This window comes from Okeania sp. SIO2C9 (genome assembly GCF_010672455.1).
GTDB lineage: Bacteria > Cyanobacteriota > Cyanobacteriia > Cyanobacteriales > Microcoleaceae > Okeania.
Genome location: NZ_JAAHGO010000012.1, coordinates 622444 through 680114 on the forward strand (window position 1 = coordinate 622444; position 57671 = coordinate 680114).

The 57671-nt window shown below is 38.1% G+C and carries 46 protein-coding genes and 3 pseudogenes (1 of these 49 running past the window's edge); 21 read left to right on the top strand and 28 right to left on the bottom strand.

Going from position 1 to position 57671, the window contains the following annotated elements; all coding sequences use genetic code 11:
- The 3 genes from F6K23_RS12985 to F6K23_RS12995 all read right to left on the bottom strand — a co-directional run.
- Positions 1 to 917: the 5' portion of a carotenoid oxygenase family protein gene (locus tag F6K23_RS12985; RefSeq protein WP_293155665.1), read on the bottom strand. 877 nt of this gene lie to the left of the window's left edge; only the first 917 of its 1794 coding nucleotides appear in the window; its start codon is at positions 915 to 917; its stop codon lies off the left edge, out of view.
- Between the two features lie 858 nt (positions 918 to 1775).
- The gene (locus tag F6K23_RS12990; protein ID WP_293155668.1) at positions 1776 to 3107 is read right to left on the bottom strand and encodes a Rieske 2Fe-2S domain-containing protein; all 1332 of its coding nucleotides are present in this window, start codon (positions 3105 to 3107) and stop codon (positions 1776 to 1778) included.
- Positions 3108 to 3343: 236 nt separating this feature from the next.
- A complete protein-coding gene (locus F6K23_RS12995) occupies positions 3344 to 3685 on the bottom strand; it encodes a helix-turn-helix domain-containing protein (RefSeq protein WP_293155671.1) in 342 nt (113 codons plus the stop codon).
- A gap of 814 nt (positions 3686 to 4499) precedes the next feature.
- On the opposite strand from F6K23_RS12995, the gene F6K23_RS13000 reads away from it, so the two are divergent.
- The 5 genes from F6K23_RS13000 (at position 4500) to F6K23_RS13020 (ending at position 8712) form a co-directional block, all read left to right on the top strand.
- A complete protein-coding gene (locus F6K23_RS13000; RefSeq protein ID WP_293155673.1) occupies positions 4500 to 5345 on the top strand; it encodes an enoyl-CoA hydratase/isomerase family protein in 846 nt (281 codons plus the stop codon).
- Between the two features lie 39 nt (positions 5346 to 5384).
- Positions 5385 to 5567 carry a hypothetical protein gene (locus tag F6K23_RS13005; RefSeq protein ID WP_293155676.1) on the top strand — a complete coding sequence of 61 codons (183 nt, stop codon included), beginning with the start codon at positions 5385 to 5387 and terminating at the stop codon, positions 5565 to 5567.
- Complete coding sequence (locus F6K23_RS13010; protein ID WP_293155679.1) at positions 5560 to 6378, top strand: SDR family NAD(P)-dependent oxidoreductase; 819 nt, start codon at positions 5560 to 5562, stop codon at positions 6376 to 6378. The genes F6K23_RS13005 and F6K23_RS13010 overlap by 8 nt, the downstream gene beginning before the upstream one ends.
- A gap of 170 nt (positions 6379 to 6548) precedes the next feature.
- On the top strand, positions 6549 to 7412 hold the full coding sequence (locus tag F6K23_RS13015) for a DUF4437 domain-containing protein (protein ID WP_293155682.1): 864 nt from the start codon (positions 6549 to 6551) through the stop codon (positions 7410 to 7412).
- Between the two features lie 280 nt (positions 7413 to 7692).
- On the top strand, positions 7693 to 8712 hold the full coding sequence (locus tag F6K23_RS13020; RefSeq protein ID WP_293155685.1) for a zinc-binding alcohol dehydrogenase family protein: 1020 nt from the start codon (positions 7693 to 7695) through the stop codon (positions 8710 to 8712).
- 1605 nt (positions 8713 to 10317) lie between these two features.
- Here F6K23_RS13020 and F6K23_RS13025 read toward each other — a convergent pair.
- Complete coding sequence (locus tag F6K23_RS13025; protein WP_293155688.1) at positions 10318 to 11562, bottom strand: alpha/beta hydrolase; 1245 nt, start codon at positions 11560 to 11562, stop codon at positions 10318 to 10320.
- A gap of 43 nt (positions 11563 to 11605) precedes the next feature.
- On the opposite strand from F6K23_RS13025, the gene F6K23_RS13030 reads away from it, so the two are divergent.
- A complete protein-coding gene (locus F6K23_RS13030; protein WP_293155691.1) occupies positions 11606 to 12574 on the top strand; it encodes an SDR family NAD(P)-dependent oxidoreductase in 969 nt (322 codons plus the stop codon).
- A gap of 2023 nt (positions 12575 to 14597) precedes the next feature.
- Here the strand turns inward: F6K23_RS13030 and trpE are convergent.
- Positions 14598 to 16133, bottom strand: coding sequence for an anthranilate synthase component I (gene trpE, locus F6K23_RS13040; protein ID WP_293155694.1), 1536 nt, complete (start codon positions 16131 to 16133; stop codon positions 14598 to 14600).
- Between the two features lie 496 nt (positions 16134 to 16629).
- On the opposite strand from trpE, the gene F6K23_RS13045 reads away from it, so the two are divergent.
- A complete protein-coding gene (locus tag F6K23_RS13045) occupies positions 16630 to 17034 on the top strand; it encodes a nuclear transport factor 2 family protein (RefSeq protein WP_293155697.1) in 405 nt (134 codons plus the stop codon).
- 563 nt (positions 17035 to 17597) lie between these two features.
- Here F6K23_RS13045 and F6K23_RS13050 read toward each other — a convergent pair.
- Positions 17598 to 18026 (bottom strand): photosystem I reaction center subunit II PsaD, encoded by a 429-nt coding sequence (locus F6K23_RS13050; protein WP_293155700.1) that lies wholly within the window; start codon positions 18024 to 18026, stop codon positions 17598 to 17600.
- Between the two features lie 630 nt (positions 18027 to 18656).
- Between F6K23_RS13050 and F6K23_RS13055 the strand changes: the two genes are divergently transcribed.
- On the top strand, positions 18657 to 18986 hold the full coding sequence (locus tag F6K23_RS13055) for an STAS domain-containing protein (protein WP_293155703.1): 330 nt from the start codon (positions 18657 to 18659) through the stop codon (positions 18984 to 18986).
- Between the two features lie 9 nt (positions 18987 to 18995).
- On the opposite strand, the gene F6K23_RS13060 is transcribed toward F6K23_RS13055, so the two are convergent.
- The 4 genes from F6K23_RS13060 to gloB all read right to left on the bottom strand — a co-directional run bounded on the left by F6K23_RS13060 (position 18996) and on the right by gloB (position 24276).
- The gene (locus F6K23_RS13060) at positions 18996 to 21083 is read right to left on the bottom strand and encodes a DICT sensory domain-containing protein (protein WP_293155706.1); all 2088 of its coding nucleotides are present in this window, start codon (positions 21081 to 21083) and stop codon (positions 18996 to 18998) included.
- Between the two features lie 620 nt (positions 21084 to 21703).
- Positions 21704 to 22021, bottom strand: a complete 318-nt coding sequence (locus F6K23_RS13065; RefSeq protein ID WP_124155546.1) for a DUF2973 domain-containing protein — start codon at positions 22019 to 22021, stop codon at positions 21704 to 21706.
- A gap of 259 nt (positions 22022 to 22280) precedes the next feature.
- On the bottom strand, positions 22281 to 22598 hold the full coding sequence (locus F6K23_RS13070) for a DUF2605 domain-containing protein (RefSeq protein WP_293155709.1): 318 nt from the start codon (positions 22596 to 22598) through the stop codon (positions 22281 to 22283).
- A 904-nt stretch (positions 22599 to 23502) separates the two neighbouring features.
- Positions 23503 to 24276 (bottom strand): hydroxyacylglutathione hydrolase, encoded by a 774-nt coding sequence (gloB, locus tag F6K23_RS13075; RefSeq protein ID WP_293155712.1) that lies wholly within the window; start codon positions 24274 to 24276, stop codon positions 23503 to 23505.
- 180 nt (positions 24277 to 24456) lie between these two features.
- Here gloB and F6K23_RS13080 point away from each other — a divergent pair, with 180 nt between their 5' ends.
- Complete coding sequence (locus F6K23_RS13080) at positions 24457 to 24678, top strand: hypothetical protein (RefSeq protein ID WP_293155715.1); 222 nt, start codon at positions 24457 to 24459, stop codon at positions 24676 to 24678.
- Between the two features lie 806 nt (positions 24679 to 25484).
- Positions 25485 to 26321 (top strand): annotated as a pseudogene (locus tag F6K23_RS13085) (polyprenol monophosphomannose synthase); the annotation flags it as partial.
- A gap of 288 nt (positions 26322 to 26609) precedes the next feature.
- Here F6K23_RS13085 and F6K23_RS13090 read toward each other — a convergent pair.
- Positions 26610 to 28037 (bottom strand): annotated as a pseudogene (locus F6K23_RS13090) (IS5 family transposase); the annotation flags it as partial.
- 717 nt (positions 28038 to 28754) lie between these two features.
- Positions 28755 to 28997 (bottom strand): hypothetical protein, encoded by a 243-nt coding sequence (locus F6K23_RS13095; protein WP_293155718.1) that lies wholly within the window; start codon positions 28995 to 28997, stop codon positions 28755 to 28757.
- A 509-nt stretch (positions 28998 to 29506) separates the two neighbouring features.
- Between F6K23_RS13095 and F6K23_RS13100 the strand changes: the two genes are divergently transcribed.
- Positions 29507 to 30526: a polysaccharide deacetylase family protein gene (locus tag F6K23_RS13100; protein WP_293155721.1), complete on the top strand. Its 1020-nt coding sequence runs from the start codon at positions 29507 to 29509 to the stop codon at positions 30524 to 30526.
- Between the two features lie 419 nt (positions 30527 to 30945).
- On the opposite strand, the gene F6K23_RS13105 is transcribed toward F6K23_RS13100, so the two are convergent.
- The 5 genes from F6K23_RS13105 to F6K23_RS13120 all read right to left on the bottom strand — a co-directional run bounded on the left by F6K23_RS13105 (position 30946) and on the right by F6K23_RS13120 (position 36640).
- Positions 30946 to 31107 carry a hypothetical protein gene (locus tag F6K23_RS13105; RefSeq protein WP_293155724.1) on the bottom strand — a complete coding sequence of 54 codons (162 nt, stop codon included), beginning with the start codon at positions 31105 to 31107 and terminating at the stop codon, positions 30946 to 30948.
- Between the two features lie 12 nt (positions 31108 to 31119).
- Positions 31120 to 32100: a tRNA 5-methoxyuridine(34)/uridine 5-oxyacetic acid(34) synthase CmoB gene (cmoB, locus tag F6K23_RS13110; RefSeq protein WP_293155727.1), complete on the bottom strand. Its 981-nt coding sequence runs from the start codon at positions 32098 to 32100 to the stop codon at positions 31120 to 31122.
- Positions 32101 to 32913: 813 nt separating this feature from the next.
- The gene (locus F6K23_RS41775) at positions 32914 to 33252 is read right to left on the bottom strand and encodes a transposase (protein ID WP_367267691.1); all 339 of its coding nucleotides are present in this window, start codon (positions 33250 to 33252) and stop codon (positions 32914 to 32916) included.
- On the bottom strand, positions 33245 to 33586 hold the full coding sequence (locus F6K23_RS13115) for a transposase (protein WP_293155730.1): 342 nt from the start codon (positions 33584 to 33586) through the stop codon (positions 33245 to 33247). Before F6K23_RS13115 ends, F6K23_RS41775 begins: the two co-directional genes overlap by 8 nt.
- 699 nt (positions 33587 to 34285) lie before the next feature.
- Positions 34286 to 36640: a GAF domain-containing protein gene (locus F6K23_RS13120; protein WP_293155733.1), complete on the bottom strand. Its 2355-nt coding sequence runs from the start codon at positions 36638 to 36640 to the stop codon at positions 34286 to 34288.
- A gap of 1115 nt (positions 36641 to 37755) precedes the next feature.
- Between F6K23_RS13120 and ffh the strand changes: the two genes are divergently transcribed.
- The 7 genes and pseudogenes from ffh (at position 37756) to F6K23_RS13155 (ending at position 43518) form a co-directional block, all read left to right on the top strand.
- On the top strand, positions 37756 to 39207 hold the full coding sequence (gene ffh, locus F6K23_RS13125) for a signal recognition particle protein (protein WP_293155736.1): 1452 nt from the start codon (positions 37756 to 37758) through the stop codon (positions 39205 to 39207).
- A gap of 136 nt (positions 39208 to 39343) precedes the next feature.
- A pseudogene (rpsP, locus tag F6K23_RS41780) lies at positions 39344 to 39613 on the top strand (30S ribosomal protein S16); the annotation flags it as partial.
- A gap of 85 nt (positions 39614 to 39698) precedes the next feature.
- On the top strand, positions 39699 to 40184 hold the full coding sequence (locus F6K23_RS13135) for a KH domain-containing protein (protein ID WP_293155742.1): 486 nt from the start codon (positions 39699 to 39701) through the stop codon (positions 40182 to 40184).
- 84 nt (positions 40185 to 40268) lie between these two features.
- Positions 40269 to 40439: a hypothetical protein gene (locus F6K23_RS13140; protein WP_293155745.1), complete on the top strand. Its 171-nt coding sequence runs from the start codon at positions 40269 to 40271 to the stop codon at positions 40437 to 40439.
- Positions 40440 to 40467: 28 nt separating this feature from the next.
- Entirely contained in the window at positions 40468 to 41421 is a 954-nt protein-coding gene (locus F6K23_RS13145) for a PhoH family protein (RefSeq protein WP_293155748.1), read from the top strand.
- A gap of 324 nt (positions 41422 to 41745) precedes the next feature.
- Positions 41746 to 42156, top strand: a complete 411-nt coding sequence (locus tag F6K23_RS13150) for a ChuX/HutX family heme-like substrate-binding protein (RefSeq protein WP_293155751.1) — start codon at positions 41746 to 41748, stop codon at positions 42154 to 42156.
- A gap of 849 nt (positions 42157 to 43005) precedes the next feature.
- On the top strand, positions 43006 to 43518 hold the full coding sequence (locus tag F6K23_RS13155) for a transcriptional repressor (protein WP_124147119.1): 513 nt from the start codon (positions 43006 to 43008) through the stop codon (positions 43516 to 43518).
- A 197-nt stretch (positions 43519 to 43715) separates the two neighbouring features.
- Here F6K23_RS13155 and F6K23_RS13160 read toward each other — a convergent pair whose 3' ends face one another.
- The 11 genes from F6K23_RS13160 to F6K23_RS13210 form a co-directional block, all read right to left on the bottom strand.
- A complete protein-coding gene (locus F6K23_RS13160) occupies positions 43716 to 45182 on the bottom strand; it encodes a peptidoglycan-binding protein (RefSeq protein WP_293155755.1) in 1467 nt (488 codons plus the stop codon).
- Positions 45183 to 45703: 521 nt separating this feature from the next.
- Complete coding sequence (locus tag F6K23_RS13165) at positions 45704 to 45880, bottom strand: hypothetical protein (RefSeq protein WP_287522706.1); 177 nt, start codon at positions 45878 to 45880, stop codon at positions 45704 to 45706.
- 289 nt (positions 45881 to 46169) lie between these two features.
- Positions 46170 to 46598 carry an SH3 domain-containing protein gene (locus F6K23_RS13170; protein WP_293155759.1) on the bottom strand — a complete coding sequence of 143 codons (429 nt, stop codon included), beginning with the start codon at positions 46596 to 46598 and terminating at the stop codon, positions 46170 to 46172.
- A gap of 104 nt (positions 46599 to 46702) precedes the next feature.
- A complete protein-coding gene (locus F6K23_RS13175) occupies positions 46703 to 48202 on the bottom strand; it encodes an AAA family ATPase (protein ID WP_293155762.1) in 1500 nt (499 codons plus the stop codon).
- Between the two features lie 509 nt (positions 48203 to 48711).
- Positions 48712 to 49227, bottom strand: a complete 516-nt coding sequence (locus F6K23_RS13180) for a DUF177 domain-containing protein (RefSeq protein ID WP_293155765.1) — start codon at positions 49225 to 49227, stop codon at positions 48712 to 48714.
- Positions 49228 to 49368: 141 nt separating this feature from the next.
- Entirely contained in the window at positions 49369 to 49866 is a 498-nt protein-coding gene (locus tag F6K23_RS13185) for a R3H domain-containing nucleic acid-binding protein (protein WP_293155768.1), read from the bottom strand.
- The gene (yidC, locus tag F6K23_RS13190) at positions 49866 to 51014 is read right to left on the bottom strand and encodes a membrane protein insertase YidC (RefSeq protein ID WP_293155771.1); all 1149 of its coding nucleotides are present in this window, start codon (positions 51012 to 51014) and stop codon (positions 49866 to 49868) included. The genes F6K23_RS13185 and yidC overlap by 1 nt, the downstream gene beginning before the upstream one ends.
- A 192-nt stretch (positions 51015 to 51206) precedes the next feature.
- Positions 51207 to 51596, bottom strand: coding sequence for a PH domain-containing protein (locus F6K23_RS13195; RefSeq protein WP_293155773.1), 390 nt, complete (start codon positions 51594 to 51596; stop codon positions 51207 to 51209).
- On the bottom strand, positions 51568 to 51975 hold the full coding sequence (gene rnpA / locus F6K23_RS13200; protein ID WP_293155776.1) for a ribonuclease P protein component: 408 nt from the start codon (positions 51973 to 51975) through the stop codon (positions 51568 to 51570). Before rnpA ends, F6K23_RS13195 begins: the two co-directional genes overlap by 29 nt.
- A gap of 288 nt (positions 51976 to 52263) precedes the next feature.
- A complete protein-coding gene (gene rpmH / locus F6K23_RS13205) occupies positions 52264 to 52404 on the bottom strand; it encodes a 50S ribosomal protein L34 (protein ID WP_124147110.1) in 141 nt (46 codons plus the stop codon).
- A gap of 120 nt (positions 52405 to 52524) precedes the next feature.
- Positions 52525 to 53052 (bottom strand): DUF2808 domain-containing protein, encoded by a 528-nt coding sequence (locus F6K23_RS13210; protein WP_293155779.1) that lies wholly within the window; start codon positions 53050 to 53052, stop codon positions 52525 to 52527.
- Between the two features lie 1377 nt (positions 53053 to 54429).
- Between F6K23_RS13210 and F6K23_RS13215 the strand changes: the two genes are divergently transcribed.
- The 3 genes from F6K23_RS13215 (at position 54430) to F6K23_RS13225 (ending at position 57407) form a co-directional block, all read left to right on the top strand.
- Positions 54430 to 55569 carry a Re/Si-specific NAD(P)(+) transhydrogenase subunit alpha gene (locus F6K23_RS13215; RefSeq protein ID WP_293155782.1) on the top strand — a complete coding sequence of 380 codons (1140 nt, stop codon included), beginning with the start codon at positions 54430 to 54432 and terminating at the stop codon, positions 55567 to 55569.
- Positions 55570 to 55713: 144 nt separating this feature from the next.
- Positions 55714 to 56004 carry an NAD(P) transhydrogenase subunit alpha gene (locus F6K23_RS13220; RefSeq protein WP_094678584.1) on the top strand — a complete coding sequence of 97 codons (291 nt, stop codon included), beginning with the start codon at positions 55714 to 55716 and terminating at the stop codon, positions 56002 to 56004.
- A complete protein-coding gene (locus F6K23_RS13225) occupies positions 56004 to 57407 on the top strand; it encodes an NAD(P)(+) transhydrogenase (Re/Si-specific) subunit beta (protein WP_287240376.1) in 1404 nt (467 codons plus the stop codon). Before F6K23_RS13220 ends, F6K23_RS13225 begins: the two co-directional genes overlap by 1 nt.
- The last annotated feature ends 264 nt before the right edge of the window (positions 57408 to 57671 follow it).

Below are 57671 nucleotides of genomic sequence, written 5' to 3' on the forward strand. Positions count from 1 at the left end.
CCTCCATCCAATTGCGATCGCGGTACAAACCAAATCTGGTTATAGGCAGATTGCGGTTCCGCCCGCACTCCTGAGAAAACCATTCGCATATATTCGATTAAAAATGCTGTGTCGATGATGACGACGTAATTGCGTGTCACGGCAATTTGGTGGGTAGACTGTTTGATAACTACTGGTTTCCCCGTGCTATCGTCAATAATTCGAGTAGTTGTAAATTTTCCTGCACCATCCCAAACGTGCAAATGGGTATCAGGTTCAATTAAACCAGCAGCTAGGGGCATTTCAAAAACAGGATTAATTAAGAAAATCTCTCCAGTATTTTCGTCGTAGGCAGTATGAGCACCACTCATGTGCATGGGAAATATCCAGGGAAACTTGATGTCTCCAACTCCAGGGATGCCATCAATTTCCATTGCTTTCCATTCACTATTTGATCCTACCGGGGTTACGGGGGATAAGGTCGTCATATCAAACTCAAACGGACGACCCGAGTCAATTGTAGCCATCATCCGCCAAGAACCATTCTCTGGGTCTCGAAAAGCTTGCAAGGCAGTATTACATTGGTTTTGCACCCCCAATAAGAGGTTCATACGAGCTAAACCACCACGATTACGAAACCGATATAGCCTTCTCCATAACTGCCATTGAGATTTTTCTTGAATTTTGCGATCGCAGATCACAGAAGGAGTTTCAAAGGGAGCACTTTTAATATGGACGCGATCGCTGTTAAAATCTAAGCGATACAATTGTCCACGGCCATTAAACCATGGGGTATCCCCTCCTTGTGGTGTAGGTACTATCCAAAATGCGTGTCCCATCATATCCCCAGGTACAGTTCCCTCAATAGTATTGAGATCGAGGTCAACGGATGTAGTGTTTTGATAGCGTGTTTTATTAGGAAGAGCGACAGAATTCATAGATTTCCTCTCTGGAAGTTATTTGAAACCATTTAATTCAGGATATATAATATCACAAAATCAGTAATTTTGCAAGAGATTGATAGGACTTATTTAGTGACTATCTAATATCATGTCCGGTTGAATAGTTATAAATAAAAATGGAGAAGTAATGAGTTATGAGTAATGAGTTATGAGCAATGAGTTATGAGGAGGGAATTTTAAGCTATAAATGAAGAGAAAGTTTTTTGATCACGCTCTTATCCGGACATGATATAAATTAGTATTTGGTAAGCATTTCCTGCGCAATGCTGCGCAAACAGCTATTAGCTGTCAGCTAGCCTCCTGCGGAGGAACTGCGGACTTCAGCAACAAGACTCTCTCCTTCAGGACAGTATTTAAATTAATATAGACTTTAAGGGCAAGGGAGCCAACTTTTGTAATACAGCGGTTTTCATTTGGGTAGACCACAGTAGGGAAATTCCATGGAACGTCCCTACAAAGTTTTGCTTGTGAAGATGTGGTTCATCAATTTGAAAAGCGCTGTAAGACAATTAATAAAGCTTTTATCCTAAACTAAGAGTAATAGCTGATAGCTGATGGCTGACGGCTGAATGCTTACAGTATTTGTATCTTGTTACGGAATAATTAACGTTTAAAGCGTCTCCTTGGCTGCGCCGCGAGCTGTCGCTCTACAAGGAGAAACAAGTGGTCGAGGGATGGATGGATTTCCTAACCATATCCAATCGACCAAGAGATAAAAATTTTTCTTTTGAGTCAATCCTATCCGTTTTCAAGGAGAGGTAATTATTAATTATTAATTATTAATTATTAATTATTAATTGTTGAACACATATTTTGCATACTTTTGAAAGCAATTCATTTTTTAGCATGGATATAATCAATAAAGTAAAATTGAGGAATTAACCACAATTTCAACCAAGCATAAATCCCCATTCCCAAAAGTGCTGTAATTACTAAAGGTAAACCTATTTTAATCCGCAAATTATCGGGAATAATAGCAACTCCAGACACAATAATTATGAAATAATTTATCAGGAAAATTTGTAATCTTTGTAGATTTTTCAATGCTTGCCGACAACTACTGCAATGCTGAGTATGTTGTTGATAGCGGTCCAATATCAAAGCACGATTATTATTTATTAGTGAGTTATTTTGTATGCTAATTCCTACTTTACTCCAAGGTAGTTTACCATCACAATATTTATCAAACCAGTTCCTAAATTCAATCACTAAACGGTCTGCACTTGTAGGTAACTTGTAAGCTGTTTTCCAACTTTCATTTAATTGTTTTTGTTTAAGTAAATACTCTTGTTGACTTAATAGAATCATATCTCCATCGATAACTAAATTCCGAGTTTTAATATGATCCCACCAACGCGGTGTCAGTCGATGAATTGTTTTAGCAAAATTCCTGGGAAACTGAGCAACAATTCTAGATTTACCAGGGGATACAGGCAAACAATAAGTAACAAGTCCTATTTTTTTTCCACTGCCACCAATACTAATTTCATACTCTAAACGACAAGGTGGTTCAAAAGTAATTTTTGTCGGCAAATTTCCAGGACTAAAAACTTCAATTAAATCAATTGTTGATTGTACAATTTCCATAAATATTGGTCTGGCTTTTTCTCTATTCCCCTGAACCCCATGATGAGCAAAAGGAACATGACTAGGATCTGCTACATTTTCTACTAAAGTTTGCCAATCATATTCGAGTTCGCGGACATAAGAAGACCACACAAAACCTTTCTCAGCATCTATTTGTGGTGATAATGGTAGGGGTGTAGTTTCAGCTAGTTCTGCTGTTTGAGCATCCGGCCAAACCCAGAGTAAATCATTTTCCTGGCGTACTGGTAATGAAGTTACACAGAAATTTTGTTGATTTTTTGCTATAATTTGCTGATTTTCAGCTTGGGGAATATGAGTACAGATACCTTGAGAATCAAATTGCCAACCATGATAACTACACATTAAATTACCAGTTTTCTCATCAATACGACCCTCGCTTAAGGGTGCTAGACGGTGAGGACAAACATCTAAAAATACCTGGTAATTCTCAGAATATCTTGGCTTCCAGATGACTAAACGTATTCCCAACAAAGTTACAGGAACTGGGATTTCTGGATCTAGGTCTTCAATGGGAGAAAGAGGATACCAGTGCTGAAAAAAATTAAATTCGGTTTGCATTTTATTTTAGGTAGTAGTTTTTAGTTCAATTTGTCTCATCTATACTAATTTACTCTAAGGATGTCACAAATAGTCAACAACTGATGATGTGGAATAATAGGCTGAAATTATTGTAAGCGTCAATGCTTTAAGTCTATCAACTTTCACTTCGCGCATTCTGACTTTCATGAAATAATGTTTTTAGAGTTCTTAACTACTTTAACGAGCTAATTTTTATTACTTGACAAAGACAAAGACTAATCACATTTTACATTCATATGCTCTGCTCCCCAATCTCTCATAGAAATCATAATTGGCTCCAGAGTACGACCATAATCTGTAAGCGAATATTCTACTCGTGGTGGCACTTCAGCATAGACTTTTCGTGCGATAATATTATCTTTTTCCAATTCGCGTAGTTGATTAGCAAGCATACGCTGCGTAATACCTTTAATTTTTTTCTTCAATTCGCCGAAACGTAATACATCATTCTGCAAGAGATTAAAAATAATCACAGGTTTCCACCGTCCACCAATCACCGATAACGTGGCTTCGACAGAACACCCATAGGGACGATCGTAATTATTTTTCTGCGTCATAATTCTCTAAACCTTTCAATAGTTACTTTTAAGTCACTATATAAAAAAATTGTACCTACTTGTTATTATTTGCATTTTTATTATACTTTTAATCATATAGAACCCCTAAACGGATCTATAGAGAAGGAGATGGGGGGATGGGGAGATGGGGAGATGGGGAGATGAGAGTATTTTTCTACCTGCAAGGGAAGCTACCAGGTTTGCTATTGGGCGACGCGGGGTCTCATCCGCTTTTTCCCCATTCTCGTTCCTGAATTTCCACTGGCTCGCTCAGACTGAGGACAGAAGCCAAAAGCACATACTGCTTCCAAAGATACGGTTAGGGGTTCTATAACTTATAAACGAAGACAGAGGACAGAAAGAACCATTGGTTTTAGTTCGCGGACACTTATGTAGCAATGAGCGCTGGTATATTTACAAATTGCAGGAGGGGCTAAATAGCTAAAATCTTATATTGTCAGCAATTTATTCCCCCAGATGAGCTGTTGCTTTCCGGAGCTGTTGCTTGCGCACAGCGCTATAACTGTTCTGCAATTGTTCCTTTGTGAGCTGAAGCTACGCAGTTTCCCAATTATCAAAATCATAAGGGTTGCGCAACCCCGCTTTTTAAGGCGCAATATTTTTGGAGCGAAGCTCAAATCCCCTACTTCCCCTCCTGGGAGGGGCGGGGGTGGGTTGGATTAGGGGTGGGTTAACTTCTGTACGGGCGAATGGCCATTCGCCCCTACTGACTTCTGACTTTTGACTTCATTAAGTATCCCATGAGGAAACTTTTAGATGTTCAATTTTTAACAACTTGCAAAAGGAGATAGATATGGCTGATGAAAACTACACTACATTCAAGGCAACAAAGGATGGAACAGTCCTTACTGTTACTTTTGATTACCCTCCTGTGAATGTTCAAGGCATTCCTATGCTAGACGATCTAAATCTTTTGGCGGAAAAACTTGAGGGCGATCGTAGCGTCAAAGTTGTTGTTTTTCAATCTGCGCACCCAGAGATTTTTGTAGCTCATGCCGATACTAATTTCCTCAAAGATATGTCTACAACAGCAGTATCGCGCGACGAGGTAGAACTGCTCTATCTACAGAAAACCCTGGAGCGTATTAGTAAATTACCACAGGCGACTATCGCTAAAATCGAAGGGTTCGCACGGGGTGGCGGCCATGAATTTGCGCTGGCTTGTGATATGCGCTTTGCCGCTCGTGGCAAGGCAAAATTCATGCAGATGGAAGTTGGTATGGGCATCCTGCCTTGTGGTGGTGGCGCATCACGCATGGCTCGTCAGGCAGGTTTGGGCAGAGCATTGGAAATTATTTTAAGTGCCCGTGATTTTGATGCGGACGAAGCAGAAGCCTATGGCACTATTAATAAAGCTCTCGATGCTGACAAAATAGGTGCTTATGTTGATAATTTGGCAAAACGCATCGCCCATTTCCCAGCTGATTCGATTAATGCTTGTAAGCAGGCTGTTTATGCTTCAATCGATAAGCCAATCGAAGATGCCCTCAAAGAAGAAGCTTACTGGCTCTATCAGGCAACAAGTAAAACACCGGCAATTAAGCGTTTCCAAATCGCAGATGACACAAGCCTTCAATATGATATAGAGAACCAGCGTAACTGGGAGCAAGGAGTGATCAATATTCAGGAAATAGAATAATGGACACTCAAAAGAATAAACAAACCGTTTGTGATTTTTTTGAACACTTCTGTGCAGCAAATGTTTCAGCAGCCCTTGATTTGCTTGATGATGCTGTTATCTGGCGTCCGAGAAGAGATCGGTGTAAATCATGTTGCACTGAACCTGCGCTTTAATAAAGCCGATATTGATACAACACTGAAACGTTTAGCAGATGAGAACCTGCCAGACTTCAATGGATAAAGGAGACAAAGCCATGCAAAAAACTATTTTAATTACTGGCTCTACCGATGGTATTGGACTGGAAACAGCGAAGATGCTTACTTCACTGGGGCACCATGTGTTATTGCATGGTCGTAATCCAAAAAAGCTCGAACAAGTGCAAAAAACGCTTCTTGAACTCAAAGGTGGCGGACCTGTTGAAATTTATATAGCCGATCTGTCGCTCATGGATAATGTCGAGGAACTCGCGAAAACTGTAGCGGAAAAGCACTCTAAACTTGATGTTTTAATTAATAATGCAGGTGTCTATAATGCGCCCGATCCTGTTACCCAGGATGGTCTTGATATACGCTTTGCTGTCAATACCATCGCTCCCTATCTGCTTACACAACGGTTATTATCACTGCTCGATACTTCAGGAAGGGTGATTAATTTGTCCTCTGCTGCTCAATCTACTGTCCAAGCAGAAGCAGTGGCTGGACGAGTCAAGTTGTCTGACGGAGCCGCTTATGCACAAAGTAAACTGGCGCTTACAATGTGGTCGCGCAGTCTGGCACTTTCCCTTAAGGAGAACGGTCCTATAATCATCGCGATTAACCCTGGGTCGATGCTCGGTAGCAAAATGGTAAAGCAGGCATTTGGAGTGACTGGCAACGATATTCGTATTGGGGCAGAAATACTTACTCGCGCAGCATTGACGGATGAGTTCAAAACTTCTTCAGGCAAGTATTTCGACAATGATTTAGGTCAGTTTGTCTCTCCGCATCCCCATGTACTTAATACACGAAAATGCCAAGATATTGTACGGATTATTGAAACTATTTTAGCTTAAATAGGACTTATGCACCTGCAACGTATTTTCGTCCGAAGCGACCGACAGGGTTTGCGGAGCAGTCCTGAACGGAAAGCAATCTCAAATCCTAGTTTTTCTGATCTCATGCGTAAGTCCTCCTGTTAAACTTTGGTAGTACATCAAATAAGTGATTACCAACAATTTTCCCCATGAAGAACATAAGAAGATTTTTATTACTCGCACTTGCACTCTTCGTAACCGCCTTGGGTTGCGCGCAAGTCACATCTCAAAGCATCGAGCCGGAATTAGCAGCCAAGCCAACCTCCGAGGTCGTCTTAAGGTCCGAAGTCCAGTGGGGACCCCTCAACCCCGCCCGTGGCGACCAAAGCCCTCGGGCTGGTAATCTTTGGGGCGATCGCACTGGCTCCGGGCCTTCAGGCTTCCTAGTAGAGTTTGTGGACGGCTTCTCGTCCCCACCTCACATTCACAATATCACCTACCGTGGAGTGGCCATTAGCGGCACCGTTCACAACGATGACCCGAATGCGGAGAAGATGTGGCTGCCGACGGGTTCTTTCTGGACGCAGCCAGCCGGAGGTGTACACATTACTGCTGCCGAGGGTAGCAACAACATGGCATACATAGAGATCGATGAAGGGCCGTATCTTGTCCTTCCCACTGAGGAGGCGTTTCCTAGCGATGACAAACCGATTAACGTGGACCCATCGAACATTGTTTGGATCGATCAACCCGGAATGCCAGCCTCTGCCAATGGAGCAAAGGTAGCCTTTCTTTGGGGTAACCCACAGGACGATCAATTATACGGGAGTTTTGTCAAGCTACCGGCTGGATTTACTGGAAAGATACATAGCCACGGTTCGACATTCCACGCTGTGGTAATCCAGGGTCAACCAAAGTACCAAGTGACGAGTGAGATCGCTCTCAAGACCTTGGTGCCGGGCAGTTATTTCAGCTTGAAGGAAGAGTCGGTGCATCAAGTCTGGTCTGAAGCAGGAGAAGAGAGCATCATCTATGTACGCACGAATGGCAAATTTGATGTCATTCCGGCGTAGCTCAAGAAGTAATACCATTTCTCAAAAACTTTTCTACATTTTATTGAGCAGGGGAGTAGGGTAGTAGGTAGGGACGTTGCATGCAACGTCCGTACAGGGAGAAGCAAACATAAGAGTAATTAACATTAACTTAGCTAAAATTAGCAAAAAAGTGATTTTGCTTGTACCGATTAGTTGATAACTGAAGTATTGCCCAAGTATAGCGCTAATGTATGGGGATTAGTATAATCTCGGCCGTTCCTAATAACCTAATAATATTTAAAATTTGGAGGTAAAATCCATGAAAGCAGTAGGTTTAACTCAATATTTACCAATTGATAACGAAAATAGTCTGTTAGATGTGGAAATCCCTAAACCCACAGCTAAAGGCAAAGATTTATTGGTACAGGTTAAGGCAATTTCCGTTAACCCAGTAGATTATAAAGTCCGCTCTCCTCAAGATAAGGTTGAATCCGAACCCCGCATTCTTGGTTGGGATGCAGCAGGTGTAGTGGTAGAAGTTGGAGAAGAAGTAACACAATTTAAACCTGGAGAGGAGGTTTATTATGCAGGAGATATTACTCGTCCTGGTAGCAACAGCGAATTTCATTTAGTGGATGCCAGAATAGTCGGTCGCAAACCCCAGAATTTAGATTTTGCTCATGCAGCAGCTTTTCCTCTTACTGGTATCACTGCTTGGGAAGCTCTATTTGAAAGATTAAATATTGATAAAACAGGAGCAGATGCAGGTAAATCCATTTTAATTATCAATGGTGCAGGGGGAGTTGGTTCTATTGCGATTCAAATAGCGAAAAAGCTAGCCAAGCTTAATGTTATTGCTACAGCTTCTCGTCCTGAAACTATTGCTTGGTGTAAAAAAATGGGTGCTGATGAAGTGGTCAATCATCGAAATAATCTTGCGGAGGAAATTGAGAAAATCGGTTATCAAAATGTCGATTATATTCTTTGCTTGAACGACACCGATGGTCACTGGCAAGCTATGACTAAAGCAATTAAACCCCAAGGCACGATTTGTTCCATTGTGGAAAACGAACAACCGTTAGACATGGAAACTTTAAAGAGTAAGAGTGCTAGCTTTGTTTGGGAATTTATGTTTACTCGATCCATGTATCAAACAGAAGATATGGCAGAGCAAACTAATTTACTTAATGAGTTGAGTCAACTGATCGAAGATGGTGTAATTGTTACAACTTGCAATGAGGTAGTCAAACCGATCGATGCTAAAAACTTACGGGATGTTCATCAACGTCTTGAAAAGGGTAGAACTATTGGAAAAATTGTTTTAGCTGAATGGAATTAATTTTTAACTAGCTATCAGCTTTCAGGTATAACACTAGGATTTACACATAACTACCAGATATTGTAGGGGTTGGCCGTTAACCCTTACAAGAGGTTTATTACGCAGGAGATATTACTCGTCCTGGTAGCAACAGCGAATTTCATTTAGTGGATGCCAGAATTGTTGGTCGCAAACCCAATAATTTAGATTTTGCTCATGCAGCAGCTTTTCCTCTTATACCAATTCCTAAAAGTAACACTATACTTGGGTAAGACTTCAGTTATTAATTAATTAACTTCCCGCCAGGGAAGTCCCGCGCTCTCCCGCAGGGGAGCGTCGTATGGTCAAGCCAGGGCCAAGATTCGGATACCTTCATAAGCTAAACGTTCATATGCCCTTGACAAGCTAGGTACATTTTGTTATGGTAAGGTCCAACACAGGGGGAGGACATCACCTCTGTCTAAACAGCGGTCAGGGTTTCCCAGACTGAAGAATCCCGCGTTGTCCCGTAAGGGCAACGTCGGGAGTATGTCAAAACAGGTAGAATCACCTTTTTGCTAAAAATAGCCCAGTTAATATTAGAGTTGTTGGGAAATAAAAATTCAAAAGCCTCAAAAGCTTACTATATAAGATTTTCAGGGTTGGAGAATTAAAAAACACTATAAACATTGACTAATAATGGTTTTAGCCATTTTTTTAGCTTAATTCCCAACAACTCTATTAATTATTCTTACTTTTTACCAAAAAATGAGGGTATGTGCCTCCCCTTTTAAGGGGATGAAAAAAATATTTAGTTCAGTATTTCAAGCCTCCGACTTCAGTCGGAGGTTCACTGATAACTGATAACTGATAACTGAAATGACTTCTCCCCCACTCCCCCTCCCAGGAGGCGGAGGGGCTAGGGGTGGATCCCCTGCTCAACAAAATGGGGCACTCGAAGATGGTGTGTTGATATTTAGCAACAAGGAAACATAACTTTAACGAAGTCATACAGCGCTTTTCAGATGGATGAACCACATCGTCATAACCAAAACCTTGTAGGGGCGAACGGCCGTTTGCTTCGCATAACTATCGTTAACGCCCCTACTGTGGTCTATCGAAATGAAAACCGCTGTAAGTCAGAACTCAGAAGTTAACCCACCCCTAACCCCTCCCAGGAGGGGAAGTAGGGGATGCGTGAGCAACTCTCCAAAAATATTTATTGCGCCTTAAAAGGCGGGGTTTTAGACCCATATTATTTTGATAAATGATTATTATTATCAAACGCGAAAAATCAAGAGTTTAGACAGTATCTTAATAGTTGAAACCTTTATCCAACAATCGTTATATCAAATCCGTTTAATTGGACATAAAAAAAATATCCAATTGCCATAACGACGCTCATCTTTCTAATTCTCTCTCCTCCTGACTCCTGTACGGGCGAACGGCCGTTTGCTTCGCATAACTATCGTTAACGCCCCTACTACCTGATATCATGTCCGACGGCAATCGTTTGTGTAAAAGTTAGCGTGGATATCTACAGGAAATTTAAGTTTTTTTCTTGCCTGTTGCCTGTTGCCTGTTGCCTATTTACTATACAAGACCGATGCTACCGGACATGATATGACTCCTCCTTACTTAACCAATCTATAACTGTTTAACCGGATTTGATATCACCCCGTGAAGCACAGATGCTAAAAAGCGTTCGGTATAATACAAAGCAAGCTGATTGCTAATCCCAGGAAAAACTGCGTCAAAGGAGTGTTCAGCCCAGGGGATTTCTAAAAAAATAGCCTGGTTGCCAGTTGCTCGCAGTTGAGTGTATAAAATTCGTCCAAACTTAGGTTGTACTATATGGTCGCGGCCTGCATAAACTAGTAAAGAAGGGGGAAGAGCAGTTCTAACATAACTTTTGGGAGAAGCTTTTTGATAGAGTTCTAAGAGTTCGTCTGGTGTTCCTCCCAAAAAATCCCGCAGGACAGTATTTGTATTGATAGGATTGGGAAAAGGTGGATTGCGGAACCCTTCTATTAAGTCACTAGGTGCGTAGTAACTTACCACTGCTCGAAAAGGCATAGCACCTTGCTCGTAAGCAGCCAGAGTTGCTAAATGGCCTCCTGCTGAACGGCCCATTATCGCTATGCGCTCAATATCTACTTTCAAATTATCCGCATGGGCTTGAATATACTGCAAGGCTGCTCGTACATCTTCGATTTGAGCGGGAAATTTATACTTGGGTGCATGGCGGTAATCAATAGCTATTACTGAGTAGCCTTGAGCTGCTATGTAACAACTAAACCTCTCATAATTATCAGGACTGCCTTGTCTCCAAGCTCCACCGTAGACAATTACCACAGTAGGAAAGTTATGCAATTTTTGTGTAACTAAAGGCTGGTAAACATTTAGTTTGAGGTCTACTCCATCGGGACTGGCAAAGACAATACCTCTTTGAGTCTGAACTTCCTTTTTAGGAAGCCCACGAAAAACATCTGCAAGGACAAATGGTTGGGGACGCATTTGGGCTTTTAAGTCTTCAGGAACACTTTGTAAATAGTCTGTTCCCAAAACAGTCTCCATCTCAACAGCAAAGTTAGTGTTGGTAGTAGCTAGCTGGCTCAGTGGCAGTAAACTTAATATTAGGCTAAGTAAGCTAGAGATGAAAATGAGAGCAGACCACCAAGTTTTGTGAATAAAAACTGTTAGTATAAGCGCAAGCAGATTCAGGCAAATCAGCCAAGGGCTAATTTCTGGAGTTGCCACTGCCAAAGGTAAAAGAAAAGAATTCGGAGCAGGAATTACAATCCAGAGACTGAAAAAAAGTCCTAATATACTCAATAGCAACGGAACTAACCACCAGAACTGTAAAATCTCTGATAAGTTTGGTTGAAGCATCGTTTTTCGCTAAACTGTATTTGGTAAACTATAGTAAGTAATTATGACAGACCTGAAAGGTAAAGTAGCATTGGTTACAGGAGCAACGCGGGGTATAGGTAAGGGCATTGCAATAGGTTTAGGTGAGGCCGGTGCTACTATCTATATTACAGGTCGTAGTCTCGAAAAACCTTGTGTTAATGATGGCGTTTCCGGTACTCTCCAGGAAACACAGTTAGCTATTGAAAAAGCTGGTGGTAAGTGTATTCCCGTTCAAGTAGATCATGCGGATGACGAGCAAGTACGGTTACTCTTTGAGCGCATTGAAAATGAACAACAGGGGCAACTCCATATATTAGTGAACAATGTCTTCTCAGGAGTAAAGGCCATTAGAGATGCCTACGGTCAGCCATTCTGGAAATCTGAACCTAGTCTTTGGGATCTTGTGAATAATGTAGGTCTTCGCAGTCACTATATTAGCAGTGTATTTGCTGCCCGAATGATGGCTCCTCGTGGGGGGGGAATTATCTTTACTATCTCTTCCTGGGGTGGTATGTCTTATCTATTTGGTGCTGCTTATGGTGCGGGTAAGGCAGCAAGCGATCGCCTGGCAGCGGATATGGCAGTAGAGTTAAAAGCAGATAATATTGCTTCTATATCTATTTGGCCGGGGATTGTCGGTACAGAGCATATAATTAATTTTACCAATCAATTGAGTCAAAGTAATACTGTAGATATTTTTGGTGATCGTGAAAATTGGGAAACTCCTTTGTTTATAGGTAGAGTTATTGCGAATCTGGCTGCTGAACCAAGTATTATGAGTCATACGGGTAAGGTGCGGATTGTTGCTGAACTTGCTGAAAAATATAATATTGTAGATGAGAATGGTAATTGTCCTATATCTCTACGTTCCCTTCGTTTTTTAATTCCTTTTACTGTTCCTGCACTGAGAAAATATGCCTGGTTAATACCAAATTTCAAAATCCCTTGGTTTTTATTGTTATGGGGAAGGCTGGCATCACCTCAAATTTAATTATTATACATCTCCTCCATGCATAGGGAGTAGGGAGTAGGCAGTAGGCAGTAGGGAACCCACCCCTAATATCATGTCCGGTTGAACAGTTATAAATAAACGACGAAGGAGTCAGGAGACAACCCACCCCTAGCCCCTCCCCCTCCCAGGAGGGGAAGACAGGAGACAGGAGGGTAGAAAGAAGAAGAAGAAGGAGAAAGAAGGAGAAAGTTTTTTTGATCACTAATTATCCGGACATGATATAACCCCTCCCAGGAGGGGAAAGAATTGATAATTTATGTGTGATAATTGATTTGATTTTTGATTTTTACCTTAATTATTCGGTAAAAATCCTCTCCTTTAAAGGAGAAACAATGAATTAATTTTCGGCGTTGGTGAATATAGAATGCTTAAGAATAAAATTGTTGTCAAACTCAAGAAAAAATGTACTGTCTGTCATGCCAATCTTCTCGTGATCAGAAAAATGGTTGACGTTACGGCAAAAACAATTCTTTAAGTTGTCACGACTGTGGACCAAAAAGCAAGTTTAATCTCCTCACCCCAAAGCAGATCACCCGCTCTGTTAAACAACTATGTCTGAAAATGTATTTTAATGGTATGGGATTGAGAGCTTAAGCTAGAGTAACTCAAATCAATCATCCAACCATCATTAACTGGGCCCGCGCCAGCAGCAGAAGAATTATAGTCATGAACCCTGAGATACTGAAATTCCTGCATGCTAAAGAAATAGATGAATTATATCAAGTCCGGTTAAACAGTTATAGAATGGTTAACTCAGGAGGAGTCAGGAGTCAGGAGTCAGGAGTCAGAAGGAGAGAGAATTACAAAGATGAGCCTACTTATGACGATTGGAGAATTTTTTTATGTGCAATTAACCGGATTTGATATTACAAACCTTTGTAGCAGCTAAAAAGAACAAAGTCTGGATTTAGACAGAGCGTGAATCATTGGAAAGAAGGAATTTTACTTTGGGTAATTGGCGATCGCTCTCGTCAAACTTTTGAGTTACTGTGGCAAATAATAGAGTTGTTGGCTCGCGTTTTTGGTATGTAACAGATGGTTACAGAGTTTATCAAAGTTATATTCAGCCCAGTTGCACCATCTTGCTAGTAAAACTTACATGACCAGAGTAGAGGGTGAAAACACTCGTTTAAGACATTACCCACGCAAGATTAAAACGAAAAACTTTATGTTATATGATGTTCGGACGGGTCAGTTATAAATAAAATTAAGGACTGACAATACCGATAGTGCCAAATAAATACTGAAATTATCTTGACTTTTCTCCAATATTTCCTCTTTTTCTCCTTTATTCCCTCCTGACTCGGTCCTTCCCCTCCTGGGAGGGGTTAGGGGTGGGTTGACTCCTGACTCCTCACAACAGTTATTTATAAGTATTCAACCGAACATGATATTACTCACCCATCTCTAAAAATGCTTAAGTATTCTATTTCCTTACTATTGTACGACTTAAAATTTAAGACTGTGCCAATCCCTATCTGAAGCATTACACATTCACCAACGCCTAATTTTCCTTTTATTCAATCCTCTTTCTTTTAGGGAGAGGTAATGATCAATTATCCATTATCAATTATTGAACAGATGTCTAGTAGGGGCGAATACCCATTTGCCCTTACAGGGTTTTGGCTATGACTATGTGGTTCATCACTCAGCAAAAGCGCTGTAAGTCCCCCACGCTTATTTGAAAAATTAGTGGTGCGTGTTAATGGGGGTTTGTAGACGCGGAGCTGCTTCTCTTGAGTATCCCCCATTGTAGAACCCATTTGGGTTCTATGATTGGGAGTGTGGGAAATGTGGGAAGTGTGGGGAGTGTGGGGAGTGTGGGAGATGGGGAGATGGGGAGATGGGGAGATGGGGGCATTTTTCTATTTTATTTCTCAACCCCCTGACTCCTGACTCCTGACTCCTCTGGCAAAAACCCTCACCTTTGCGGAGGTACCAAATGGTTTCTATACACGCAACTAGAAGCTGATAGCTGACCGCTGAGGTGCTGACTGCTATTTCAACTCTTTTTCAAACATCGGATTGCTTCCAACAAACCTCTGGCTTTATTAATACTTTCCTCGTACTCTGTTTCCGGCACAGAATCAGCAACTAAACCAGCTCCCGCTTGCACAGTTACCGTGTGTTTACCATTATTTTTCGGCCGAACAACCATAGTTCTAATCGTAATCGCACTATTCAACTGACCCTCAAAATCATAATGTCCATAAACCCCAGAATAAGCACCCCGACGACAAGGTTCTAATTCATTAATAATTTCCATCGCCCGAATTTTCGGCGCACCGCTAACAGTACCCGCAGGAAAACAAGCTTTCAATAAATCCCAAGCAGTTTTATCATCTGCCAACTCTCCCACCACATTACTAACAATGTGCATCACATGAGAATAACGTTCAATTATCATTAACTCATCAACTTTTACCGTTCCCACTCGGCAAACACGCCCCAAATCATTCCGACCTAGATCGACTAACATAATATGTTCTGCTCTTTCTTTCGGGTCTTGCAACAATTCCTCAGCTAAAGCATTATCTTCTGCATAAGTTTTACCACGGGGACGAGTTCCGGCAATTGGTCTCACCGTAGCAAGACGTTTGCCATCAGGGGTATTTTCTGCTTTCACCATAACTTCCGGACTCGAACCAATAATTTGCCAATCACCAAAATTAAAATAAGCCATGTAGGGAGAAGGGTTAATTAATCTTAGAGAACGATAAAGAGCAAATGGCTCCCCTGTATATTCCGTTGAAAGTTGTTGCGAAATAACTACCTGAAAAATATCTCCTGCTTTAATGTAGTCTTTAGCTTTTTCAACGTTGGCACAAAATTGTTCGCGGGGTGTATTACTACTATAGATGTCTCCAACTTCTCGATTTTTTCCACCAGGTGGCTGCCATTCTAATAAAGTATCTTGTTGTGATAGAGGAGATTGTAATTTATCTACTAACTGAGAAACACGATCGCACGCTTGTTGATAAGCTGCCTCTAAATTTATTTCTGGAGAGCGGAGGTCTGCATAGGCGATCGCCCAAATCTTCCGTTTTACCTGGTCAAAAACCAAAAGATTATCAACCTGCATCCATAAACCATCAGGCAAATCATTTTCAGGAGATGGGTAAACAGGTACACGAGGTTCGATCCACCGAATCAACTCATAACCCCAAAAACCAAATAAGCCACCAATATCAGGTGGTAGTTGAGGTAGTTTGACAGGTTGATAGTTTCGCAGACAGTTATCTAGAGTATCAAATGGGTCGCCTTCAAAAATTTTAACTGTGCCATCCCGGTAAGTTTGGGTAGTGCGATCGCCTCTTGCTTCCAATGTCCACAATGGATCACAGCCAAGAAAACTATACCGTCCGATTTTCTCCCCACCTTCAACTGACTCTAGTAAAAAACTGTATGGTTGACCAGCGCAGACACGATACCAAGCAGAAACAGGAGTATCGAGGTCTGCTACCAATTCTTGGTAGACAGGAACAAAGTTACCTTGTTTTGCTAGTTGGGAAAATTGGGAGAAGTCTGGAAATATCATAAATTTTGAGGTTTTAGATTTGAGATTCAGTAACCAATACCTTCTGGGAGGAATTTATTTGGTAGCTTCAGTCATTTTATTGGCATAGTTATCATCATCTCCATTAAGCATAGAATGGCTATTTTGTCAATTTTTTAATTGATGACCAAAAAATAAGGTCTCGCCCTTTCAAGGGGATGAAAAAAAATCAAGTTCAATATTTCAATTCACTTTACTTCAGGTACAGAGAGGTACTGATAACTGAAATGACCCACCCAATATCACAACAAAGATACTCTTGATTATGTTGTTATTTTCTTTCATTAAATTGTGCAATTCTCAATATTAAGGTATGCTGACTGATTAAGCGTCTGTAGCTACAGGAGATGGTGAGAGCATTAATAATGTTGATACTGATCCTAGTGAAGGATGGCGGAAATAACCGACCAGTTACAAAATCCTAAAACAATTACAAATCAATACTTTAAACGTCTTTGAAAAATATCAGGAGTGAAAAATGGCGATGGCCCTTGAGGTAGTGAAAAAGGTTTATAAGTGTTTTACAAGAGGCGATCTTGATGGGTTTGTGAAACTTTGCTCAGAAGATATTGAGTGGGTTGTCAACGGACCATCGACATTAGAGAAGTGCCAAGCGTTTCATGGCATCAGTGGTGTGCGTAAATTCTTGGATATACTCGCAGACAGTTGGGAGTTTAATTCTTTTGAACCACGGAGCTTTTTTGAGGATGATGTGACAGTCGTTGTGCTTGGCGAGGAAACAGGTGTATGTAAAGCTTCAGGTGAGCCATTCCAAAATCGATGGGCCCATGTATTCAAAGTGGAAAACGAGCACATTGTCAGCTTTCAAGAATTTCTTTGTCACTGGACGGCTGAACAAAAACCACCTGCGATGAACTGGTAGAAATTAACGAAGTCAGAAGTCAGAAGTCAGAAGCGGTGCGACCCCGCGGGGTGCGACAGACGTATCTGGTAGCGCACCAAGAGAGTCAGAAGTTATTTTTGTAACGGGAATTTGAGCTTCGCTCCAAAAATATTACGCCTTAAAAGGCGGGGTTGCGCGACCCACATTATTTTGATAAACAGCTATAGGTTTTTACATCAAGAAGGTATAAATTCTTAGTCAGCAAGTGTTCTAGCTATTTTTAGGCTATCGACCTAATTCCTTTGTCTAGACTTACTTTGACGCATTTTTTCTACCTGAAAATGTCTAAGTACCACTAAATTACTTAATCCTTGAAGTATTTAGAATTATTTTTGGTAGTTGGTATAATAAAATCTACAATTTATATAATTTTTTTCTTCCTTCTTCACTTCATCAAATTAACACCTCAGCCTCAGATAAAATATCTGAAAGCCGAGGTGTTAATCATCAAACGATAGAAAATGCAAAAAATATTGCTACTCTTAAAAGCCTATATTATTTACTACTTATTCTATCCCATAAAATAACTGGTAGATCCGATCCTATGCGTCATAGGGTTTTTTACCAGTAAACTTGAGAGCAGCAGGTTCTGGGTTACTGCCAATGTTGCGGTCGATCTTACCTACATAAGGACGTCCTTCATTAACCTTTTCAGGGAAGACTCCATCTTTCGGATGTAGGTACTCGGTGGAACCATCAGGGAAAATCCGATAGATTTTGAAGTCCTCAATTTTGGGCTTAAATTTAGTCCTTAGTTGAGTGCCGAGGGCCAAGCATTGCTCTTTGCGAGCCAAGTATAGTAGGTTTTCACCTTCATTCATAATAGCTGCACCACCTGTAGGCATTTCAAATACCTGCTCTTTTGAGCTAGTCCAGGTAATAGCGTACTTTTCTTCAACTTCGGCTTTGGTCAGTAAGCCACCAGTACTGCCACCGAAAATAGGAGGTTGACCTGTTAGTTCGTCTGCCATAGATTTTTTATATGAACCTTTTTATGGAATCCTATCACCACAGTTACCCAGGTTTAAGAAATTGTAAGGTTCTGTTACAAAAGGATATTTAGGACTCTGGCCAGACTTTAGGCCATTAATTACTAATTGCCATCGACTAAAGAGAGTTCGGTTATGGTTGAAGTTAAAAAAAAGAGGGTAATTGCAATAGTCCTCTTGAATTTTACTATGACTTGATTTTAGTCTAGATAAATAATCGAATAATAAAACTATATTGTTAATTACTGTCAATAGAGTAACCCTAAATTATTTGTGAGAAATTAGTGACTTTCGACTCCTAGTTAACCTGTTCTCTAAAAGTCTACAATATCTTACAGCTCAAATAAGATTGCTACATATAGCATTTTTTGAGTATTGTTACTTTTTGCTTTTTTCAGAAGATTTTGACATAACCGAAAGAAAATTGCTATAGATATTTTTTATCGAATAAAAAACGCAATTTTTTTTTGTTTACTGAAAATACTATAGTAACTAACTTTTGGTTAAAGCCGATCATTACTAATTACTCTTTATTATCTTTATTAGGCATTTTTAACACTATATAAGGAACAGCTATTTTTCACCTTCATTTATTGAAATATATCGGACTATATGAAAGCAATTTTATTTCGCCCTCAAGGCAACTTAGATTTAAAGAGAAGTTATCAACTTAAGCACATAGTAGACAAACTAATCGACAAAACACGAAATTTATACTGGATAATAGATATGGGATTAGTAAACAAAATTAATAATTTTGGATTAACTACTTTAGTTATTGTCCGAAAAATTTCTGAAAAAAGAGGATGTCTATTATATCTGTTTAATATCCAAGATGATATTCAATTGGTTTTTCAATTAACTGGATTAGACCAAGAATTTCATTTTTTAGAAGACGAATCATTTCTCTATTCATTAAAACCTAAACTACTACTTTGCTAGCTGCTAAGTTTATGAATTAGATTCCTTTCTTTTTGTTTGATTTTCCCTCTCCATTTTTTCACTATTACTAACAATTGGAATTGTAAAGTGAAACTGACTACCACGATTTTTACCCGCTGACTCTGCCCAAATTTTTCCTCCCAAGCGAGTAATAATCTGCCGACAAATGGCTAAACCTAAACCTGTACCACCAACACTGCGCCGTAAAGCACCTTCCTCTTGATAAAAACGATCAAATACAGCTTCTAAGCGCTTAGGTTCAATCCCACGACCAGTATCAGAGACTGTCACTTCCAACATATTATCTCCATTAGAAGTAGCCCCAATCATTACTGTTCCTTCAGACTGAGTAAACTTACAAGCATTATCCAGGAGTTTTGACAATACCTCTACTAACCATTCTCCATCAGCTAAAACTAAAGGTAATTCTGTCGATACCTCAGTAGTAATATTCGGTAAATCTCTTTGTAAATGATGGGCACGAATACTACTCAGAGCCAAATCAACACATTCTAATAGAGGCAGATATTCTACATTCCACTCAACCGTACCACTTTCTAAATGAGACAATGTTAAGAAATCTTGCACAAGATGACGCATTCTATCTGCATCTGCTAATGCAGTTTCCAACATAACTTGACGTAACTCTGCAGGCATATCTGGTTCTTGACTCAAACTTTCAAGGCAAACTTGAATAGTTGATAAAGGTGTCCGTAGCTCATGGCCAGTAATTGCAATTAAATTACTACGAGTCCGGTCCAGAGCTTCTAATTGTTGATTTAATTCTTCTAAGTGGGCATAAGTTTCCGCCTGGATCAAAGTTATACCTAATTGAGTAGCGATCGCTTCTACTAAATCTATTTTGTCATCAGACCAGTGATGGGGACATGAACCACAGTGGTGTAACTCCACCATACCTAAAAGTCTTCCCTGATAAAGCAAAGGTACCATTAACCAGCTCTTAATTTCCCATTGAGATATTAATGTTTGGAGACAACTTTTGCCTTGAATTTTAGAGCCTTGTGGCGCTTCTGTCAAACAATAATTAGGCAGTAAGCTTGTATCTTCTATATAGACTTGCTCTTGAGTTTGAACAACCTTTTGAAATAAAGGATTATCTTGTAAAGGCCATGCTTGATTAACCACAGATGTAACTGACGAACTTAAATATTCATGTGTAATAGTTGCTGTGACATCTAAAGCTCGACATTGATAAATTAAGCATCGGCAAACTAAAAGTGCTTCTCCCAATTCTTGCACTGCTACTTTAATAATCTCATCAGAGTCTAGCGATCGCCTCATGGCATTAGAAATAATATTAATCAGGCGCTGTTTTTGTTCCTGAACAGCGATCGAGCGATATGCTTTAAGTAACTTATATTGACTTGCCTGTAAATAAGTCACCAAACGTTGGGCAAAAGGATCGTTAAATTGAGGATTTTGAGTAACTACTTCTGAAGCTTTCTTTTGGTAACGACGATTAGAGCTAGATTTTCTTTTTGCAGATTTTCTTCCCATCTCTACATCAAGATTGATGCTATAAACTTCTCGTGCTGCTTGTACTTTTTCTTCTAACTGTGGCCTATATCTGAGTATTCTATTCAGTAATAATTCAGCAGCTTGGACACATACCTGACGGTCAAAAGTCCAAATACCTTCAAATCGACGTGCCTGATCCATGGCAATCAACTTAGATGTTTCATCACTTTTACCAGAATTAAAACGCTCATTACAAATCAAACAACTTGAATACTGTTGACCAAGTACCAGTAAATTCCATTCCTTACTTAGAGTCTCTTTAGTATTAAAAGCTATTGTTTCGTAATACTCAGAAGAATTTTTAAATGCTGTTTCTGGTGCTGCTAGTACATATACTTGGGATGTTAGGTTAGCAATTCGTCGATAACGATGAGCTTCCTGGCGATAAAAACGCTCTTGCTGAAAAGTTGCAATTACCAGAGGTTGATCAGAGCTTGCTAAAACCTGGTCTTCCATTGCATGAGATAGAGCAGTCAGGGATGACTTAAAGTAAATTTGTGGTCTCAACTGCGGAATCTCTTGCACCAGTTCTGCCAATACGGACTTAGGGATGGTCATCTGGCGGTTAATCTTTACCCTACTGCACTACTAATATTAAATATACATTGTTAGTGTGAACACTGCAGAGGCTTTTATTCTTTAGTTTTGTCTGATCCCTGATTTATAATCGGGTATTTGGTATAAGTAGAAATTATTTTATCTCAAATATTTAGCATTTTAAAGTTATAAAAATAACTTGCTATTATCAGTTTTTTTGAAACAAAGCAATAGCAAGTTTTTAAGTTTTTATCAATTTTCTGCTACAGCAATTATGAATTTGATTGTACAGAAAATACCTGATAATTAGAGAATTAAGGACTTTAGACTTTTTATGTATATCTTTTGACATCCTCCCCGACCTAAAGGCACGGGAATTACTACTGAGCCGTAGCTCCTCGGCGGGTTGACGCTTTGCTTCGCATAGCTGCCGCTAACACAGGGTGCTGCTTCCTTGGCGGTAGTCTAACGCTTCCCTCCACGTCCGCGCACGAGTTTCCGAGTGCCCCCCGGCAACTAATAACACTATATCATATATTCAATTGACTTAACATAAAAATAAAAAGTCGCCCTACAAGGGCGAGGCTTTAAACCCAATTTTTCGGTAATTTTTACAAATCTTACATTATTTGTTGTCGTCTTTATTTATCCTTCTCCTCTCTAGTTTCACTACTAGATCCAAGCTCAGAATTATAAATAGCATCCAACTGTTGACGAGCTTCTTGTACATTAACGGAACGCATCACCAACAAAGGTTCATCAATAAAATTCCCAGATTCATCTAATAGTTCCGGATGTGGAATTCTACGAGACTTAGAATAAGAATCACCAGAAGACCATTCTCGGTTTGAGGGTAAAGATTGAGACTCAAGGCCCACAGTTAATAGACTACGGATTAAATTACGAACAGCCAAAACGGCAACAGTAGTAAAGGCTAGGATATAAAGCAAATGTAACATGGTTTTCTCCAGGGCCATATAGGCACTCAGCAAATTTTAAAAAAGTTTAAACAGTTTTTCTTATTTTATATCTACTTAACTCTGGATGAGTTTTATCCCCATAAATTATCTGGGTCAGTCATCATCAATTTCCAGAGAAGATAGTGCTTTTAGCGTAAATTAATAGTTATAAATTCCAAAACTGTTATATTTAAAAGTTAACTAAATTTTATTTTTTAATTTATTGCTTGATACTTAAGTTTGAGCGTAATGAGCAATTCTATCTAGATTGTTCTTTGCGAAATCGCATTGAAACTTGCCAGCATTCCGTTAGTAAGTGATGCCAGGGCATAAGCACTGTAGTTTCTACCCCAACTTGACCTTCAGTTGCATTAAAAAGAGTTTGTGCTGTACTCACTTCCTGTTGAGCTTGCTTAACTCTGTTAAGTAGGTCGAATTGTTCAGTGCTACTAAGAAAAGGAATTTTTTCTCTCTCCAATAACTGACGGGAACGCTCAAACCAATACTGAAAATCCTCTAACAAGGGTTTCAGTACTGCTTTAAGTAAATCTGCTTCGGGCAGTCTTGGATTTAGCATTTTTCTAAATTAATTTCTTATTATAGATTTTATCTTAACACTCTTTACACTTTTTAACATTTTACTTAATAAATGTTTTCTCAGGGAGCTTGAGATTTGAAAACTAAAGGAGTAAGGATTTTAGAGCCAAAGCCAGTCACCTTTGATAATGATCTTTTCCCAAAAATCTGATTAATTTATACAGATTAAAAGTACAAAAAATGCTATTGCTGACAAAAATTATTGTAAATTTAGTCAATCGCTTTGCGAAATTAATGCACCAAGGGTGTAATTCTGATATTCTTTACGGGCCTTTTAAAGTGTAAAAGTAACTTATATAGTATCCGGATAATTAGTTATCATATAATTCAGGAGCCAGGAGTCCTAAATTAGGAGTCAGGAGTCAGGAGCCAGGAGTCATAAGAAAGGATCAGAGTGGGAGTTATCTGGGGATATTCCGGCATTTTATGTCTGCATTGAATGGAAGTAGAGAGTGTGATCACTGTATAATCGGGTTTTCTCTCAACGTTGGTTGAAGACCCGCGCTCTCCATCCCCCCTCATATCATGTCCGTTGGTATCGTTTGTGTAAAAGTTAGCGTGGATATCTACAGGAAATTTAAGTTTTTTCTTGCCTGTTGCCTGTTGCCTGTTGCCTGTTGCCTATTTACTATACAAGACCGATGCTACCGGACATGATATCACCCCCCTTTGAAAGCTATTCCTAACTGCTCTGGCAGTTGCTATAAATACTCGATATTGAAGGAATATCCCAAATTTGTGCTCCGTTTCCAGTGTTCCCTCTTGAATTTACACCTACCACCTAAGAACTTTAATTATCACTAATGAAGCGAACATGGTATTAGAGCTTTAGCACCTTAAGTACTCATAAACTTAACTAGATTAGATGAAAAAGTAGAATATAATTAAAATTGGTCTTTCTTTCCTCGTAAACGGGCAAAAGTTTGTACTGGATCTTGGCTTTTAACCGCTAACTGTAGATTAGGTTGATCCCAACGCAGAAAAGGATTTGTGCATTTTTCTACACCAATCATTGATGGCACAGTAGCCTCATTCCGACTGCGTGCTGCCTTAACTTCAGCAAAACGAGTTTGTAAGTCTAAGTTTTGCTCATCAACCGTTATAGCAAACTGCAAATTCTTTAAAGTGTATTCATGGGCACACCATATTCGTGTATTGTCAGGCAAATTACGCAGTTTACTCAAAGACTGTACCATCTGAGCTGGTGTTCCTTCAAATAAGCGGCCACAACCACCAGCAAATAAAGTATCACCACAAAATAATTCCCCCGCTTCTCCAGCAACTACAGGAGGAAAGTAATAAGCAATATGGCCACTTGTATGACCGGGCACAAATAGAACCTCTCCCTGTCGGTCAGAAAATTGGACTTGATCGCCTTCCTGTAAAAATACCTTTTGTCCAGGAATTCTTCCTCGGTCTTCAACTCCTCCATAGACTGTAAGTTGAGGAAACTTCTGAATTAACTTTTGATTAGCTCCTACATGGTCTGAATGGTGGTGGGTGTTGAAAATAGCCACTAACTGAGCACCCAATGATTCTAGTTTTTCGGTCACTGGCCTAACTTCTGCTGGATCGACTACAGCCGCAATCTTTTGATTTGGGTCATGTAGTAAAAAGATATAGTTGTCTGAAAGTGCTGGCAGTCGATAAATCTTCATAGAAACTAAATTAATGCCTTATATACAAAATTTTCACTTAGGGATATTATTGCCCTCTTAACTATTAAAATAACTTAGGAATGAGAACAAAGGTAATATTTATTTCTGAGACTACTTTGATCGGGTATATTACTGAACATATAATCAATACCAAAATTTATATAGAGGAGATAAAAGATTATGTTATGGAGTGAGCAAAATCAACCAAATGTGACAATTAATCAAATGGTGAACCGAGTTATTACATCAGGCAAACTTAGTCGCCGGGAACACCTACAACTTACTTCGGCAATATTATGTGGTAAAAACATAACAGATGAAGAACAACATCAAATTAATCAGATATTTGACTTTCTTCAAATTGGTAAAATTAAGTTAGTTGATGATCATTATTATTCATAGATATTTAAGAGTAAAAAATCTTAGTAAATACTTGATAACGTTTATTTCTTTGATTAAGTACAAAATTTTAAATTATAGGGAATAGACAACAGGAAAAATAAAGTATCATGTATCAAAAAATGTAGCTATACTTGGGGCATAAAATTATTCATATTCTTTGGCTTTTCCTGCTGAGTCCTACGCAAACAACTATTTCATAAGTCTTAGCAATAATTGTTAATGAGATATTTTACCTCCATTAAAATATTATACATATTTTTTTGAAATGAAAAATCGTCTCAATATTGCATTAATAGCTAAAGAAAAATATACACTGACAAATTAAATTAATAAAGTACAGTAAGTAATAATTGGCAACTTGATATACAGCATATTTCATATCAGTGAGGTACATCTGTGGTGGGTAAGATGTCCTACCATGGCGGGCAAGATGCCCGCACTCGATCTTTAAAATTTGCACCTCATATATCACCGAATCTGCTTTCATTAATGGATAATGGATAATTGATAATTGATAATTACCTCTGGTTAAAACCGCTCTTGATTGAATATAAGGAAGTACTATTTCTTCTCTTGGTCTCATGGATATAGCGCAGGTTTCGGAGCCATCCCACCCTTCGGGAAGCTACGAAGATCGACCGCTTTTTTCCCCTTAAAAGAGGAGGCTTCAAGGCGCGAATTATTTAATAATTAATAATTAATAATTAATAATTAATTATTAATTATTCGGTAAATATAAACCTGACTATATTCTGAATTCTGTTAAATCCACAATTAACTAATACCTCAGATAGAGAAAATTGATAATGAGTGCAACTAAACCAAATTCACTACTAACAGTACCAACAGGTTTATTACAAGTTCCTACTGTAGTAAAAAATACTATAAAACCAGATAGTCCAGAAATTAAACTTTCTCTGGTTATTCCCACATTTAAAGAAAGTCAAAATATTCCAAAGATTGTCCAAAGACTAACTCAGTTACTAGATGCTCAAATTCCCGATGCTTATGAATTAATTGTGGTAGACGACAATAGTCCCGACTTAACTTGGGAGACGGCTCAGAATATGACACCAGAATATCCTCAACTCCAGGTAATGCGTAGGGAAAAAGAAAGAGGACTTTCCACTGCAGTCATTCGTGGTTGGCAAGTGGCAAAAGGAGAAATATTAGGAGTAATAGATGCAGACTTACAACATCCCCCAGAAACTCTCTTAAAACTATTGACAAAAATGGAGCAAGGTGCTGACTTAGCAGTGGCTAGTCGTCACTTTGAGGAAGGAGGTGTCAGTGAGTGGAATATTATTAGAAGATTATTGTCTCGTGGCGCTCAAGTTTTGGGATTAATTATTTTACCTGGAGTCGTAGGGAGAGTCTCAGATCCCATGAGTGGCTATTTTATGGTCCGCCGAAAGGCGATCGCAGAAAAAATTCTTAGGCCAGTAGGGTACAAAATTTTGATTGAAGTTTTAGGTCGAGGCAGTATTTGTTGGGTGGGAGAAGTGGGCTATATATTTAATGAACGTCTAGAAGGGGAAAGTAAAGTTACCTGGAAACAATATATAGAATATTTACACCACCTACTAAATTTAAGGTTGGCTAGATGGCCTAGTCGATTTATCTGTTTCGGTACAGTTGGTTTTATTGTTTTTAATATATTCTCGCTGTGAAATATATTAGTCTAGTACCAAATATCACGCATTTTTGTTACATTTTCTTGAAAGCAGAGAGTAGGGAGTAGTTCAACAATTAATAATTAATAATTAATAATCATTAATTATTAAATAATTAAATAATTAGGGTTTGCTGAATAAATCTGAAAACAGTTGACTTGTTATTCAAAACAAATTGATGATAATTTTTTATTATCATCATTCATTCAACTATAGGTTTAAATGATTAAACAGACCGCAAAAACAGTTTTTTCTGCAAAAAAGTACAAAAAAAAGAGAAAAAGCCTCCTTTAAGAGGGTGGAAAGGTTAATTACTAAGAAAGTAATTGCGATCGCGCAGCGCAACGGAGTTCTATCGCAGTTTCGGAAGTTTCAGAAAGTTTGGCCATCACTTTTCCTAGACTAAATCCTCTTTTTGCTTGACCAAATTTACCCTCGATATAGTTCCGTAACCTTTCATCTAACTGAGTTTGTTTCTTCTGTTCTTTATCAATACTTTTTGGTGGTCTTCCCAAAGGAGGACCGCTCATTCTAATACCTCTTTCAGTACAGAATTTTCGATTTTCTCTTGTTCTGTAAATTTGGTCTGCATGAACCGACTCTGGGTAATGGCCTGTGTAGTTTTTAAATTCTTCTACTTGAGCTCTTAAATCTCCTGATTCATTATAATTATCCCAGCTGATCCGGTGTCAAAATACATATCCATCTATATAACTCGCAGATAGTTTTGCTCCAAATTATGTATTAATTCCTGCTTTTCCTCTTACTATTGGAGGTATATGAGGTTGATTTAAGCTTACTATTCTGTCATCTATTCGTATTTTTTTGTTTGACCACATCCATTGTTGTTGGCGATATACTTCACTCACTACCAACAAAGTTTTATATTGTCTCTTACTCAGACTTTCTAGGCTAGCACCATTCTCTATTAGCAGCCCTATGGTGGTTAAATTTTTACAAACATATTTCAGTTGTTTTTTCAGAGCTTTCTTGATTTCACATGCGAGTAGGTCGTCTTTTTTTTGCCACCTTTAAATATTCTTTTCTCGCTGTTTGACGGTGAGTAATTGGTTTTTTATTAAATTGGCAATTGAAATGATTCATACAGAATATCGATGATTTTTTCTGCGAATTTTCGGCCTTGATTTAATAGATTTAAGTCTGTAGGATAGCTGATATCAGCAGGAGCGCAGGTGGCATCTATGATTAGTTTACCTTGATTTTTTACGCTCCTTGATTTCTTCTGCTGTGTTTTTTTTCCTTTCGTCTTCCTTCTTTTCACCCTGAATTTTGACCATATCTGAATTAATTTGATTGATTAAATCAGCGCCTATTCTTTCTCTAAAATGAACCAACGTTGAGGAATCGAAGGTCGCTTCATTGCTATAACAATCAAGACCGATAAAGTATTGTAAATAAGGGTTTTCCTTGATTTGTTCTACTGCGCGCGCGATCGCTTATCCCTAGTTTTTCCTTAATAATTAACGCCCAAGGGTGCAATTCTAAAATTTAAGGCAGGCGCTCCTCTTTCTTCTGAGAAATTAATTGCATATTTATCTTCGCTCTTCAGACCAAGGAATTAAACTAGCCATCACAACGAGAGCGATTTTCTGGGGATAATTGGCCATTGAACGGCAGTTCAAAATTTTCTGGTGCCATGTGACGTTGGCCTACTTTTCTGTACATGGTCTGTGCAGTATAGATACCTGGTTTTTGGTGTATTTTAGCTCAAAATCAGATACAGTTTATGATTAAAAGTTCCTTAAATCCTTACTGTGTAAGTTTTTTAGATTTATTCAGCAAGCCCTAATTATTCGGTCAATAACGAATCAGATATATTTACTTCATGCAAATAATTGCTAAAAACATTACTGAACGTGACTTATTACTTAATAACTGAAGTCTTCAATAAGTATGGCATTATTTTTAGGAATTGTTATAAGACTACTTCAAGAATTAATAATTAATTATTAACAATTACCTTTCCTTGAAAAGAATGAGGATTGATGAAAAGGAAAAATTTTTCTTGTTTGGTGCTTGTAGGGCGACAGTCCGTGGCGCAGTCAATCAGAGACTTTAAACCTTCATTATTAGGTAACATATATAAGTTAGAACTTACGCATTGCATTTTTTAGTTATAAACATTGTATTTAGTATAGCACTATAGTTTCAACTAAATTTATGTAATGTTTTTGCGTAAGTTCTATAAGTAAAAGAAATTTATAAATTATTCATACTCCTTGTTGCCTCCCTTGATTACTAACAGACTTTAAACCAAGTGTAGTATAAGTAGTTTTTCATCCCTGAAAGACAGGGCATTCAAATTCCCAATTACTCTTGGGCAATGATTTTTGGTAGTCCCACCATACCACATAAGACTTTTGTTCTAAGTCTTTAATTTGATCATATAGATACCAACATTGAATCACTCAAACGCACTACCATCTCTCCATTCAAAAGCGCCTGTCGCCATTGTTTTCCTGTCTTCCAAGCATAATATTTGACTCCACTCCAACGAGGGTTAACTGGGTATCCGGCAAACCCAGAACGCAATGCAGGAATATAAGCGCTTCTGAGTTGAGTATGAACCAATATTCCTTCCTCTAGTTGAACTACTTTCAGATTTTGATGATCTTGCTTAAACACGGGACTCACCTCCTGCTTGAGAATATGCTTAATTTTTCTTAACTTATCAGACTACGGCCATTATATCACTCAGAATTTCAGATTTTTGATATTGAGGAAAATCTATCTATACAACTATACAAGTAAAAATAATTTCCCACTTTCTCAGCCTTAGCATTTTTTGATTGAATAGTATTACACAAATTTAACTCTTATAGATGTAAATTTCATTCACCTTGATACTAATTCAGGAAAATAATACCTCAATTTATTAGGGGGGATTGTTTATCTTTTTCTTTTAGGTTGAATACACCGCCGTCTATACGGTGTTTACAATTGGTTGGGGTTTGAGTCCCCATCAACTTTTTCCTTTTTCCTTCTTCCTTCTTCCTTCTTCAAGAACTTCAGTGGCGATCGTCCACTCCTACGAAACAAAACAAATTTTTTATATTAGTCAGGAAAAAATAGTGATAGTATCATCAATAACTAGCAATAATTCACAGATTTGCGATTGAATATTAGGGAAAGATATGATTAATCAAAAATGGATTCAATATCCGATTAAGCTACTAAGTAGGAATGTAATTTTATCTTTATTTTCCACTGTAGAGAAGTTAAATTTAACTATTATACATTTGTACAAAAATTGCTTTTTAATTAAGTTTTTACCAAAGTGGATAAGTAAACTTGTATACCTTTCAATAATATTTATCGTCAGTTTAGGTTTGACTGCTGCAGCTATTAAATCTCCGACTGTCAAAATTCCGATTTTTGGTTTCCATGACATTATTGATTTACAGAATAAAGCTGATTTACCACCATATCGCCCTCTTTATGATATGGATTATACTAAGCAAGATTTAGAAAAGTTTGTAGAGTATTTAGTACAGAAAAATTACTGGTTGTTATCCTCTCAAGATTTATTCGTATATTTTATTAATAAATCTCAACCTATACCAAGTAAACATATAGGTCAAAAACCTGTAATGCTTACTTTTGATGATGGCTATGAAGGAGTGCATAAAAATGGAATGCCCATCTTAGAAAGGATGGAAGAAAAATATGGTGAAAAAGTAAGATTTGTTCTGTTTATTAATCCTAAAACTCTGGGAGTTGATAATGGAAAAGATTTACCACATCTTAGCTGTCAAGATTTAAGAGAAGGATATCAAAAAGATTTTTATGATATTCAATCTCATGGATTTACCCATAAAAATTTAACTAAAATTAGCTCCAAGGAATTAGAAGTAGAACTATATTTTGCGAAGTTGGCTTTGAGAAAATGTACTAATGATTTAGACAGGAATAAAATTGTTGCTGCTCATATTGCTTATCCCTATGGTGCCATCAATAGAAAGGTAGAAAAAAAGTTACCTAAATATCATCTGACTGGATTTATTTACGATGATAAATATTTGAAAGTAAATTATCTCAAAAATAAGTTCCGCATTTCTCGAATTACAGTTGGTAGTCGCACATCTCCTTATAAGTTAATTCGGTTAGCGACTCGAGCTTCAACACTCAAAAAAATTCGTAAGTCGAAAAAATAAAAATCAGGCTGTTATAGCACAAGGAAGAAGGAAGAGGGAAGAAGGAAGAAAGAAGAGGCAGGAAGGCTTAATATCAAGTCTCATTAAGGTGTTTGCTAATAGCAGCCCAGTTAATGTTAATTAGGGCTTGCTGATTAAATATCAAAGCATTGACAGATAAAGATTTTAGCATTTTTTTTGTCTAAAAAAGTGCCAGCTTTTCAGCGGAAAAAGCTCAAAAAGCTAGTGTTCTGGGATGATTATGGCAGAAAAATCACTCTTACAATTTTTCCGACTACCTCCTCGCTCATTCCCCGTTCCTCCTGTCTTCCCCTCCAGGGAGGGGGAGGGGCGAGGGGTGGGTTGTCTCCTGTCTCCTGTCTCCTGTCTCCTACCCTTACCAAAAGACTTTATTCAGAAAACCCTAATTATTCTTATGTTTACTTCTCTGTACAAGCACCTGCGGAATATGGGCAAGCAAACGGCCTTTTGCCCCATCTCCCCATCTCCCCATCTCCCCATCTCCCCATCTCCCCATCACCCCATCTCCCCATCACCCCATCTCCCCATCTCCCCATCTCCCCATCACCCCATCTCCCCATCACCCCATCTCATTATTTACGAGCGATCGCATAATAACGCCAAGGTGCAGGATAACCTTCAACTGTCAAGGAAGGGTCTTCAGGATTGAGAAATTCTGACAAACTATCAATATTGGCCCAAGAAGTGCGCCGTTGTTCTGCCACTGACAAAGGTTCGGCAAAGAAACAATTAATATTACTAAACCCTGCTCTCCCTATCCAATTCTCTAAACAAGACTTAGTGGGGAGGAACCAAATACCTCGTGCTTGAGCATAACGTTTCCGAGGTGTGAGAGCTACTGGTAAATCTCCAGGAATGCCTTGACAGTCAATAATAATTTCTCCTTTGGGCGCTAAAGCTTCTCGCATTTTGCGTAATAAAGCAATGGGGTCAGTGTGATGATAGAGAATACCCAAGCAGAAAATGGTGTCAAAAAATTGGGGGTAATAGTGGATATGTTCGACTCCCAACAATTCAAACATCAGCATTTTTTGTTGCGCAATATTTTGAATAAGTTGAAAATTCCAAAAATGTTTGGCATAAGGTTCAAAACCAATCACTAACTCCGGTTGTTGAGCTGCCATGCGGAACATAAAATAACCATTGTGGCAACCAATATCGGCGACTCTACGATTTTTCAGAGAACTAATATGTGGCAAAATGCGTTCCCATTTCCAATCAGAACGCCATTCAGCATCAATGTTTATACCAAATAGTTCAAACGGACCTTTTTTCCAAGGACAAAATGTTTGCAAACTGTTCCGGAACAGTTGTTGTTGCTCTGGAGAGAGTTCCTCAGCACGACCGACTTTTATCGCTGCACCGGAAAAGTCGAAAAAATTACTTTTGATATCTGCAACTGTTTGTACTGCTTCGCAATACTTTTGAGTAGAGGTTTCAAATAATTTTTTGTGTTTTTCTTGACGGGTTTTTAATATTGCTTCTGTGTTGATAGGGATGTCATATTTATATAAATAATCTGAGGGAATATGGCCGATACTATTATTACACATGAGACTAAATTTAGTAATTATATCAAATCCGTTTAATTGCAAATAGATTCAATGCGAGACCGATAGGTCATTTCAGTTATCAGTTATCAGTTATCAGTTATCAGTACCTCTGCCTGAAGTCAGAGGCTTGAAATATTGAAACTGATTTTTTTTCATCCCCTTGAAAGGGGAGGCTTGAGACCCTCTTTTTTGGTCATAGGGAATAGCGGTGCGACCTCGCGGGGGGCGACAGACGCACCGCTGTTGCGCACTTGGTGTGAGGGAATAGTAAAATTTTTAGCAATAATTAACATTTAAGGGTTTAGCATCCGCGCACTGACTACTAATCGGACTTACACAAAATAGAAGTAGAAAATAGGCTCAAATTAAGTGTCTAACCCTAGAACCCTTGAAACAAAGGTGGGAAGAAGGTCGTATGGGTACCTAACCAGCGAAATCCTTGTGCTCAGGAGCGGTATGAGCTGGAAACTCTCATGTACGGTTTTGGAGTAGAGGTGAGGGATAGTGATATCCCCATCGACTACATCACAAGGCTTAAAAGCTTGAAAAAAAGTAAATTTCCTGTAGATATTCACCCTTGGTTTTACACAAACGCGCCCCAGCGGACATGATATGACTACTAAATTCAACAGGACTTACGCAAATTGACTTTTAAAGCACCATTTGTACCGGTGAATGGTATTTGCGTTCCGCAAAGCTCCGAATGGCGCCCTCACTATATGTAGAGTCTCTGCGTAAGTCCTGTTGAAGTGAGGTTGTTAAACCGAACTTGATATTATATCATGTCCGGATAATACACAATCTATAAAACTATCAGATTGACGAGTTCAGTAGAAATACCTTTCTTAACGAAAAATTGTGGGTATGCGCCTCCCCTTTTACAGCGGTTTTCATATGAATAAACCACTGCGGTTCAAACCAATCTATGACATCATCTTCAGTAAGCAAGAGCGTACGCTTCGCGCTATATCTCGATCTAATTGCTCTTGAGGAAAGAGCTTGACGAGAGCGGAGAAACTCTTTGAATTTTGACCAACATAGTTCGATGGGTGACAAATCAGGTGAGTACGCAGGTAAGAAGATTAACTTGGCTCCTGTGGAGGAAATTAACTCTTGAATTCTAGAACCTTTGTGGACACTTAAATTATCCATCAGTACAATTGCCCAAGCGCCATAGTTGAGGTACTAAAATCTGCTCTATATATGTTTCAAATACATTTTTATTTGTACTACCAATTACGGTCATTGATGCAATTAAACCATCCAAACTTAAAGCTCCTAAAACACTTGTATTCTTACCTTTATTTCTAGGGGCATTGCTGACTACTCTCTGTCCTACTTTTGCTGGACCATAAAGACGAGTCATCCCTAGATTAACTCCTGAAGAGTCAACAAAAACCAAATTATTTATGTCTACTAAATCCAACCATTTTCGATAGTCATAGCGTTTTTGTTTTATATCTTCTCTGTCTTGTTCGCGGATCATAAAGACTTTTTTTTCTACTTATATTGAATTTTTTTAAAATTCGATACATTGTTGATACACTTACTTTCACTCCGGTTCTAATTTCGCTCATATTCGCATAACTCACAAAGCATGCATATCTGGTTTTTGTTGGATTTTCTGCGCTCATTAAAGAATCAAAATTGCCATCAATTTTAATCTTTGGCCCTCCTCCATGTTCCTTTGGATTCACAGTTCCTGTGGTTCTATAATGCCGCTGTGAAATTACGGACAAAACTCAAGCTAACTTGAAATCTTTGTGCTATTTGACGTTGAGAACCTTCTTGATTTTGATAGGCTCTAATGACACGAATACGTAAATAAGCGTGAGTATGGTCTGGCCATTTTTGCCTTTGGCGTTCGCGGAGCGTGGCGTCAGCCGTATCGCTCTAGATAACTATTTTCTCTTGAATTACATTTTACACTTTTGTGGTTCATCCATATGAAAAGCGCTGTAAGGGGATAATAAGCGGTCGTTTGCGGAGCAGTCCGTTAGGATGGGATGGCTCCGAAACCTGCGCCATATCCAATCGACTCCTGTGAAGAAAAATTTTCATCTCTTTGTCAATCCTCTCCTTGAAAAGAAGAGGTAATTATTCATTATTCATTATTCATTATTAATTGTTGAACTGATTTTCCCCAACCCCCGACTCCTGCTATCATAATAATAACTTTATCGACCTACTTAGTAGATGTAGCTTCTTCAGGCAACAGTACTTTTGCTCGAACAAACCGTAAACCACTTACTCCCTGTAGAGGCTCAACCAAACCACTCTCAAATTTATCCTCCACCCAACCTTCACGAACTAAATAACGGAAATATTGTTGATATTCTTGCCACTCTTCATCAGTAGAATAAACCACAGTCAGCATCCCTGGCTGAGTTATCCGCTCCTTTGTTTCCTGATCCACACCTTTGTCAATTCGCTTTTTAACAATTTCATAACGAATATCACGACTACCTTTGACATCAAATAATCTTTCTGTACTTTCATTGTGATAAATATCAATTGTAGAATTCTGCACTAAGATCAGATGCACAACTCCCAAAGTAACTTCCTCAGATTCAGCTTTCAGGCGCAAAATTGTTCTAGCACAATCGCAGATTGCTCGTAGTTGCTCATAACGTAAACTACAGAGATGAAATTGACTAAATTTAGGATTAATAGATTTCCCCAGATACATCATGTGGTCTATACCATCGGTAGCCTCAAAATCGCAATGATGGGGTATAATTTGCTGCATCTGACTTTGCCACTTTTCCCAAGTGTTTTGAAGATGGTAGTTAATTTTGTGCAACATCTGGTCGTAGCGATCGCGAGCTTGATATACGCTATGATGTTCGTTGCTACAAGCAGCTCGATAAGCTTCTACAGCAGTTTTGACGGCATCTCCACATTCCACAAAATAATCAAAGTAGATTTCTAAATGTAAATGTAGATAGTCTCTCGCTGTAATTTCACTATCCACTGATACTTTTGCTTCTAGAGACTTAATATATTCCAATATATCTTGCCGTAGTTGCTGACAAAAAGCACTATCTTTTATTTTACAAACAGTTTCGACAATTGTTAACCCCAAGCAAAATTGTGTCAGCAGATCGGTTTGAATTGCTCGATTGCGTTCGGTGGAAGATCCACGAATATCACAGATGCCATAAAGAGGATAGACATCTTCAAAAACGATTATTTCTGGCGGTAATCCCCAACTACGGCGTTCTGCTTCTTGCAAAAATCGCCATTCAACTGCGGGGTGAATATTACGAATATTTGTGAACCGTTGTTGAATTGTTTGACGAACCGCAGTGGTCAAAGCTGGAATCAGATCCTGAGCGTGTTTGTAATCAGAGGTATAAAAATTGTTGGGGAGCTTGCTGGTTAATCCTACTATTCCCAAAACTGCTTGAAGTCCAGAACTATCTTGTGGACAGGCAGCTTTAATTACTAGAGGAATTAGTAGCAAGGAGCGAACTCCTTTTTGATATAGATTTTGTTCACACTCAGTTTGACAATGTATCTTCAGGTCGGGAATATTCTGAATTTGATTATCTTTAGCAGTTTTGAAGATTGGAGAATCCTGTAGACTCTGCGTGGAATATAGTCCAGGATAGTTGCTTGTTGTTAAATACTCACTGCTGATAAATAATTTTATTTGTTTTTCTCCTTCATTGCGCAGTAGAATCATATCATCTGCCCGGAATAGCGACCGCATTTGTTTGTCAATTTGCTGAAATTTTTCTTGCTGCATCAATGATTCTGGTTCTAATAACAGTTGAGTTAGTCTTCGTTTTTGTTCTTTAACAGTTACATCCAATCCTTCAAGTAAAAACAAACCCTCTAGTTGGAAATTTTCCAATTTTAACTGTTGGGCTAAAATTTCTATATTTCCCGGTTGTATCAACCAAGCTATTTGTTCAGATGTTGACATTGATTGGAAATTGATATCTGTAAAATCGTCTACAGTTTTCTCAACTCTTTGTACTTTTTGTTGTGAGGAACAAAACCAGAATTCTATATACTGTGGTTCTGAGTTTTGTGGGCAATTAATGGTTGATATGATTGAATAATGTTGAAATTGTAGATTTGCTGTGTCTATTTGATAAAGTTCTTTGAGTATCCAGTGCAAAATTTGCAGGCGGTAAATTTTTTCTAGTTCTGTTTTCTCCCAATCACTTACCAACTCATTCAGCTTAATGTTTTGCTTTGATTCTATTTCATCGATCTGATTGATTCCCATTAGCTCGCAAAAAGCACGATTAGCATATTTAATGCTGAGGTTACTTGGTTCTACAATTGCTGTTAATATTCTGCTTTGATGTGGAAAATTTTCAAGTCGCTCTATTATTTGTCTCCAAATTTTTAGTTGATCGACTTGATTATGGTGATTGGATAGTTGAGATGCTAGAGCTTGCAATAGTTGCTCTATATTGATCTCCTCACTGTTTTGATGGTTTGGGATGGAAGAAGTTTTCCCTGGTAAAGCTTTTGTATAATATTTGTTATGTTTATCTGTAATTTTTTGTTTGGAAGTATGCATATGTTTTACACCTGATGTTTTGAATATTTATTTTATGTATCTATATAACCCATTTGGTATCTTTGCACGCAGTATGTGTTTTTGGCATAGAATTCAGAACTCAGTCCTGGTGAAGTCAGAAAATTCAGAAATAGAATAGGGGAAAAAGCGGATGGGACACCGCGCCCTTCGGGTATCTGTTTCCTCCTCCGGAGGAGCTACGCTAACAGAGACGCTTTGCGTACGACAGTTGCGTGACTGTCGGGGAACCCGCAAGGGCGCACTGCACTCACCGTCGCACGGCAAAGCGATCAGACCCCGGCGAGGTTTCCTCGCCATAGGAATGCTGACTCCTTTTCGGGAACGCGCACCAAGCAGGTAGAAAAATGCTCCCATCTCCCTATCTCCCCATCTTTAAACTATATAAATTAGATAACTCTCAAATGGGTTCTATACTACGATCTTAAACTAGGCCGAGTTTTTAATAATAGGCCATAAAATCCAAGATCAAAGCTATATATCTGGACAAGTAAGCTTGATACTGGACAAATATTTACTGATAGGTTAATAATATTATGGGTCAAACCCCATAAAATGGAAACTATTGACAGAATATATACATTATGATATTTTTAATAGAATATAAAAATATAGATTAATATTTACGATTTGCTTGAATATTGAGTAGACTTAAAGTTAGAAAATCGTGATTTATGTGGTTTTGAAGAAGCAAATTATATAATTGTTGTTTTGCTACAAGAAATGCCTAGACATATTTTGTACTAAAAATATTGAAAGATATTCAACATTGCAGATGTGAAAAAAAGAATATGCACTCAATTTGCTATATATCTATGAATAGTTGAATAAAAAACTAAAATAGTTATAGATTATGGGAATAGTACATTAGGTGAGGAATAAAAGATTACATTGTTGTAAAAGAGAAAAAAATGATTTAACGAAATTTTTTTTTAAAACTTTAAAGAAGAAATAAATAAAATTTAAACAGAAGCTAACTGTCTATATTCAGAACCCTTTGAATTTCACAATTGGAAAAAAAATTAGGCAAAAATAAAGAAAAAACCTTTCAGATGATATATAATAAACAACTACTACTAGCTAGCTGAAATTGCTTTATGTTTGAAGCCCTTGCCGACCGCTTAGAAGTCGCCTGGAAAAAACTAAGGGGTCAAGATAAAATTACAGACTCCAATATTCAAGAAGCCCTACGAGAAGTCCGTCGTGCTCTATTAGAGGCAGATGTTAACTTACAGGTTGTGAAAGACTTTATAGCCGAGGTTAGCACTAAAGCTAAAGGGGCAGATGTATTAACAGGAGTAAGGCCAGATCAACAGTTCATCAAAATAGTCCATGATGAGCTAGTGCGCGTCATGGGAGAAACCAATGCTCCCCTAGCAAAAGCTGAACAAGCACCAACTATTGTTCTGATGGCAGGTTTACAAGGGACAGGTAAAACCACTGCCTCAGCTAAACTGGCCTTACATCTACGAAAGCAAGACAGAAGTACCTTGCTAGTTGCTACCGATATCTATAGACCTGCTGCTATAGACCAATTAGTTACTCTAGGTAAGCAGATAGATGTATCCGTATTTGAATTAGGCACAGATATAGACCCTGTAGAAATTGCTGAAAAAGGGGTTGAAAAGGCCAAAAAAGAGGGCATAGATACTGTAATTATAGATACAGCAGGTCGGCTGCAGATTGACCAAGATATGATGGCGGAACTCGCCAAAATTAAAGCAGCAGTTAAGCCCCAAGAAACATTGCTAGTAGTGGATGCAATGACAGGTCAAGAGGCGGCAACATTGACCCGTACCTTCAACGATCAAATTGGGATTACAGGGGCAATCCTTACGAAAATGGACGGGGATACAAGAGGTGGGGCAGCTTTATCAGTACGTCGAATTTCTGGTCAGCCAATAAAATTTGTGGGGGTGGGAGAAAAAGTAGAAGCCCTACAACCTTTTTACCCAGAGAGGATGGCTTCTCGCATTCTGGGCATGGGAGATGTACTTACCCTAGTAGAAAAAGCTCAGGAAGAGTTTGACATAGCTGATGCAGAAAAAATGCAAGAGAAAATTCTCTCAGCTAAGTTTGACTTTACTGACTTCCTGAAGCAAACGCGACTGATGAAGAACATGGGTTCTCTGGGAGGAATTATGAAATTAATTCCTGGAATGAATAAATTGAGTGATGATCAGTTGCAGCAGGGAGAAACTCAACTCAAACGCTGTGAGTCAATGATTAATTCAATGACAAAGCAAGAGCGCCAAACCCCAGAACTTTTAGCAAAATCTCCTTCTCGACGAAAACGTATTGCTCGTGGTTCAGGTTATGCTGAAAAAGATGTTAGTAAACTGGTAAGTGACTTCCAAAAAATGCGATCGCTCATGCAACAAATGGGCCAAGGAGGAATGCCAGGTATGGGGATGCCAGGAATGCCAGGTATGGGAATGCCAGGAATGCTAGGAGGGAGAACACCTCCAGGATTGCCAAACTACCCCGGTATGGGTGGTAGCAAAAAGAAAAAGAAGCAGAAAAAGAAAAAGGGCTTTGGGCAACTTTAAGAATACGGTAGCAGGTAGTAAGAGTCCTAAAATATATGGTGGCAAACTGTAAATTTGACAAAAGATACCCAATACTTTCTTCGTTACCATGAAACATAATAGCTTAAAATTCCAAACAGGAGTATAATCACTCGAAATGATCAAACTGCGATTAAAGAAATATGGAAAAAAACGGGAGACTAGCTACCGGATAGTAGCAATGAATAGCAGTTCCCGACGTGATGGCCGTCCATTAGAAGAGCTCGGCTTTTACAATCCCAGAACAGATGAAACTAGACTAGATGTACCAGGAATTACCAGACGTCTTGAACAAGGCGCTCAACCAACACAAACAGTGCGTGACATATTGAGAAAAGCTAATGTCCTTGAATCACCAAGAACCGGAATTAACACCCAAGAGAATGTATCAGTTTCCCATGCAGAATCGACAGAAGCCGTTGCCAATACCCAACCAAGCGAAGAAACTGCCAATACCGAAGCCAGCCAAACCAGTGACAGTGAGTCAACTGAAACAGCAGCTACCGAGTCTGAGGAATAATTCTCAGTCATCCAATCCTGATTATGCAGAAATAGTGAGATGTTTAATTGAGCCATTTCTAGAATCACCAGAGTCTTTACGAGTAGACTGTGAAGTAAATCCTCGGCAAGCAAAAGCCTGGATTCGTTTAGCTTTTGACGAACTCGAAAAAGGACGAGTATATGGTCGTGGAGGACGTAATATCCAAGCAGTTCGTACTGTGTTAGCAGCATTAGCTCAAACAGCAGGTCAATCTGTGCATTTGGAGATATACGAAGACCATTCAGAGACACCACGTCCTTCTCCTTCTTACTCTTATAACGATCGAGAAGAAGGGACTTATGATAGAAAGACTATGCCAATTAGTCGCCCATCCTACAACAGACAAAGAGTATCTCGTAGTCGTAGTACAACTCCAAGTCCAATTATATATAAACGAGACGATCGTGGAATGAGGTAAAAATTATCAGAATGCCACCACTAAAACTTTTATTAGGAATAGTGGGGCATTACTTTAATTATTCTAAGATTGGAGGACTATTTATTGGTAAAAATATATAGATGGTTTCCTAGTTTAAAAACCGATAAGATAAATTTGCGTTGGGCGGTCATTGAGCAACTTGCTTTGCTACTGCCAACAACTGTGACAGCCTTTGGGTTATCTAGTGCTAGCACTTGGATAAAAAAACAGAAAGTATTTGTTAGGGAGTCTTAGCAAATATGGAATGGAGAACCATGTTGGCATGACAGAGACAGTAAGAGTAGAGTTGCCTAGTATTGATAGCGCTATCAATCTTTCTGGTTATCAGGAAGAAAATATTAAACTACTGGCACGACACACAGGGGCAAATGTTGTACTGCGTGGACAAGAATTATTTATCAGTGGCACGGCAACTCAAATAGAACGATGCCAACAAATTGTGCGATCGCTCGAAAGCCTCTGGAAACATGGTAAAACCATTACTGGAGTAGAAATTCTCACTGCTCGCCATGCTATTGAGACTAACCGTCAAGATGACCTACAAGAACTTCAACAAGACGTTCTAGTTAAAACCCGTCGTGGGTTAGAAATTCGTGCTAAAACTTTCCGTCAACGAAAATATGTACAAGCTATCCGCACCCGCGATATGACTTTTTGTGTGGGTCCTGCTGGTACAGGTAAAACATTTTTGGCAGCACTTCTAGCAGTTAAAGCACTTTTAGATAATCAATATGAACGTTTGATTTTAACTAGACCTGCTGTAGAAGCTGGAGAAAAATTGGGATTTTTACCAGGTGATTTGCAACAGAAAATTAATCCCTATTTACGACCTCTATATGATGCTCTTTATGAATTAATAGAACCAGAAAAGGTAACTACTTTGATGGAGAAAGGCACTATTGAAGTTGCGCCTTTAGCATATATGAGGGGTCGAACTCTGAATAACTCTTTTGTAATTCTTGATGAAGCTCAAAATACCACCCCTGCTCAGATGAAAATGGTATTAACTCGCTTGGGTTTCCGCTCAAGAATGGTGGTAACGGGAGATATTACTCAAACAGATTTACCCCTAAGTCAAAAATCTGGTTTAACAGTTGCTATGAAAATTCTGCGAAATGTAGAGGGTATTGCTATTTGTGAACTATCCCAAGCAGATGTGGTACGACATCCTCTAGTACAGAGAATAGTTGCTGCTTACGAGCAGTATGAAAATTGAATAAGGCAGAAGGCAAAAGGGAAAGAAAGGTTCAAGGCCAGAAGTTTTTTTTATAACTGATTATCCGGACATGATATGATACTATGTCGAAATAATTAGGAATAAAACTCTGTTCCGCGCCCCGCGTTAACCTGTGTTGTGCGCCAGCAAACAAAAAACTTTCTCTTTTTATTCCCCTTTCTTCTCTCCTGACTCCTGACTCTTGAGTTCTGACTCCTAAGTAATTAAGATTAATGTCATACACTAATTGACCAACGCCAATAATTACATAATATTTATATCTTATGACAACTGATAACTGATAACTGATAACTGATAACTGAAATGACTACTAACCTAAAAGATTTTTTAGAAGCTTGTGAACAATTGGGAACTTTACGTTTAATTGTGACAAGTAGTGCTGCAGTGTTGGAAGTTAGGGGCAAAATTCAAAAGTTATTTTATGCTGAACTTCCTAAAGGCAAGTATGCCAATATGCACACCGATATTGTTGAGTTTCATCTAAACATGGATATGATTAAACAGGTAAAGTTTGAGAGTGGAGAGGCAAAAAGAGGAAATTTTACTACTTATGCAATTCGTTTCTTAGATAGTGAAGATAAAATTGCTTTGAGTGCATTTTTACAATGGGGAAAACCAGGAGAATATGAACCTGGACAGGTAGAATCTTGGCAAGGGTTGAAAGAAAAATATGGTGAAGTTTGGGAACCTGTTCCTGTGGAAAGTTTGGAATAGTTACAGAGGATTACCTAATGAGTTTTAATGAAAATTAAACTATGTATTGTATGGTTAAATACTAATAATTAGGGTATCCTCAAAAGTCCTAAGTTTTAGCTTAAGGAACTGAAAGTAGGGAAATTTTTCTTGTTACAACCCCAGAATTTTACTGCTTTATCTTCAAAAAAGATATTACTTTTAATACTATAAAAAGCCCTCAACTAGAAGTTTTTCAACCTTTAATCCAAAATTACGAAGATCGATCCTTAGACTTGTCGCTTAATTTTGATAGGTCTAACCCACAATTTTACAATTTTGTTTTGCCACTTTTAGGGTTTTATTTAGCGGCAAGTCTATTGTTTTAAAACTCTGAAGGGTTTTTCTGCAAACTCTAAATAATCTTTTTTTGCCTGTAGGATAAAGTGTATTCGGTATTTATATCTACTGTCTATGATATTAAGTCCGGATAATTAGTTATAAAAAAACCTATCCTCTTACCGAAAAATTGTGGGTATGCGCCTCCCCTTTTAAGGGGATAATAAGCGGTCGAGGGATGGCGAGGTCTCCTCGCCATATCCAATCGACCAAGAGAAAAAAAAATTTTCATCTCTTTGTCAATCCTCTTCTTTTCAAGGAGAGGTAATTATTCATTATTCATTATTCATTATTAATTGTTGAAACACGGCAAATCTCTCTATTATCGCTGCTTCCCGCTCCCTACTCCCTGATTTATAAGTATTCAACCGGACATGATATTACTCTCAAGCTCCCAAAAATTTTCAGGCAATTTTCAATAATATCTTTTTTTGACAATCGTTTAGTTATTGTGTATGATTATCAATAGGCGTACATTTTTGATAAAGTACCGTGGCCCTTTACACACCATCTTCATTTAAAGCAGAACTAAATGACAAAGGTTGGCGAATGACTCCCCAACGGGAGACCATTTTGCACGTTTTTCAAAATCTTCCTAAAGGCAATCATCTGAGTGCCGAAGATCTTTATAATATGCTACAAAATCGGGGTGAAAGAATTAGTCTATCTACCATTTACAGAACTTTAAAGTTAATGGCAAGGATGGGAATTTTAAGAGAACTAGAACTAGCGGAGGGACATAAACATTATGAGATAAATCAACCTTATCCCCATCATCACCACCATCTTGTCTGCGTACAATGCAATAAAACTGTTGAATTTAAGAATGATTCTATTTTAAAAATTGGTCTTAAGCAGACAGAAAAATCTGGGTTACATCTATTAGATTGTCAATTAACTATTCATACAATTTGTTATGAAGCCCTAAGAATGGGCTGGCCTTCTCTCGTATCTTGTGAATGGTCTTGTCCACGAGCACTTGCAGATGCAGAAAATTCTGAATAAAAAAACTCTGAATAAAATAAACAACCCCACTTAATCTCTGAGTGGGGTAATTAACGAAGTCAGAAGTCAGAAGTTAGAAGTCAGAAGTTGTTTTTGTAACGGGGATTTGAGCCCCCCTCTAAAAACATTTCGCCTTAAAAGGCGGGGTTGCGCGACCCATGTTATTTTGATCAAAAAAAGATTTATAAATCTAATAATTAGTTTCCAATATCTTTAGCACTTAAACCATAACGCAGATGAGCTTTCGCCACTGCTACTCTTGTTTCTGAGTTGTAAACTCCATTTAATGGACCAAAATAAAATCCTTGTAGCCGAAGTCTCTTTTGCAATTCTAAGACATTTGCTTGACTACCTATATAAGTAGCTCGCCCTTTGGAAGCGCTTAGAGTAACAATCATAGGATGTCTTAAAGCTTGTAATGTATTTCTTGTAGCTACTCCACTGGCGTTTGTTCCCACATCTTCCTGAAAACGTCTGACAGCAAACTCAGTCGCAGGTCCAAAAACACCATCAATGACACCAGGATAATAACCCAATCTTGTCAACAAAATCTGGAGTTGTTTTACACCCAAACCTCGATCGCCCCGTCTGAGAGAACTTGAGTAGGAGTATTGCCTAGTGGTGTAGTTTTGCCTGGAGTCAGATACAGGACCTGGGGGCAGAACTTGACTAGGATTAAATAGAAATGATTGAGTTGTTGGTCCGACTATACCTGTAGGAGTAATTCTATTTCTCTTTTGAAATTCAATTACTGCTATCTCAGTACTTTGATCGAAATAGTTAGTTATTAGTCCTTGATAATAACCTAAATTTTTCAAACGTTGTTGTAATCTTCCTATCTCTACACCTGTTTCTCCAGGTCGAAGAAATACTCTCTCCACAGGAAAAGGTCTAGTACCAAACAAATATTCTCTAGTGGTAATACCTACCTGACCCGTAGGCGTAATTCTGTGAGAGTTTTGAAATCTGATGACTGCAGCTCTAGTATTTTGGTCATAAATGCTATTGATCGGACTTTTGTAAAAGCCTAATTCTGCTAACCTTCTTTGAATAATTGCTACTTGAGGGCTAACTTGTCCAAAAGATAATGGTCTTGTTGAAGAATTTAATAGGGAAGAATGAATTTGATTAGACCTCTTACCTGCAAATAGTAATGACCAAGTAGTAGGTTCAATTTGGCCTGTTACTGTAATACCATTGTCTTGCTGGAACTGTCTTACAGCTCTTTCTGTAATAGGACCATAATAACCAGTTAGATTGGCAGAAAAATAGCCTAACTCTCTCAGTTTTCTTTGAACTGCAGTCACTGTTGCGGCCTTATCTCCACGTCTTAGATAGACTGCACTATTAGGGGAAAGAATTGCATCACTTTCTGGTCTAGAGTTAGAAGATCCAGAAAAAAAAGAGTTTGTTGCTATTTGTCTTTGGTATGTTTGGCTATCCTGTGTTTGGCTAATATTAAAATAACTATTTGTTTCAGGACTGGGAATTTCTGGCCTTCTAGCCCAACTAGAATCAATAATAATTAAATTAATAATCATTATTGATAAAAAGTTTATGTAAGCGAAGCTAGACAGTTTTTTCCAGTTAAGTCCTTCAATAAGTTTGAAGTCTTTGTTTCCTTCATTAACCAGAAAAAATTCTATATATGCAAGAGATTCCATAAATTTTCCTGGGGGACTCTAAAATTTTAATAGTAACAAGCTAAATTGATTGAGCTTGTTATCTTAAAGAAGTTATACCAATTTTATGTGAGGATGCACAAAATTATGAAATTTATTACTACTTGTCTGTCTCGATCTACAGTCAACCCCGATCAAAATATTATTCTATACAACTTTATGATGAATTTGGTATTAAAGCAATTCTTAACAGAGTATAATAATTCAATTATTATGAACAGAGATGGAGACTTTATGTATAATAAAATCTCTAGCTCATCAGGAGAGGGAAATATTTGAAGTTATAGATTCAAATATTCAAACAACTTTCCCCATTAACAGAGAGGTAGTTTTCTCTCCTTTAAAGACTTCTCTATTTGAGTTTATGTCTTTGTTCATTATTCAACTACTACTATTAGGGTATCAAATTGTGAGTACAATAACTTACTGAAAGAACATCTATAGATTAATTTAATTTAAACTTTCCTATCTAAATTCTATCATTTTGTTGTACTATAAAACGCTTAAACTAAACCTGCACGGTCAAAAATTAGAGCTACTAAAGCGGCAAAAATAGTTATTCCTAAAGCAGTTAAAGGATTTTGACCTTGAGTAACAGCAAAGGAAGTCACTACACCAGCTCCTAGAGCAGCAGTAACGGCAGCAACTAATGGATCGCGGTTTGAACGATTTTTGTACATAATTATTTATCCCAGATAGACTTTTGAAAAAATTCATAACTAACAACGTTGTCTCAACCTATCACTGAATTAATAATTAAGATGGGAATTATCCTGGTTTTGCAATTAAGATTAAAATTTCTCTAAATTTCTTAACAAATCAAGAATATTTAATGATAAATTTTTTGCAGAAGTTGGGAAAAGGTGGCAGAGAAAATAAAAAAATTAAATAATTACCTAGAAATATGTTTTTATACTCAAAATTTATATTTATTAGGTAAGTCTTCAATGATATTAAAGAATAGAGAATCTACTCCAATTTTTCAGTATTACCACCTGATACCCATCCTGTACGATTACTACCATCATCCACTCGAACTTTTTGCCATCTTTTATCTGAACTTTCTTCCAAAACTATAACTTTCTCTTGATAAGAAACACCACCAATACGATTAGCATTTCTACTAGGAGTATCCCGCAAAATTAAACCAATAGGCTCAACTACAATAGCTCTATAAGCTCCTGGGTCTAATTCATTAGATAAATTTTTATTTGTAGTTTCTGAAGAAGACGTACTCACTTTTTGGGCGACGGGTTTTTCATTAGTAAATATTGGTTTTTCAGGCATTTTCGTTAGTTTTGCTGCAAAGTAGAGAACTGATGCTGCACTAGCACCAGCTAGCAATAGTATTGCTAAAATAAACCCTATTAAAAATTTGAATAAGCTATAAAAATTCATAATTTTCAGACTTTTTTCCAAGATTGAAATCAAAAAAATTGGATATATATAACCAAGATTAAAGTTGCTAAACTTATAATCCTATAGAATTATTATTTATAATACTAAAAATTACTTTTTAAGCTACCATATCTAGAAGCAAGACGCGCTCTACCTGCTGCTGCCCAATCTTGTAAAAACTTAATTTGTTCCTCTGCAGTTCTAGCTAGAGGGATAATTTGACTAGCAGACTCTAAAATATCCTCAGTAGTAAATTCACGATTTTGACTAAATCCAATGTGCATAGCTTCAATTAAAGATTGTTCTATTTCTGCACCAGAAAAATCAGGAGTTTCATAAGCTAGACGATTTATATCATAATTTTTGATATTGTGAGGTCTTAACCGAGATAAATGTACCTCAAAAATAGCCCTTCTTTCTTCTTGATTAGGCAAACCGACAAAAAATATTTCATCAAACCTGCCCTTTCTTAATATCTCAGGAGGTAAAGATTGAATATTATTAGCAGTAGCTACCACAAATACAGGAGAAGTTTTCTCAGCTAACCAAGTAATAAATGTACCAAAAACACGACTGGTAGTACCAGCATCTCCTTGACTTTTCAACCCTGCAAAACCCTTATCAATTTCATCGATCCAGAGAACACAAGGTGCTAAAGCTTCCGCAATAGAAATCATCTGTCGGGTACGAGACTCCGACTCTCCCACCAACCCTCCAAACAAACGTCCCACATCCAAACGTAATAGAGGCAAATGCCAATGATGAGCGATCGCTTTAGCAGTAAGAGATTTACCAGTACCTTGTATTCCTACCAAAAGTAAACCTCTCGGATGAGGTAAACCATATTGTCTCGCCCTTTCAGAAAATGCTCCTCCACGTCGCAATAACCAATCTTTGAGGTTATCTAAACCCCCAATATCAGAAATATTTTCACGAGCAGGATAGAAATCTAATATTTGAGTTTGGCGGATATTTTGACGTTTTTCTTCTAATATTAAATCAACATCATTAAGCTGTAGTTCTCCGTGAGTAGCAATTGCCTTAGCCAAAACTCTTCTAATTCTTTCAATAGATAATCCTTGAGCTGCTCGAACAACTTCATCTAATAAACGTTTATCTAAAGATTGACCCATTGCCACTAATAAACGTTCTACCTCTTGGGAAATTTCTTGACTATTTGGCAGTGGAAATTCTACGATCGTGATAACTTCAGTTAAATCTTCTGGAACAGATATTTGAGGAGCAAGAATAACTATATTTTTAGGTTGAGATTTTAATTTCTTTGCCAAATTTCGTAGTTTTCTCGAAATAGAAATATCTTCCAAAAATCTTTGAAAATCACGCAAAATAAAGACCGCTGGAGCAGATTCTGGTAACTTTTCTACAAGCTCTAAACCTTGGAGAGGATTTCTTTTTCCCCAACCTGTATCATTAGGATTATTTTGATATCCTTCAACAAAATCCCATATATAAACTGCTCTATTACCTTGTTTTTTTGCTGATTCAGTAATGGCAATTTCTATTCGTTCTTCTTCTCTAGTCTGAATATAAATTATTGAGTAGCGCGAGCGGAGTAGTAGTTCAAATTCTTCTTTAAAACTCATATAGCAATTCCCATACTGTTAAGGTACAAAACTCTATGCTTTAGGCAACAGGCAACAGGCAACAGGTAACAGGCAAAAGATAATAGTGAAGTAAAGATAAGAGCGTACCTCACTAGCCTGAGAAACGCTATCAGGACTTACGCAAATCAACATTGAAAACGCCAGATGTAGGGGCGAATTGTATTCGCTCTCACTCTATTTAGTGTCTGTGCGTAAGTTCTGGCTATATTTTTTGATCAAAATAACATGGGTCTAAAACCCCGCCTTTTAAGGCGCAATATTTTTGGAGCTTTTCTCAAATCCCCGTTACAAAAATAACTTCTGACTCACAGGAGTGCGCGTTCCGCAAGCGAGCTGGCGTCATCGCGGGGTCGCACCGCTTCTGACTTCTGACTTCTGACTTCGTTAACAGTTGCCACTTTTATAATTTTCAGTTTATTGCCAGTAAAAAACATTTTTTTCTACTTAATATTTAACAATATTTAACAGCGAACTTTATGATTAAAATCTTAATTATTATTTCTATTTAGTTGTTTCTTTATAGATTCTAAACCAGCCCATCGCCGGTCGATCATTAATGAAGAGCCATTTTTCTCAGATAATTTAATTCCCTGACAATCTTTATCGCATACCTTTCTAGGAGGAACTGCCAAACACAATTGTTCATATACCCATTCTTTAGGATTAAAATATCCATCTGGAGGTAAAGTTTCCACCAAATCTTCTACAGAATTCTCTACTTCTATGTCAAATAAATCCTTTTGCTCTTTAATTTCTTGAAGCCAAATTAATTCTTTTGGAGCGATCGGCAATTTATAGTTGTACTGTTTTAAACATCTATCGCAAGTGAGAGTAATAATTGTTTCTAATTCTCCTTTGACTTCCAGATAATTGCCATGATGAGTTACTTGTAAATAGCCTCTAACTGGAGTCAGTGTTTCCAAGTCTGATATAAATTCTTCAAACTTAATAGTCTCAGTCTGCTCAGTTTTTTTTAGTAGACTGGGAATATGTATTACTTCCATCTTCCTTTACCTCACTTATTCCATATCAGCTATTCAGAATTCTGAATATAGAATTCTGAATTTGCTTTATATAACTAATGATTTTAATCTCTACAACTCATTATTTTCTCCAAATATTTTCTATATATTTTCTATTGGTAGTTAGCTTCTAATTTTCACTACTAAACGGCGGTCTGGTTCCTGTCCATGACTGTAAGTTTCTAAATCTTCACAGTCTTGAAGCATAGTATGTATTTGACGACGTTCGGCAGAAGATAGAGATGTTAACTCATGCTCTTCACCAGTCAAACGTACTTTTTTTGCTGCATACTCTGCTATTAATAACAGTTCTTCTTGACGGCGAACTCGATAACCTGCTATTTCCACAGTGTAGGACAAATGTTGTTCTGAATCGTTACCTATATTCAGAATTGTATTAACAAGATACTGAATTGCATCAATTACTTTGCCATCAAATCCTAGTAGAGTAGAAATTTGTTCTTGTGTCAGATTAGTCTCATCTATTATTAACCAATAGCCGTCTTCTTGCTCTTGAGCTATGACTTTTGCTGGAATTTCTGCTAAGTTTAGCAGTGTCTCTAGCCATCGCTTTCCTTGGTCTGGTTCTTGATCTATATAACTATCGTTCATTACTAGCATTAAGCTTTCTTCTTAGAACGTCCTGGTTCAAAGGGTAGTGCTTCTCTTCCCTTTCCTGTTTTTGTTGTTTTTGGTTGTGACTCTTCTACTAATTTCTGTAGGTTTTCAGGTAATGGTTCTTTAGATAAAATAAAAGCCTGAACCGTTTGAAATATATTAGCGATGAGCATATAAAGTAGCACACCTGCTGGTAAAGGAGTAAACAAAAATATTCCTGAAAATAAAATGGGAGTGATTTTGTTGATGGAGTCTTGATTAGGATTAGCATTGTTAGCACCAGGTCCTTTACCTGATATTGTCTGACTAGCATAAATACTAACTCCAAAACCAATCACCATAATTAATATATCCCAGTGAATAGTCCCATCGTCATCAAATGCACCGACACGACCTAGAGCTTTAATAAATAGAAATCCTTTATTTGCTGCAATTCCTGGGATAGTACCTTGAATTGTAGCGTCCCCTGGTTGTAAAGCTACTAAGTTACCGTCTCCATCAATTTGAACTCTTTCTGAGCCTTTAGTTATAGTCCATGTAGGTTTAACTTCAGTTTGATTATATTCCTTTTTCAGAGTTTCTAGAGATTTGCCCTCTACTGTTTGAAATTCGACCTGAGTTTGATCTCCAACAACTAACTTATTACCACTAGGCATCAAGGCCAAAATCGGAAAGTGGACACCATCATTAACATATATATTTTGAGGTGAAGTTGTATAAGCTTGTGGCTGAATTCGCTCTAGTTGTTCTTGAGGAAATATTTGTACATCTACAGTGTAGTTAATATTAGTAAAGGGCGATCCACGCAGAGTTGCAAATAAGGCAAACAGTATAGGCATTTGAAATAGCAGTGGCAAACATCCTGCCAATGGATTAAACTCTTTCATCAGTTTACCCATTTCTTCCTGCTGTTTTTGTGGATCGTCTTTATAGCGTTTTTGAATCTCCTCTTGTCGCTTTTTCATCAAAGGTTGCGTAACTTTCATTTTACGCATATTCCTAATTGACCCCGCATTTAACGGGTAGAGACTTGCGCGAATTACAAGAGTTAAAGCTACGATCGCTAGACCATAACTTGGTACGATCCCGTAGAAAAAATCTAGGATCGGCAGCATTATATTGTTGGAAAGAAACCCTATACCAAAATCCATTATTTTATGTCAACCTTGGGGCTGGTGATATTTCTAATTTCGACTATTTTTAATTTTTAATTACTATATAATAAAGGTATCTAGTTTAATACATATAAATTTAGTCATTTATAAGAACATTTACTAGGTCGATATTATAGTAGTAGCTAATTGAAAGACATATAGCTTTGAAAAATAATAGTTAAATAACTATCAATTAGTAGAACTATTAGTTTTTTGAGCTTTTGCAGTCATCTTTTCAGTTATGTAAGATTCAATTTCTCTAAATCTTGGTATTGCCCTGAGTTCTAAACGAGTACCATTTCTGAGAGTAACTACCAAGTCCCCCCAAGCTCCTAATCCCCTGGGTACTTTTGCTATTTTGACAATTTCTGAGTAAACAATATCTGTTCTATCTTGTCCCATCCAGCCTCCTATTACGGAAACTCGACGATTAGTAATCCTATAGCGTAGCCATAAAGCCCTAACAATAGCAGCAACAGTTAGAGGTAGGCCAATAATTGTTAAACCAATTAATAAGTTAAGAATTAAATCTCCTATGTGGGGACCACCTTCATAAAAGGCTTCCTCTCGAATACCCATCCAACACCTCCACTTGTGTCAATAACTCTTCTAATTGTTGCAGAAATTGAGAATAATTGCACTGTTGAGCTGTTGGTTTAACTACAATCACTATATCCCATCCTTTGGAGATAAATGGCAACATTTGACGTAAAGCTGCTCTAATTTGGCGTTTAATTCGATTTCGGACTACTGCTCCTTTGCTCACTTTTTTGCTAATAGTAATGCCTATGCGAGTAGGCCACAGAGATTCTAAATTATCTGCACCTTGAGGTAAATTAGGCTCTTGCTGATAACGCAGAGCCTTTAATGTCAGATAAGAACTATTCTTGCGAATTCCTTTTTGATATACAGCACCAAAATCTTTATAATGACGCAGCCTGTTTTCGATAGGCAACATAGTGAGATTATTTAAAATTTGTCTTTGAAGAAGGAGTCAGGAGTCAGGAGTCAGGAGTCAGGAGAGAAAATTGTATGGATTCCAACCCCAAACAATTTTGAACACCGCGGGTGACAGTGGGGTATTAAACCCATAGGGGAAATGATAATCATCAGAATTATAGAGTATTTCATATTATTGAGGTACACCAGTAGCGGGCAAGATGCCCGCCCTACAAACACTTGACCATTCTTATGTGTATCTCATTTATCTTCAATCTGCTGTATTTCTAATTTTATTTTTCTATTTCTAATAGACTGCTAGACGCTCCCGCCCTTTTTGCCGACGTGCTTTAATTACTGCTCGGCCATTTCTAGTACGCATTCTTGTTCTAAAGCCAGATACTCTTCTTCTTTTTCTACTTGTACCATGTAAAGTCCTTTGAGTCATTTTTTCTACTCCTTAGCCACTAATCTAATCACAATTTAAAGTCACAATCTCTTATATTAACACATATATCATATCAAGTAAAACATGGCAAATCTATCGTCTATTTTTCAATCAAATATCCTATTCTATGGTCAAAAGCCATGTGCCAATATAACGCAGTAAAGGCACATCACCAGGAGTCCTAATATTGGCATTAAAGTGATACATTCCACCAAATCTTGGATTTCTGACATTGCTGAAAACTACTTCAATTTTATTACCCGCAGGAATAGGTTCAGCAGGGTAAATTTCGACAAAATTATTTTCTTTGTCCCATACTATTTCATCGATAGGTATTGATTCTGGTTTTTCTGAACTTCCTCCCCCAACACGAATTTCTATTTTCTCAGTATCAAATGAACCTTTGTAGTAATTAGGATAAAAAATAGATAATTGGGCAACTGCTAAATTTAATTTGTTTGCTGGTATCCGTAGTCGATAACGATCCCAAGTCCCGGACTTACCAGAATCTAAACGGAAGTTTAACTGATTTTTTTGTTCTGGGCCACCAAATAATGTAAATCCTGGCATCCCTTGAGCCAAGCTAGCAATTGGCACACCTGTTAATAAGCAACTACTAACTAGCAAAGTAGAAAGTATACGTTTCATAAAATTTCCTCTAACTTCAAAATCTCTTCACTAAAACTTTATCAATATTTTATAAGTACAGCACAGGATTTTTACAATCAACATCTGAGGGAGTAGGGAGTAGGGAGTAGGGAGTAGGGAGTAGGGGGAAATAATTGATGATTTATGTGCTAAAATTGATTTTATTTTTGATTTTTACTAGATGTCTAAAAGAGGGAACAGGGAAAAGGGAGGAACAATTGAGAATTTATAGATAATAATTGATTTTATTTTTGATTTTTACCAAAAAATGAGGGTATGTGCCTCCCCTTTTAAGGGGATGAAAAAAATATTTAGTTCAGTATTTCAAGCCTCCGACTTCAGTCGGAGGTTCACTGATAACTGATAACTGATAACTGATAACTGAAATGACCAGATGTCTATTAGAAATTTCCACCAAAGGAAGGAGTAGGGAGTTTCGACTTAGTTAACAATTTGCGATACGGAGCGCGACATAATACGCTAGTTCTCACACGCAAGTAGTAACGAGGGTGACGCTTTGTATCTTCTGCACTAATCGCTGCTTAAACATTTCTGGCAGTTTATCTATATAGACATAGACCTCAGAAGAAATCCCGCTCCCTACGCTAAAACGGCGCAGCAAGGGTTTGAGGACTTTTTTCTGATGTTGATTGACAAAGACTTAAATGTAAGTATAGAGATGCGGTTGGCTTAACCGTCAATGCCTGTGGATGAGTAACCGCCGACGGCCTCACAAGAAGCAGGAAGAGACGTTGCATGCAACGTCCGTACACATTAATTTGTCACGTTATGTGACGCTTTGTATCAGTTTTATGAAGCAGTAAGGAATAGTATCTCTATTCAAGCTGACAAAAAAATATTTACTTTGAGAGCGATCTCCACAATTTTAATATCCTCTTTAGCAATTTTTTTGAATTTGTTACAGCTTCAATAATAACCAATATTTAGTATTAAAAATTACATAACTTCTTGATGGCCACCTTGAATTCATAAGACAAGTTTAAAGATAGCAACAAGCAACTAAATATCAGCCTAATCTAATAATAATTAGATAACAGCTAAAAAGAACAATAAAATTGCTAGCTAACTCAGGCCAATTATTTTAGGTACGGTTCCTAGGTAAGAAAATCAAACTTTAGCTAAACCGTCGAGAAGCCTGCGCGCGAAATTTTAAATTTGGTGTGAGATGAATCGGCAGTAAGCGTAAAATCTGATTGCGGAGCTAGGCGCTTAGTTTTTTGCTCTGCAAAAAGGGCGGCGGGGCATCCCGTCCTTAAAGCACGCGCTTGTCCGATGCAATAGCAGGACTGCGAAGCGAGAAGCCCACATTATACCGAATGGTTAGTGTTGGAATATGTCACTAGACAAGGAGAATTTATGAGAATAGCAGTAGCTAAGGAAACTCTGGTCAATGAATCCCGTGTGGCTTTAGTTCCCGATGTTATAGCACGATTAGTCAAACAAGGATTAGAAATCCAGGTAGAAGCAGGTGCGGGAGAAAAGTCTTTCTTCTTTGATGGAGCTTACGAACAAGCTGGAGCAAAAATAATTTCTGATAGTGACGCCCTGTGGCGTGAAACTGAGGTACTTCTAAAAATTGGGGTACTACAGGAATCAGAAATTGATAAATTACCAGAGGGTACTGTTTTAATTAGTTTCCTCGATCCTTTAGGTAACCCTGCTATCGTGCAACGTTTAGCGGAACGGAAAATAACTGCATTCAGTATGGAGTTGATTCCTCGTACCAGTAGAGCGCAAGTTATGGATGCTTTATCTTCCCAAGCTAATATTGGTGGATATAAAGCAGTTTTGCTTGCCTCTGCTGCTTTACCCAAGTTTTTCCCAATGTTAACTACTGCTGCAGGTACAATTAAACCTGCCAAAGTGTTAGTAATGGGTGCGGGGGTTGCAGGTTTACAGGCGATCGCGACTGCTCGTCGTCTAGGTGCTGTAGTAGAAGCATTTGATATTCGTCCAGAAGTTAAAGAGCAAGTGCAAAGTTTGGGAGCAAAGTTTGTAGACGTGACTCTCCAGGAAGATACTGTTGCTGAGGGTGGTTATGCCAAAGAGCTTTCTGAGCAAGCTAAACAACACACTCGTGAAGTTCTCACACAGCACGTTGCTGCTTCAGATATTGTAATTACTACTGCTCAAGTTCCTGGTAAAAAAGCACCATTGCTGGTAACTAAGGAAATGGTAGACCAAATGAAACCAGGAGCAGTGATAGTTGATATGGCAGCATCACAGGGTGGAAACTGTGAATGTACTGAAGCAGGCAAAGATGTACAGTGGAATGGTGTGACTATTATCGGTCCGGTCAACTTACCAGCAACTATGCCAGTTCATGCTAGTGAGTTGTATGCCAAAAATATCTCTGCTTTGCTCAAGTTGATGATTAAAGATGGAGAGCTAAATCTTGACTTTGAGGATGACATCATTGCTGGTGCTTGTGTTGCTCATGGTGGTGAAATTCGCAATCAAAGAGTCAAAAATGCTTTAGGTGTTGCTGTTAGTTAGCAGTCAGCACTCAGCAGTCAGCATTCAGCAAGAGTTTTTTCTTGTTGAGAAATCATTTAGCGTTCAGCAGGAGTATTTTTTTAAGGAATTTAAAGTCTTGCTGATGTCCTATAAATAAAGTCAAAAATCAACTGTAAAAGGACTATGAGTGAAACATTAATTGCAGCTTTATTTGTATTCGTCTTGGCATCATTTGCCGGATTTGAAGTAATTAATAAAGTGCCTCCAACTCTGCATACACCCCTGATGTCTGGAGCTAATGCTATTTCAGGAATTGCAGTTTTGGGCGCACTAATTATCGCTGGTGACAAAGATTGGAATGTCACTGTAATTTTAGGTTTAATTGCCGTAGTATTTGCCACCATTAACGTAGTTGGTGGATTTTTGGTTACAGACCGGATGTTGCAAATGTTCAAGAAGAAGGAGGCTGCATAATGAGCGATTTTATACCTACCGGAATCCAATTAAGCTACCTAGTAGCAGTATCTCTATTTTTCGTGGGGCTGAAAAAGTTGGGTTCTCCAGCAACAGCTCGTAATGGTAATTTGTTGGCATCAGTGGGAATGTTGATTGCTATTGTAGCAACCCTGCTAGAAAAAGAAGTAATCAACTATGAGATGATTTTGGTAGCAATTGTTGTCGGTTCAATTATTGGAGCGATCGGTGCTTACAAAGTAGAAATGACTGATATGCCTCAAATGGTTGGTTTATTCAACGGTTTGGGTGGTGCTGCTTCTGCTATGGTGGCAGTAGGTGAGTTTTGGCGGTATTTGGCTGTTGCTCAGTCTCCTCCATTGCCTACTACTATTACAGCTTTATTGGGCGTATTAATTGGTGGCGTAACTTTTACAGGTTCTGTAATTGCTTTTGCTAAACTACAGGGAATTATGAGTGGTTCTCCGATCACTTTCCCATTGCAACAACCTGTTAATGCTCTCCTATTTGGTGGGTTTATTGTTGGTAGCGTTTATCTATGCGTCACACCATTCAACTTACCCATATTTTTAGCATTGGTAGGCGTATCCCTAATATTGGGTATAATGTTTGTCATCCCCATCGGTGGTGGCGATATGCCAGTTGTGATTTCTTTGTTGAACTCATTCTCTGGACTAGCTGCTAGTGCTGCTGGTTTTGTGGTGATGAACAATATGTTGATCATTGCTGGTGCATTGGTTGGTGCTTCTGGAATTATCCTCACAGTAATTATGTGTAAGGGTATGAACCGTTCCTTGACTAATGTACTGTTTGCTGCATTTGGTACTGGTGAAGGTGGCGGTCCTGCTGCTGCTGGTGGCACAACTGATAAGTCTGTTCGCAGTATTGACCCTGAAGAGGGTGCAATGATGTTGGGTTATGCGCGTTCTGTGGTAATTGTACCTGGTTATGGTATGGCTGTTGCTCAAGCACAACATTCTGTCCGTGAGTTGACAGACCAGTTGGAAGGATTGGGTGTTGAGGTTAAGTATGCTATTCACCCAGTTGCAGGACGGATGCCTGGACACATGAACGTATTGTTGGCAGAAGCTAATGTGCCTTATCCTCAATTGTATGATATGGATGACATTAATCCTCAGTTTGACCAGGCAGATGTAGCTTTGGTAATTGGAGCGAATGATGTTGTCAACCCAGCGGCGCGTGCGGATCAGAATAGTCCAATTTATGGAATGCCTATTCTCGATGTTGATAAGGCAAAGCATACTATTGTGATTAAGCGCGGTCTTAGCACTGGTTTTGCTGGTGTAGACAATGACTTGTTCTACAAGGATAAAACTATGATGCTATTTGGCAGTGCTAAGGATATGGTTGCTAAGTTGGTTTCTGAGGTTAAGCAACTTTAAAATTAGATTTAGCTTTGGTAAGCGTCTAATATTTGTCTCAAGGCGCTTACCTCTAACTCATTTATACTGAGCATTGTTCATTGAGCAATGCTCGTTTTAAGTTTTCCAGAGCAAATTATTTTTCATTATTTTGTTTGCTCTTGTTATTCCTTACAGAAGACTACACGAACTTATACCAATTCACTTAAAAAATGTCACAAATAGTTGGTAACTGATGAAGTCAAATAATAAGCTAAAATTACTGTAGAGTAGAGGTTTTAATAT

Bases quoted from the DNA above. Each gene is read 5' to 3' on its own strand.
- F6K23_RS12990 (WP_293155668.1), bottom strand. From the start codon at position 3,107: ATGCAAACCGAATTTAATTTTTTTCAGCACTGGTATCCTCTTTCTCCC.
- F6K23_RS12995 (WP_293155671.1), bottom strand. From the start codon at position 3,685: ATGACGCAGAAAAATAATTACGATCGTCCCTATGGGTGTTCTGTCGAA.
- F6K23_RS13000 (WP_293155673.1), top strand. From the start codon at position 4,500: ATGGCTGATGAAAACTACACTACATTCAAGGCAACAAAGGATGGAACA.
- F6K23_RS13010 (WP_293155679.1), top strand. From the start codon at position 5,560: ATGGATAAAGGAGACAAAGCCATGCAAAAAACTATTTTAATTACTGGC.
- F6K23_RS13015 (WP_293155682.1), top strand. From the start codon at position 6,549: ATGAAGAACATAAGAAGATTTTTATTACTCGCACTTGCACTCTTCGTA.
- F6K23_RS13020 (WP_293155685.1), top strand. From the start codon at position 7,693: ATGAAAGCAGTAGGTTTAACTCAATATTTACCAATTGATAACGAAAAT.
- F6K23_RS13025 (WP_293155688.1), bottom strand. From the start codon at position 11,562: ATGCTTCAACCAAACTTATCAGAGATTTTACAGTTCTGGTGGTTAGTT.
- F6K23_RS13030 (WP_293155691.1), top strand. From the start codon at position 11,606: ATGACAGACCTGAAAGGTAAAGTAGCATTGGTTACAGGAGCAACGCGG.
- trpE (WP_293155694.1), bottom strand. From the start codon at position 16,133: ATGATATTTCCAGACTTCTCCCAATTTTCCCAACTAGCAAAACAAGGT.
- F6K23_RS13045 (WP_293155697.1), top strand. From the start codon at position 16,630: ATGGCGATGGCCCTTGAGGTAGTGAAAAAGGTTTATAAGTGTTTTACA.
- F6K23_RS13050 (WP_293155700.1), bottom strand. From the start codon at position 18,026: ATGGCAGACGAACTAACAGGTCAACCTCCTATTTTCGGTGGCAGTACT.
- F6K23_RS13055 (WP_293155703.1), top strand. From the start codon at position 18,657: ATGAAAGCAATTTTATTTCGCCCTCAAGGCAACTTAGATTTAAAGAGA.
- F6K23_RS13060 (WP_293155706.1), bottom strand. From the start codon at position 21,083: ATGACCATCCCTAAGTCCGTATTGGCAGAACTGGTGCAAGAGATTCCG.
- F6K23_RS13065 (WP_124155546.1), bottom strand. From the start codon at position 22,021: ATGTTACATTTGCTTTATATCCTAGCCTTTACTACTGTTGCCGTTTTG.
- F6K23_RS13070 (WP_293155709.1), bottom strand. From the start codon at position 22,598: ATGCTAAATCCAAGACTGCCCGAAGCAGATTTACTTAAAGCAGTACTG.
- gloB (WP_293155712.1), bottom strand. From the start codon at position 24,276: ATGAAGATTTATCGACTGCCAGCACTTTCAGACAACTATATCTTTTTA.
- F6K23_RS13080 (WP_293155715.1), top strand. From the start codon at position 24,457: ATGTTATGGAGTGAGCAAAATCAACCAAATGTGACAATTAATCAAATG.
- F6K23_RS13100 (WP_293155721.1), top strand. From the start codon at position 29,507: ATGATTAATCAAAAATGGATTCAATATCCGATTAAGCTACTAAGTAGG.
- F6K23_RS13105 (WP_293155724.1), bottom strand. From the start codon at position 31,107: ATGGGGAGATGGGGTGATGGGGAGATGGGGAGATGGGGAGATGGGGTG.
- cmoB (WP_293155727.1), bottom strand. From the start codon at position 32,100: ATGTGTAATAATAGTATCGGCCATATTCCCTCAGATTATTTATATAAA.
- F6K23_RS41775 (WP_367267691.1), bottom strand. From the start codon at position 33,252: ATGGATAATTTAAGTGTCCACAAAGGTTCTAGAATTCAAGAGTTAATT.
- F6K23_RS13115 (WP_293155730.1), bottom strand. From the start codon at position 33,586: ATGATCCGCGAACAAGACAGAGAAGATATAAAACAAAAACGCTATGAC.
- F6K23_RS13120 (WP_293155733.1), bottom strand. From the start codon at position 36,640: ATGCATACTTCCAAACAAAAAATTACAGATAAACATAACAAATATTAT.
- ffh (WP_293155736.1), top strand. From the start codon at position 37,756: ATGTTTGAAGCCCTTGCCGACCGCTTAGAAGTCGCCTGGAAAAAACTA.
- F6K23_RS13145 (WP_293155748.1), top strand. From the start codon at position 40,468: ATGACAGAGACAGTAAGAGTAGAGTTGCCTAGTATTGATAGCGCTATC.
- F6K23_RS13150 (WP_293155751.1), top strand. From the start codon at position 41,746: ATGACTACTAACCTAAAAGATTTTTTAGAAGCTTGTGAACAATTGGGA.
- F6K23_RS13160 (WP_293155755.1), bottom strand. From the start codon at position 45,182: ATGGAATCTCTTGCATATATAGAATTTTTTCTGGTTAATGAAGGAAAC.
- F6K23_RS13165 (WP_287522706.1), bottom strand. From the start codon at position 45,880: ATGTACAAAAATCGTTCAAACCGCGATCCATTAGTTGCTGCCGTTACT.
- F6K23_RS13170 (WP_293155759.1), bottom strand. From the start codon at position 46,598: ATGAATTTTTATAGCTTATTCAAATTTTTAATAGGGTTTATTTTAGCA.
- F6K23_RS13175 (WP_293155762.1), bottom strand. From the start codon at position 48,202: ATGAGTTTTAAAGAAGAATTTGAACTACTACTCCGCTCGCGCTACTCA.
- F6K23_RS13180 (WP_293155765.1), bottom strand. From the start codon at position 49,227: ATGGAAGTAATACATATTCCCAGTCTACTAAAAAAAACTGAGCAGACT.
- F6K23_RS13185 (WP_293155768.1), bottom strand. From the start codon at position 49,866: ATGCTAGTAATGAACGATAGTTATATAGATCAAGAACCAGACCAAGGA.
- yidC (WP_293155771.1), bottom strand. From the start codon at position 51,014: ATGGATTTTGGTATAGGGTTTCTTTCCAACAATATAATGCTGCCGATC.
- F6K23_RS13195 (WP_293155773.1), bottom strand. From the start codon at position 51,596: ATGGGTATTCGAGAGGAAGCCTTTTATGAAGGTGGTCCCCACATAGGA.
- rnpA (WP_293155776.1), bottom strand. From the start codon at position 51,975: ATGTTGCCTATCGAAAACAGGCTGCGTCATTATAAAGATTTTGGTGCT.
- rpmH (WP_124147110.1), bottom strand. From the start codon at position 52,404: ATGACTCAAAGGACTTTACATGGTACAAGTAGAAAAAGAAGAAGAGTA.
- F6K23_RS13210 (WP_293155779.1), bottom strand. From the start codon at position 53,052: ATGAAACGTATACTTTCTACTTTGCTAGTTAGTAGTTGCTTATTAACA.
- F6K23_RS13215 (WP_293155782.1), top strand. From the start codon at position 54,430: ATGAGAATAGCAGTAGCTAAGGAAACTCTGGTCAATGAATCCCGTGTG.
- F6K23_RS13220 (WP_094678584.1), top strand. From the start codon at position 55,714: ATGAGTGAAACATTAATTGCAGCTTTATTTGTATTCGTCTTGGCATCA.
- F6K23_RS13225 (WP_287240376.1), top strand. From the start codon at position 56,004: ATGAGCGATTTTATACCTACCGGAATCCAATTAAGCTACCTAGTAGCA.